Origin of the sequence: Kribbella caucasensis (assembly GCF_004361855.1) — a bacterium.
GTDB lineage: Bacteria > Actinomycetota > Actinomycetes > Propionibacteriales > Kribbellaceae > Kribbella > Kribbella caucasensis.
In genome coordinates this window covers 1-56,513 of record NZ_SNWQ01000032.1, presented here as the reverse complement: position 1 = coordinate 56,513, position 56,513 = coordinate 1, and the positions used below count along the sequence as shown (strand labels likewise).

Sequence of the window (56,513 nt, the reverse complement as noted above, 5' to 3'; positions counted from 1 at the left end):
ACGGCGAGCCCACCAGTACGGGAAGTCGTTCGGCGCGAGCGGCCGGCCGCTGACACAGATCCTCGACGAACACGGGTTCGAGCCCCGGGTGGAAGGCGCCGCGGTCGCGCTGGCCAACTGCCCGTTCCGCGCGCTGGCGAAGGACCACCCGGCTCTCGTCTGCACCATGACGCTGCGGCTGGTCGAGGGTCTGCTTGACGGCTACGGCGATACCGGCCTGGAAGCAAAACTCGGCGGCTCCCCGGGCCACTGCTGCGTACGGCTCGAGCCGGCTGAGTAGTCTCAGGGCTTGTGGCGAAGACGAAACAGGGGCAAGGGACTCCGGCGACGGTCGCGTTGACCAAGGCCGGACTGCCGTTCACCAGTCACACGTACGAGCACGACCCGGCCGCGAAGTCGTACGGGCTGGAGGCGGCCGAGGCGCTCGGGCTCGCCCCGGAGCAGGTGTTCAAGACGCTGCTGGTCGAGGTCGACGGCAAGCTCGCGGTCGGCGTCGTACCGGTGGATCGCCAGCTGGACCTGAAGGCCGTCGCGGCCGCGCTGAACGGAAAGAAGGCCGTGATGGCCGACCCGGCCGCGGCCGAGCGCACCACCGGGTACGTCGTGGGCGGGATCAGCCCGATCGGCCAGAAGCGCCGCCTCCCGACCGTCATCGACGCAACCGTCACCGACCACGATCAGGTCTACGTCTCCGGCGGCCGCCGCGGCCTCGACCTCGGCCTCTCCCCCACCGACCTGATCGCCATCACCACAGCCCAAACAGCCAACATCGCCCGCTGACTCACGCCGTACGGGACCTCAGCCGGGCCTTCGTGGTGGGATTTCGCCGCTGCCGCGCTGAATCAGCGTGGGTTCGAGTACGACGTGCTGCGGTGGACCGCCTGCTCCGTTCAGCCGGTCGAGGAGGATCCGGGCGACCTCTGCGCCGATCTGCTGCACGTCCTGCCGGATCACCGTGAGTGGAGGTTCGACCAGATCGGCCATCGGGAAGTCGTCGAATCCGACCACCGCGACTTCACGGACCGCCCCCGCCGCCCGCAACGCGCGGACCGTTCCCACGGTGATGATGTTGCGGCCGGCAACGATGGCGGTCGGTGGGTCGGCCAGGTCGAGCAACGCGGTCACGGCCTGGGCTGCCGCCATTTCACTCCGGATGTCGTGGACCAGGAGTTCGGGGGCGAATCCAATCTCCTTCTCCGCCAGCGCCGCGCGATATCCGGCGCGACGCTCGACGGCCGTCTCGATCTCCTCCAGGTCAGTCAGCATGGCGATGCGGCGGTGGCCACCCGCGACAAGATGGGCGGTCGCAAGCTTCGCGCCACCGTGGTTGTCGACGGTCACCGAGTCGCAGTCGAGACCATGTGGCCGACGGTCGACGAACACCACCGGCAGTCCGGCCCGGCGTTCGCTGATCAGATATTCGTGTCGATGGGTGGCCGGCATCAGCACCAGCCCGTCCGCGCGCCGGGCCACCAGATCGGAAACGATGCCGCGCTCACGTTCTGGTTCCTCGTCGAGACTTGCGGCCAGTACCGAAAGGCCGGGTTCGCGGAGGGCGTCCTCGAGCGCACGCAGCAGGCCGGCGGAGAAGCTGTTCCCCAGATCCTGGAGCAACGCGCCGACGATGCCGGACCGGGCGTCCTTGCGGCGCAACGTACTGGCGCCGAGATTGTGCCGGTAGTCGAGCCGCTCCACGGCGCCCAGCACCCGCTGCCGTACGGCGGTCGACGCACCCGGCTCACCGTTGACGACTCTCGACACCGTCTTGACGCTGACGCCGGCCAGCAGGGCGACGTCCTTCATCGTCGCCCGAGCCGGCCTCGGGCCGTCAGAACCATCCTGCGTCATCGTTGTCGTCACGAGTCGCAGTATTTCCGATCGACCCCTTGACTACAAGCATGAGCGGATGTTGTGTTGCCCTACGTCAACGTTGACGTAAACCATCATCTGACCTTGCTCCCGGAGAGAGACCCAGACATGTATCTCACCTCCCGTACGGCGCGCCTCGGCGTCGCCGCCGTCGCGATCACCGGCCTGCTGGCCCTGTCGGCCTGCGGCGGATCCGGTACCGAAGCCGCCTCGTCGACCGACAAGATCGGCGTCTCGCTCATCACCAAGGACTCGACGAACCCGTTCTTCGTCGCCATGCAGAAGGGCGCGAAGGAAGAGGCCGGCAAGAACAACGTGGACCTGACCGTGGCCTCCGGCAAAGCCGACGGCGACGAACAGGGCCAGGTTCAGGCGATCGAGAACGCGATCGCCCAGGGACAGAAGGGCATTCTCATCACCCCGAACGGCCCGGGGGTCAACACCGCGATCAAGAAGGCGCGCGACGCCGGCCTGTTCGTGATCGCGCTGGACACCCCGCCGGACCCGGCGGACACCGTCGACATCACGTTCGCCACCGACAACTTCGAGGCCGGGAAACTGATCGGCCAGTGGACGGCCAAGCAACTGGGCGGCAAGCCGGCCACGATCGCGCTGCTCGACCTGTTCAACGACAAGGTCGTGTCGGTCGACTACAACCGCGACCAGGGCTTCCTCACCGGTCTCGGTGTCGACGTCAAGGACGCCAAGAAGAACGGTGACGAGGACAAGTCCGGTTCGTACGGCGGCGGTTCGTACACGATCGCTTGTAACGAGCCCACCCAGGGCGCCGAGGACGGTGGCCGCTCGGCGATGGAGAACTGCCTGACCAAGAACTCCAACATCAACGTCGTCTACACGATCAACGAGCCGGCCGCGGTCGGCGCGTACAACGCACTGAAGGCGGCCGGGAAGACGAACGGCGTCTTCATCGTCTCGGTCGACGGCGGCTGTGCCGGGGTGAAGTCGGTCAAGGACGGTGTGATCGGCGCGACCTCGCAGCAGTACCCACTGAAGATGGCCGCGCTCGGCGTCGAGTCGATCGCGAAGATCGCCCGCGGCGGCGAGAAGCCGAAGACGACCGACGGCCTCGACTTCTTCAACACCGGCGTCGCGCTCGTCACCGACAAGGCCTCCCAGGGCGTCACCAGCATCGACACCACGGAGGGAAGCTCCCTGTGCTGGGGATGACCACTCGATCCGCAGGCCGGAGGTGACACCATGACCGTCCAAAGTACGACGCCGGGCGCCGCCGCCCAGGAACTCGCGCGTCGCGAGCACACCCTCAGCCAACGGGTGCAGCACCTGCTGCACCAGCGGCCGGCGCTCAGCCCCGCGATCATCCTGCTGATGACAGTCATCATCTTCACCGCGGTCAACAGCCGGTTCTCCAACCCCGCAGCCCTTTCGCTGCTGGTCCAGCAGACTGCCGTGGTGGCCGCCCTCGCGGTCGGGCAGACGCTGATCATCCTGACCGCGGGCATCGACCTGTCCGTCGGAGCCATCACCATCCTGTCGACGATGGTGATGGCGACCCTGGCGGCCGAGAACGGCTGGCCGGCCGGCCTCGCCCTAGCGGCTGGTGTCATTCTCGGCCTGGCCGCCGGCGCACTGAACGGGATCCTGGTGACCCGGATCGGCTTGCCGCCGTTCATCGTGACGCTGGGGACGTTGAGCATCTTCACAGCCGTCGCCCTGCTCTACTCGAGCGGTCAGAGCATCCAGAACAACAGGTTGCCCGATCTGCTCAACTGGACCGGCGAGGGATTCTCGATCGGCCAGTTCCGGATCACGACCGGTGTGGTGCTCGTCGTCGCCCTCTACCTCGTACTGGGCTACGCACTCACCCAGACCGCCTGGGGAAGGCATGTGTACGCCGTCGGCGACGACCCAGAGGCCGCGCGCCTCAGCGGTATCCGCTCGGGCCGGCTGCTGTTGAGCGTCTACGCCGTGGCGGGACTGATCTACGGGATCGCCGGCTGGATCCTGATCGGCCGGGCCGGAGCCGCGAGTCCGAACGCGATCGTCGATGCCAACCTCGACAGCATCACGGCCGTGGTGATCGGCGGAACCAGCCTGTTCGGTGGCCGCGGAGGTCTACTGGGAACCCTCCTCGGCGCCCTCATCGTGCAGGCGTTCACCGTCGGTCTGTCGCTGGCGGGCGTCGACGCGCAGTACCGCCTGCTGGCCGTGGGGATCCTGGTCATCGTCGCGGTCTCCGTCGACCAGTGGATCAGGAAGGTGCGCTCATGACAGCCACGGTCAACCGTCCGCAGGACACGCAGTTGCGGGCACCGATCCTGTCCGCACGCGGTCTGGTCAAGACGTTCGGCCGGGTGATCGGGCTCGACGGCGTCGACCTCGACTTGTACGCCGGCGAGGTGCTGGCCGTCATCGGCGACAACGGGGCCGGAAAGTCCACCCTGATCAAATGCCTGACCGGTGCCCTGGTCCCGGATGCCGGCCACCTCGTCCTGGAAGAGCGGCCGGTGACCTTCCGACGGCCGCAGGACGCTCGTGCCGCCGGTATCGAGACCGTCTACCAGACCCTGGCCGTCGCACCCGCCCTCGACATCGCGAGCAACATGTACCTGGGGCGTGAGGAACGACGTCGTGGCATCCTCGGCAGCGTCTTCCGCATGCTCGACCATCGCGGCATGCGCGACCGTGCCTCGGCGGCGGTGCGCGACCTGGGGATCCAGACGATCCAGAACATCCAGCAGCCGGTGGAAACCCTGTCCGGCGGTCAGCGACAAGCCGTCGCGGTCGCCAGAGCCGCCGCGTTCGGCAGCAAGGTAGTCGTCCTCGACGAACCGACCGCCGCGCTCGGCGTGAAGGAATCCAACCAGGTCCTCGAAATGATCAAAGGCCTGCGGGAACGCGGCCTGCCAGTCATCCTGATCAGCCACAACATGCCGCACGTGTGGGAGGTCGCGGACAGAATCCACATCCAACGCCTCGGCCGCTGCGCCGGCGTCATCACCCCCGACTCCCACACCATGAGCGACGGCGTAGCCATCATGACCGGCGCCACCAACCTCCAAGACCCCCAACCGACCAGCTGACCTGCTGCCGGACGGCCCCACCGTCCTGCAGCACTCCAGCCTGCAGCGTCCCGTTTCCCCTTGTGGGTAAGGGGAAATTTGGTGGGTCACGGAGTGTGACATATAATCGACAGTATGTTCGAGACGGATCTCACCGAGTTGCCGACGGCCGACCTGCTGGCCTCGGCCGCCGAGCAACGCGCCGAGGCCAACCGGCGCGAGGCCAGCCTCCTCGAACACGCCCTGGAATACGCCGACCGGCACCACCCCGACAGCTGCCCACCCCGCCCCGGCCGCCGCAGCTGGCAGGGCCGCGAACGCTCCGTCGTGCTGGGTGGTGACGGCTGCCCCGAGGTCGCCGAGTTCGCGGCGGCCGAGTTCGGCGCGATGCTCGGCATCTCCGCCGGCGCGGCGGCCGCCCTCATCGGGCAGGCCCTCGCCCTGCGCCACCGGCTCCCGTTCACCTTCGCCCGGGTCCGGTCCGGCGAGGCGACACCGTGGCGGGCCTGCCGGATCGCCACCGCCTGCCTCACCCTGTCGCAGGAGGCCGCCGCGCTGGTGGACAAGCAGGTCGCGGCGATCGTGGACAGCGTGACCCCGCTGCGGCTGGAGAACATCGTGAAGGCGGCGAAGTGGCGTGCCGATCCCGACGCCGCCCGCGCGGCGGCCGAGGAGAAGGCGCGGGAACGCGGTGTCTATGTCGCCCAGTCCGACGAGCACGGCACCAAGAAGGTCTACATCCGCGCCGCCTCCGGCGACGTGATCCGCTTCGACGCCACCATCGCCAGCCTCGCCGACGCGTTGAAGATCCTCGGCGACACCGACACCCTGCCGCACCGCCGCGCCAAGGCGATCGGCATCATCGCCGACCCCGTCTACACCGAAGAACTCCTCCGCCAGGCCCGCGCCCAGCTCCTCACCCAAACCGAAACCAGCCCGGAACCCGCACCGCAGGCACCACCAGGCCCCAACGCCGGCCCCGACACTGCCCCCAGCGCTGAGGCTGCCCCCAGGGCTGAGGCTGAGCCCGAACCTGGCCCCGAGCCCTGCCCTGATCCTGAGCCCACGTCCGAGCCTGAGCCCACGTCCGAGCCTGAGCTCACGTCCGAGCCTGTGTCCGGGTTCGGGCCTGAGCCCGGGCCGGATGACGAGGCCGACCGGGACGCGCCCCACCCGAGCCACAGCGACCTGCCGGACCCGCTGGACACCCCGACCGGCGCCCCGGGTGAGCCCGGCTGGCCCGGCCCGCGCGTCGACCCCGACGCCACAGACGCCGGTGAACCGCTCGACGCGGCCGCGCAGCGTGCCTTCGACGCCCGCCTGGCCCAGATCAAACACGACGCCCACACCACCCCATCCGCACCTGGTGGGGGCCGCGCGGGTGGGCGGGTGCGGTCGGGGCAGGCCGAGATCTACGTGCACCTGACCGACCACACCCTGGCCACCGGCGACGGGATCCTGCGGGTCGAGGGTCTCGGCCCGCTGCTGGCCAGCCAACTGGCCGAGCTCGTCGGCCACGGCCCGTACATCGTCAAGCCGGTCATCGATTTGAACGACGCGGTCAATGTGGATTGCTACGAGATCCCGGACCGGATCCGGGAGCGGGTCAAGCTGATCCACCCGGTGGAGGTGTTCCCGTACGGCACCCGCGAAACCGACCGGGCCATCGACCTGGACCACATCCGGCCCTATGACCCTCTCGGGCCACCCGGCCAGACCGGAACCGACAACCTCGCACCCCTGCGGCGCTACGCCCACAGGGTCAAAACCCACGGCCACTGGAAGGTCAAACGCCTCGACCACAACACCATCGAATGGACCACACCCCACGGCTACCGGTTCCACGTCACACCCACCGGAACCCACCGAATCACCGACCCCACACCCGATCCTTAAACCCCACCCCCGAGGGACGGGACGGCCGAACCACCCTGATCCAGGGCATCGACGCCGAGACCGGGCCGGGCAGAACCTGCTAATCGTTGATACCGGGGACGACGCCCAGCACGAGGCCGCCGCGATCGCCAACCTACTCCCTCACCAGCGATCCGAACTCCCGATCGACTCCTCGCTTGATGTGAGCGACGGCGCATCCACCAGCGAAGGCGGCCGGAAAGCGGCCCTCACCATGCTCGAGTTGGCCGAATCACCGACCGCGATGTTTGCCGCCAGCAACAACACGACGATTAGGAGCCTCGCCGCCTTCCGAGCCGCTAGCGTCCGAGTCCCATCGGAACTCGCGGTTGCCGCGTTCAACGACCGTCTGGCCGACCTGTTCAGCCCCGGCCCTCACCACGGTCTACCAACCATCAGCCACAATCGGCGCCCGCGCAGTACAACTCCTCCTCCGCCGCATGACCGACCCCCAACCAGCCGCCTCCCGCCGAAATCATGCACCGAGAATCCTGCGGCTGCACTCGCCCCACCTGAAGCCCGTCGAGCAATCCGAGCCGCCCGCCGGGCGACCCAGCCTCCGACCTTGAGCACAGCCGCGGCCCGGGGCTGTCGGTTGGCTGCTTCCGTGCAATCGCGGCAGATGAGTGCGGTTAGCGTGGCGGGCGGACAGGGATTACACGTGTGGGAGCACGCCTTCTCCGCAGCCAGGAGCCTTCGGCTGCGAGTCGCCGGCCTGTGTCCGCTAGTCGCCAGTCTGTAGCGACGACCCTCCCGTCGTCGCCGATCCATTCGGCCCGCTGGACCGACCTGCGCAGTTGGGTGTCGAACCAGTTGGCCATAACGGCCGCTGCCTCGGCGGCTCCAATACGTACGCCTCCGACGCTCAGGTCGTCGTCGTGGCCGCCGTTGTCGAGCATATGGGTGTCGCCCCACTCCGCCTGCAGCACCAGCTCGGTCGGCGAGGTCGTCCAGTAGCCACCCTGCAAAACGGTGGTCATGTTGCTGCCCTGCGGTAGCCCAGGTACCTCCACCTCCACGTACAGCGGCGCCAGACTGGCGAGCACCCCGGTGTGCTCTGGCCGAACGTCGAGCTGCCAGTTGGCGGCGTGAGTGCGAAGCGCGGCCAAGAACTCTGCCTCGGCCTCACTTCGGGGAGCCGCACCTTCGAACCAGGTCACGCGCCGAATCATGACACCGCGACCGTCCGAGCGCTCTCACCGCGACAGACATCCTCGCGTCACTGGCTGGGGTACGAGACACTCTGGCGGTGACGGTGCTGGAGTTCTGGCCGGACTACGGTCCTGGGCCGTTGTGGACTGACGACGGCAAACCTGTCGACCTGCGTTCCCTGGATCTCAGCGCCGACCTGATCGAACAACTGGAAGCCTGGAACAGTCGGTACGCCGAGCACAAGATTCCGCTCGGGGGCCTCGGTGATGCGCGCTGGCTGAACGAGGGAAGGAACCTCCTCCGTCGAACCAGGGACGCCCTCAAGCCCGATTATCAGGTTGTAGTCACCGAGCCTTGGTGGGAAGTAGACCCGACCTGACTACGGCACAACACGACATCTCAACGACCATCTGGCCTGTCCGGGGGGACAACCCGAGCCCGGGTCGCGGGCACGTCGCGGTTGCGAGGTGCCCGCGACTTTCAGCGGGCGACGTGCCGGGGTCAGCCGGTGATGGTGGGGCGGCCGGATTCCAGGTGGCCGGTTAGGCGGCGGCGGTAGGTGGGGTCGTCGGGGGTGGTGATTTCTACGTCGTACCAGCCGCGGTCGGTGGGCCAGGTGAGGGATCGGGTTTGTTTGCCCCGGAGGTCTTGCTTGATGGTGCGGGTGCCGTAGCCGAGGGATTTCAGTTTGACGGTGAGTGGTTTGCTGCTGTGGTTCGCCAGTTCCAGGCTCAGCGATCCGCGGCTGATCCGGATACGAACGTCCAGCCCGGCCGCGACGCCGTCGGCGGATCCGGCCAGCTCGGCCCAGAAGCGGTTGGGGCCTTGTACGGCGACCTCGTACGGACCGCTGATCGCAAGAGAAACTAAATCCTCGTCGGCCACGTCGAGGTGTTCGGGTGCCGCGAGCTCACCGCCGTACGGGTAGATCGCGAAATGCGCCGCCGACGAACCGTCGTTGCTCAACCGAAGTTGAAGTTTGCCATCGGCAACGAATCCGGAGACGGCCGGCTGGTAAGGCAATGCGCGGGCCGGACGGCTGCCGGGTTCCTGCAGCGGAAGAGCTTGTGACACCGGCGGAGTCGGCTTCCAGCGCGAGATCGGGGCCGGGACCGGGCCGGGCTTGTCCACCGACGGCTGGCGGTATCCCGTGCCGAAGTCGAACGCCGAGGTCAGGTCGCCGCAAGCGGTACGCCGCCACGAACTGATCTGTGGCTCGCGGACACCGGTCCATTGCTCCAGGAACTGGATCACAGACGTGTGGTCGAACACCTGCGAATTCACATGCCCACCAACGCTCCACGGCGACACCACAGTCATCGGCACCCGCGGGCCGAGACCGATCGGCCGGCCGTTGTACCAGTCGTCGTCATTGCCCGACGAAGGGCGCGGTGCGACGGGCGGCGGGACGTGGTCGAAGTAGCCGTCGTTCTCGTCGAAGTTGATGAACAGCACCGTCTTCGACCAGGTTTCCGGGTCCTCGGCGATCGCGTCGAGCAGGTCGTAGATCAGGTTGGCGCTGCCGACCGGCGTGGACGAGCCGGGGTGCTCAGAGTCGACCGCGGACGGGACCAGCCAGCTCACCTGCGGCAACTTCCCGGCCTTGATGTCGTCCCGCAACCGCGGCACCAGCGACTCCGGCTCGGACCGGTACATCGCCTTGAAGAACAACCGACGATCGGCCTCGGGCAACCCCGCGACGGCCTCGTCCAGTTGCTTCAGCGCGAGCGCCCGCTCCTCCGGCGTCTTCGCGAACAGCTTGTCGTAGAACTCCTCGGTGGTCCGGTAGCCGCCCGGCACCTTCGCCAGGATCCGGTGGCCGAGTTCCTTGAACGTCTTGAAGTACTCGACCGCGTTGTCGGTGAAGTTGTCCCACTCCTGGTAGATCTGCCAGGACACCCCGGCCTGCTCCAGCCGTTCCGGGTACGCCGTCCAGTCGTACCCCTTGTGGTCGTACGAGTACGCCGCATTCGTCACGGCGCGAGCGGTCGACCCCGGCTCGTAGAGCGTCGTACCGGACCAGAGGTAGTTGCGGTTCGGGTTGGTGGAGCCGTTCACCGAACAGTGGTAGGCGTCGCAGATCGTGAACGTCTCGGCCAGCTCGTACTGCAGCGGGATGTCGCGGCGCTCGTAGTGCGTCATGCTGGCCGCGCCCTTGGCCGCCACCCAGTCGTCGTTCCAGCCGTTGCCCCAGGCCTGCGTCGCGTCGGAGAAACCGTGCGGCAGCGCGCCGAGGTACTGGATGTCGTCGGCGTTCCGGCCCTCCGCCGCGGCCGCCTCGCGGATCGAGAACGGCAGCACCTCGCCGCCGCCGGTGACCGGCTGGTGGAAGACCGGCTTGCCGTTACGGAGGCGGAGCGGCTGGCGGTCGCCGTACCCGCGGACGCCGCGCAGCGCGCCGTAGTAGTGGTCGAAGGACCGGTTTTCCTGCATGAGCACGATCACGTGCTCGACGGCCCGCAGGCCACCCTTCCTCATCGGCTGCGCCATCGCGGTGTGCAGCGACGGTGGGAGCAGCGAAAGCGCTGCCCCACCGGCCGCTGAACCAAGAACAAGACGGCGGGAGATCTCAGTCATGCGACGGACGCTAATTCAGCCAGGCCGGTCGGCGGGATCCCTGGCAGCGTTGGTTCGTCAGATGTTCACGCGCTCGTACGACGCCTCGCCAGCGCCGCGTCGCGCAGTCCCTCGAGCACGGCTTCGGTGGTCTCCCAACCCATACACGCGTCGGTGATCGACTGGCCGTAGGTGAGCTCGCGGGTCGGGTCCAGCTCCTGCCGGCCCTCGACCAGGAACGACTCCAGCATCACGCCGACGATCGCGGGGTTGCCGGCGGCCACCTGACCGCCGATCTCCGCGGCGACCTGCGGCTGGCGCCGGTGGTCCTTGCGCGAGTTCCCGTGGCTGGCGTCGATGACCACGCGCTCCGGCAGGTCCGCCTTGCGGAGGAGTTCCTGGGCGCCCGCGACGGACTCGGTGTCGTAGTTCGGCCCGGCGTCCGAGCCGCGGAGTACGAGGTGGCAGTCGGGGTTGCCGCGGGTGTGCAGGATCGCGGGGGCGCCGTCATGGGCGATACCGGTGAACACGTGTGGTACGGATGCGGCCTTGATCGCGTCGACCGCCGTACCGATGCTGCCGTCCGGCCGGTTCTTCATCCCGATCGGCATCGACAGACCGGACGACAACTGCCGGTGCACCTGGCTCTCCACGGTCCGCGCGCCGATCGCGCCCCACGCGACGCTGTCGGAGATGTACTGCGGAATGATCGGGTCGAGGAACTCGCAACCGACCGGCAACCCCTTCGCCAGTACGTCGAGCAGCAGGGCGCGGGCGGTTCGCAGACCGGTGTTCACGTCACCCGAACCGTCCAGGCCCGGGTCGTTGATCAGGCCCTTCCAGCCGAGTGTGGACCGCGGCTTCTCGAAGTACACGCGCATCACCACGAGCAGGCCGTCGGAGAGACGCTCGGCGACCGGTCGCAGGCGTTCGGCGTACTCGAGAGCCGCCTGGGCGTCGTGCACCGAGCAGGGGCCGACCACGACGAGCAAGCGATCGTCCTTGCCGGTCAGCACATCGGTCACCGCGTCACGGCCGGCGACGACTGCCTCGGCGAGCTGGTCGCTCAGCGGCAGTTCGTCGTGCAGCGCCTGCGGGGTGATCAGCGGGACGGTCTTCTCGATCCGCCGGTCGACGACCGCGGTATGGGAGATCTCTTTCGGCAGGGTGTTCATCCTTCGGGACCTTTCCGCCGGCACAGAACCCGAGGACAGCGCCGGCTGACATGACAAAAGGCAAGGACGGTTGTCCTTGCCTTCGAGCCGGCTCTGGTTCTTGGTGGGCGTCAGCGATCGGCTGAGCGACCCGGCACCAAAGCCGGCTGCTCAAAAAATCGCCAATACCAACGCTTCACGGGACCGAGCGTACCAGCACAATCCCGTGGCACGGCCCGTTCCACCCGTGGTTGTCTCACTCCGTGACCGAACGTCCAGCCAGGCGCGACGACCTGGCCACCCTGCAGTCCATCGAACTCGCCGCCGGCGAGCTCTTCCGCGAGATCGGTATGACCACCGTCGCCGAGCATCCGCCGCCGGCCCTGCAGGTGCTGGAGCACTTCCAGCAAGATGGCCGGGCCTGGGTGTCGGTGGACGCTGAGGATCGCCCGATCGGCTTCGTGCTGGTGGAGCTGATCGACGGCGCCGCGCACATCGAGCAGGTGAGCGTCCATCCCGCCCACGCGCGGAAGGGCCTGGGCCGCGCGCTGATCGACCACGTCGACGGCTGGGCGGCCGCGCGGGACCTGCCCGGACTGACCCTCAGCACCTTCCGCACCGTGCCTTGGAATGCCCCGTACTACGCCCGCCTGGGCTTCCGCGAACTGGCCGACGAGGAGCTGACGCCTGGCCTTCGAGGCGTGCTCGCAGCCGAGGCAGCGCTGGGCCTCGACCCCGCCGACCGAGTCTGCATGCGCCGCGAAGTCGCGTCGCTCGGGCGATGACCGGAGGTTCGGACAGGATCTGGGGACCTTGAACTGGTTATTTCTTGTTCAAGGTCCCCAGATGGTGTTCACGGTCCCGCCGGGCGGCGCGGCGAGTGGCGTACCGGGTTGTAGCTGCCTGATACCAGTTGTAACCAGGGTGGCGGGTGGGTCGTTGAGGGTCGCAACAGGCGTCGAGGGCTAAGGGGTCGAGCACGGTGGTGAGGCCGCGGACGTTCGAGCTGGTCCGCTATCAGGATCTGAGCGGGGTCTCCGGGACGGGCGTGGTCGCCGAAGGGTGTGTGTTCACCGACGGGTCCGTGGCGTTGCGGTGGCGGGGCAGCAATCCGGCCACGGCGGTCTGGCCGGACCTGGAGTCCGTGCTGGCCGTGCACGGGCACCAGGGGGCGACAGAGGTCCGCTGGCTGGAGTACGAGCTTTCCAGGGGCTGGGCCGGTGCGCGGCATCTCCGGTAGAACAGGCCCGTGATCCAGATCTATCTGGTCCGGCACGGCGAGCCGGACTACGAGCCGGTGGACAGCCGCGGGTGGCCGGGGATGGCCGCCGACACGGCGCCGCTCAGCACGGCCGGGATGAAGCAGGCCGAGGAGCTCGCGGACCTGCTCAGCGGGATCGGCGCGACGTACCTGGTGAGCTCGCCGTTCACCCGGGCGATGCACAGCGCCGCGATCATCGGTCACCGGCTCGCTCTCGGCGTCCGGGTCGACTACGACCTGCGTGACTGGTTGCCGAACAGCAGTGGCTGGTGGCGCGGCGCCGCCGACGTACGGGCCGCACAGGCGGAGTTCGAGGAGTTCGACGGGGAATGGCCGGACGGGATTCCGCGGCCGTGGGAGCCGCTGTCCCAGGTCCGCGAACGGGCCCGGGCTGTGCTGGCCCGGCATACGGCGAGGACGAACGGTCCAGTGCTCGCGGTCACCCACGCGATGGTGATCCGCGCCCTGACCGGTGAGCGGGACACCGTGCACGGAGCCCACGAGTACTACCGCTACGACCCCGCCGATGGCTGACTCCAGGCCTTGCGCACATCTCGGGCGGTAGTCTGGTGGATGGCGGCGGCCCGTGAAGGCCGCTCGCGCGGCGGTGGGGCCCGCCGTACCCGAACCGCGGCATCGATGCCGCCAACGGTCCCTACTTGCGAGAGCACGCGCCCGTAACGACCAGGGTGCCCGGCGAGTAGGAGAAGTACGTCCATGAGTGGCCAGCATTCCCCGGCGTTGGGTGAGCCGACCGATCCGGACATCGACCTGCACGTACCTGCTCAGCGGCATGGGCGCCAGGGACCCGTGATCGCCGTCATCGCGGTCGGCGGCGCGCTAGGGGCAGCCGCACGGTACGGCGCCTCGCTCCTGTGGCCGACTCCCTCCGGGGAGTTTCCGTGGACCACACTGATCGTCAATGCGATCGGCTGCGCCGTGATCGGCATTTTCCTGGTCGTCATCACCGACTTGTGGGCCGCGCATCGGCTGGTGCGCCCCTTCTTCGGTACCGGCGTACTCGGCGGGTTCACCACGTTCTCCACCTACGCGGCCGACATCCAGCACCTCGTCGCCACCGACCACGCCCGGACCGCGCTGATGTACCTGGCCGGAACACTGCTCGCGGCCCTCGGCGCGGTGTGGTGCTCGGCCGCCGCGACCCGCCGATTGATCTCCAGGAGGTCCAGATGACGCGATTGCAAGGCACCGCACTGCGGGTGACGATCTTCATCGGCGAGAGCGACGGGTGGCATCACAAGCCGCTGTACACCGAGATCGTGCACCGGGCTCATCGAGCGGGGCTCGCCGGCGCGAGCGTGTTCCGCGGGATCGAGGGGTTCGGCGCCTCGTCGCTGATCCACACGACGAGGCTGTTGTCGCTGAGCGAGGATCTGCCGGTGGCGATCGTCATCGTCGACAGTGAGGACAAGATCCGCGCGTTCCTGCCGCAACTGGACGAACTGGTTGCCGAGGGCCTGGTGATCCTGGACGACTGCGAGGTCATCCGGTACGCGGGCCGGGAGAAGGCGAAGTGAACTGGTTGCTGGTGATCGCCGGTGCGGCTGTCGGTGCCCCACTGCGGCATCTGACCGACCGGGCGGTGCAGCGAAGGCACGACACCGTCTTCCCCTGGGGGACGTTCGCGGTCAACGTTGCCGGCTGTCTGATCCTCGGCGTACTGGCGGGGGGGGTCAGCTACGGCGCGGCTTCGCACTCGGTGCAGTTGCTGGTCGGCACAGGGTTGTGTGGGGCGCTGACGACGTACTCGACGTTCTCGTACGAGACGATGCGGCTGGCCGAGAGCGGCGCGAAGTTCTTTGCCGCGGCCAACGTCGTCGCCAGCGTGGTCGCCGGACTCGGCGCGATCCTCGTCGGCCTGACGGTGGCCGAGGCGCTGTGGGCCTGACCGCGGCAGCCGTTGGAGCCTTCGTCAGGTAGCACCGCGCGGATGCCCTCGGCAACTGACGTGGCGCATGTCACACTGCGAGACCCTGTGATCGGCGCCGATAACAGCAGGCGGCCTGTCGTTCACAGACGGTAAACCCCAGGTCAGCAGGCAATAGCGAACCAATTCACGGGCCACCCGCAACTGCAAATGCACGTGCATCACCACAGGCCGATAACGAATGGCCCGAACTTCGAGACGATAAGGGTTGAACTCGCCGCGAATCGAGCATAGTTTTCACCGAGCGCCCGTCCGCGCTCACGGTGAGTCAAGGAGGTTGCCATGTCGAGAGGGATGCCTCGCCTACCCCGCCCGCTCATGGATCTGTGGGACTGGCAGTCGCAAGCCGCTTGCCGCGACGTCAACCCGGAGCTGTTCTTCTCCCCCGAATCGGAGCGTGGCGTTCGCAAACGCGCTCGCGAGATGGTGGCCAAGTCGCTCTGCGGAACCTGCCCGGTCCAGCCCGAATGCCGTCAGCACGCGCTCTCCGTCGGGGAGCCGTACGGCGTCTGGGGCGGGACCACTGAGTCCGAGCGGGACAACGTCGTACTCGCCGAGCACCGGAAGTCCGCCTGACGGCCGGGAGCTGAACCCCGTCGCCGAGGCGGGGCACCAGACCCATCCGGGTCCGGCCCAGTGCCGGGCCCGGCTCCAACCGCAAGGCGCAGATCTGCCGGCGGTTGTCACTCTCCGAAACCTGCCGGGAATCCGGAAATTTGCCTTGTCAGCTTTGTCTAATGACCGCGACCGGACGCCAGGAAATTGACAGGTTTTGACTCAGCGGTAATCGGGAACAGTCAGGCCTTGCCGTCGTCGGAGTCCGTCGGCGCCTCGGTCTCGCTGTCTTTCGCCTTCTTCTTGTCCCGCGGTTTCTTCTTGTCCTCAGGCTTGGGCTGCTCGCCGGAGGCGGCGTCCGTGGCCGGCGCGTCCGCGTCCGGCACATCCGGGGTCGGGCCCATCCGAGGGTCGCGGAAGCGTTCCAGCGACGCCAGGAAGTCCGGGTCGTCGTCCGGCGCCACCGGGCGGGCAGGCGGCTTCGTGCCGGCCGGGCGCGCCGGTCGTCGCTCCGAGGCGGCGGCCGCTCGCCTCGACAGCAGCAGCCAGGTGATCGGCCCGACGAAGGGCACGAAGACGATCAGGACGATCCACACCAGCTTGGGCAGGTGCGGCACGTCCTCGTCGCGGGTCTGGATGCAGGAGAAGAGCGCGTAGACGCTCAGGACCAGGCTGATCAGGAACGGCAGAGTTCGGACCACACTCCAACAGTACGGCGCTTGTCGCAACGCGGGGGTCAGATCAGCTGGATCGGTACGAATCAGCTGGCACGAGTCAGGCCGCGGGCACGCAGGACGGTGTTCTCCAGCGGCCGGAAGACCAGCAGTTCGATCCCGACGCCGACCGCGAAGATCAGCATGATCCCGGCGAACACCATCGAGATGTCCGACAGCGACATCCCGTTGTGCAGGTACTGACCGAGGCCCTCGCCGAGATCGGGTGAGGTCGCGATCAGCTCGGCCGCCATCAATGACCGCCACGAGAACGCCCAGCCCTGCTTGAGCCCGCCCAGGAAGCCCGGTAACGCGGCCGGCAGCAGGATGTACCGGATCCCGCCCCAGCGGCCCGCGCCGAGCGCCTTGCCGACCCGCGGCAGGATCGGCGGCACCTGGTCCAGACCGGAGACCAGACCGTTCGCGATCGACGGTACGGCGCCGAGCAGGACGACCCAGTAGATCGCCCGGTCGTTCAGGCCGAACCACAGGATCGCGGCCGGTACCCAAGCCACCGACGGCAGGCTCTGCAACCCCGACACCAGCGGCCCGATCCCCCGCCGGACCACGGTGATGTTGGCGATCGCGAGACCGAGCGGGACCGCGATCAGCAGCGAGATCGCGAACCCGATCACGGCCCGGTGCACCGAGACCCAGAACAGCGACAGGATCTCCCCGGTCGTCACCAGTTCCCAGATCTGCGCGCCGACGTCGACCGGAGCGGGCAGCTTGAACTCCGGCCAGAACGCGGCCGCCCAGAGGATCTGCCAGACCACGACGAACAGCGCGATGGCGACGATCGGCGGCAGCACCCGGCCGACGATCCGCCGCGGCAGGCTGACCTTGGCCTCCACCACCGGGGTGTCCAGCGCATCAAGCCCAGCCTCTACTGAGCCGACAGTGTCAAGCGGCATGGCTACTGATCACCTGACGGAGCGCCGCGTTCACCTCGTCGACCGCGGCGATCTCGGCCGGCCCGGTCAGCCCGTTGACGTCCCACTGCCGCACGACCCGCCCGGGCCGCGAGGACAGCAGTACGACGCGCTGCCCGAGCCGGACCGCTTCACGAACGTCATGGGTGACGAACAGGATCGCCGTACCGGTGGCTTGCCAGATTCGCAGCAGCTCACCCTGGAGCACGTCACGGGTGATCGCGTCGAGGGCGGAGAACGGCTCGTCCATCAGCAGCAACGACGGCTTGCCGGCACCCGAGCCGGTGTGGTCGGTCGTCGACGCGAGCGCACGGGCCAGGGCGACCCGCTGCCGCATCCCGCCGGACAACTCATGCGGCCGCTTGTCCCCGAGCCCGCCGAGGCGAACCAGTTCGAGCAGCTCGGCGGCCTTGGTGCGGCGTACGGACTTGGGCACGCCGGCCATCCGCAACGGGAGCTCGATGTTGCCCGCGGCGGTCAGCCACGGCATCAGCGCGGCCTCCTGGAACACCACAGCCGGGCGGGACGAGTTGATCTCGATCCCCCCCGCTGTCGGCTGGTCCAGGCCGGCCACCAGGTTGAGCAGGGTGGTCTTGCCGCAGCCGGACGCGCCGACCAGGCAGACGAACTCCCCCACCGCCACCTCGAGGTCGACCTGGTCGAGCGCGACCACCGCGCGCCGACCCTGGCCGAACGCCTTGCCGACCTGGTGGAAACGCACCGGCTGGGTGGCAGCGGTGACGGCCTGCCTGGCTTCGATCGTCGCGGTCATCGACTCTCTCCTGTCACTTCTTGTCCAGGCCGGCGGCGTCGACGGCAGGCTTGCCCGCCTTCGCCAGTACTTCGTTCAGCGGGCCGAAGTCGGCGAAGCCGGACACGTCCGGCGCCTCCTTCGCGATCCCGGCGGTGACCGAGTCCTTGGCCAGCTGCGGGAACGTGGCCGCGACCGGGTCGGCGGTGATCTCGATCTTGCTGAACGCCCGGTCGATCACCTCCGGCTTCAGCGCCTTGCCGGTGAGCTCCTTGAGCTGGGCGTTCACCACGGTCTTGGCGGCGGCCTGGTCGGAGTTGCTGAAGTCGATCGAGGCGACCAGACCGGTGAGCAGCGTCTTCACGGTCTGCGGGTGCTCCTGCAGGAACTTCGTCCGGACGATCAGCACCGTAGTCGGGAACTTGCCGCCGGGCCACAGTGCGGCCTCGTCCAGCAGCACCTTGGCGCCGGCGTCCAGCACCAGCCGGGACGACCACGGCTCGGGCAGCCAGGCGCCGTCCACATCGCCCTTCTTGAAGGCGTCCAGCGTCTGCGCGTTCTCCAGGTTGGTGACCTTCACCTTGCCGGTCAGGCCCTTCTCGGCCAGCAGCTTCTTCAGCGACACGTCCTGGGTGTTGCCCAGCGACGGGGTGGCGATGGTCTTGCCGACCAGGTCCTCCACCTTGGTGATGGTCGGCTTGACCACCAGCTGGGCCCCGCCGGAGGTGGTGCCGGCCACCAGCCGGACCGCCTCGCCCTTGGACTTCGCGTACGCGTTGATGGCCGGGCCGGAACCGATGAATGACGCGTCGAGCGAGCCACCGAGCAGTGCGCCGACCGCCTCCGGGCCGGCGTTGAACTTGGTCGGCACCAGCTTGGTGCTGCCCAGTTCCTTGCTGAACAGGCCCTTGTCCAGACCGACCAGCGCGGCCGCGTGGGTGACGTTCGGGAAGTAGCCGAGCCGGAGCTCGGTCGCCGGGCCCTTGTCCGTGGACGCGACCGGTGTCTCGTTACCGTCGGCCCGGGAGCAGCCGGCCACGGCGGCGACGAGCGACAGGACGGCGGCCGAGGCGGCCAGCGCACGGGTGGCGCGGAAGTTCGTGATCCTCACAAGTTTTGACCTTCAGGTGCGGGCGACCGGGTGGTCGCGAGCTGGCGGTTACGGTTCGTGCTGGGGGCACCGGGGGTCAACAATCCGCGGAGGCGACGCGGGAGCAGTCCAACCGACCTGCCTGTAGACCATGAAAGCAAAGAAAACCGACTTATATGGTTATGTTTCAGGATATGGACGAGAAACTCGTCATCCGAGACAGGTCAGATACGGACGGTCTCTCGTTCCTCACCGGCCGCAGCCGTCACCGGCACGACAGGCGTGGGCCGCCGGCCGGTGCTGTAGGCGACCACCGAGGCCCACAGCAGCACCAGTACGGCGTACGCGAGGTAGCGCAGACCGGCGGTGGCGCCGAGTCCGTTCAGGAGGTTGCGGGCGTTGGTGAGGATCAGCACCAGGCTGACCGTGACGCCGAGCCAACGGGTGGACAGCCGGGAGACCAGCCAGGCCGCGATCGGCGCGGCGACCACTCCCCCGACGAGGAGCGCCCCGACCACGGCGTACGGGATGTTCTGCCGGCCCAGGCCGAACAGGAACCCGGCGCTGGCGGCGATCGCGACGATGAACTCGGCCGTGTTGACCGAACCGACGGTCTTGCGCGGTTCCAGCTTGCCGCTGCTCAGCAACGAGGAGGTCGCGATCGGGCCCCAGCCACCGCCACCGGTCGCGTCGACGAAACCGGCGACCAGGCCGAGCGGGCCGAGGAACTTCCCAGCCGGCCGGCCCTCCATCACGGCGCGCACCTTGCCGGTCGCGAAGCGCGCCAGCAGGTAGATGCCGAGCAGGATCAGCAGGCCGGCCACCCAGAGCGAGGCCGATTCGGTCGACAGGCCGGACAGGAACGTCGCACCGGCGAAGGCGCCGATACCGCCCGGCACCCCGATCAGGGCGACCACGCGCCAGTCGACATTGCCGAACCGCCAGTGCGACAGACCGGAGGCGAGCGTGGTGCCCACCTCGGACAGGTGCACGGCGGCGGAGGCGACGGCCGGGGTGATGCCGGTGATCAGCAGGGCGGTGGTGGCGGTGACGCCGTAGGCCATGCCGAGGGTGCCGTCGACGAGTTGGGCGACGGTACCGAGTAAGGCGATGAGGACGAGACGACGCACGGGTCTGCTCCAACGGGCCGAGGCGAACGGGCCTGGACGGGGGGCGAGGCGAGGTGGTGCGGCGAGATCAACAGCGCGCGGAGTTCACCCGGAGCAGGTCGACGTGCCGGCGGCGGGTGAGACCGGCGCCGGGCGCGTTCGTGGTGTCCTGCATGCCCTCTATGAAACAGGACAAAGTCAGCCAGGATGCTCGGGTATTGCGATGTGAGACGACAATCCACGACTGTCCGAATCCGGACCCTGGTGTTGCCCTCGGGCAAACAGACTGCATACGGTCCTCCGTGGTGCTGTTCGCCGACTTCGTGAGGAGCCCGATGGCCGACCCCGCCCTGCCCGATGGCCGGTCCGATGGCTGGCCCGTTGGTGGTCCGCTCACCGTTGGGCGGTTGACGACCGAGTACGCCGAGTCGCCGCTCGGCACCGACGTGGCCCGCCCCAGGTTGGCGTGGATCGCGACCGCCCCGGGATACGGCGCCACCCAGTCGGCGTACCAGGTCTTGGTCGCGTCCTCCGCTGAGCTGCTGACCGCCGGGACAGCCGATGTGTGGGACTCGGGCGAGGTGCTGTCTGACGACATCCAGGTTGAGTACGACGGGCCTGCGCTGACGCCGCGGACGAGGTACCACTGGGCGGTCCGGCTCTGGGACGGCGTGGGCCGTGTGGGCGGATGGAGCAGTCCGGCCTGGTTCGAGACCGGTCTGCTGGACGAGGGCTTCGGCGCGGCCCAGTGGATCGGCGGACCCGGTGACGCCGCTCCCCTCTTGCGTCGCGGGTTCACGATCGACAGCCCGGTCGTCCGAGCCCGCCTCTACACCAGCGGCCTCGCGTACGCCGTACTGAACCTCAACGGCCAACGCGTCAGCGACGCCGTCCTCGATCCCGGATTCACCGCCTACGACAAGACCGTGCTCTACGTCACCCACGACGTCACCGAACTCGTGGCCCAGGGTGACAACGTGCTCGGTGCGGAACTCGGCCGTGGGTTCTTCGGGATGACGACTCCGAACGTCTGGCGCTGGCACCAGGCCCCTTGGACGGGCGATCCACGGCTGCTCGTTCGGCTCGTGATCGACCACGAGGACGGCAGCGTCACCGAGGTGGTGTCGGACACGTCCTGGCGGTTCGTGGGTGGGCCGACTCTCGACGACTCGCTGTACGCCGGTGAGACGTACGACGCCCGTCTCGAGCAGCCCGGTTGGGACTCCCCCGGCTTCGACGACTCCGCCTGGTCCCCCGCGGTCGCGATGCCCGCACCGCGCGGCAAACTCAAGGCGCAGGACCACGAACCGATCCGCGTGGTCGACGAACTCCCGCCGGTCTCCTCGACCTCACCTCACCCCGGAACCCAGGTCGCCGACTTCGGCCGGACCACCGCCGGCTGGGTCACCCTTCGCGTCACCGCGCCAGCCGGGACGCGTGTCAGCCTGTTGTACGGCGAGACGCTGCGCCCCGACGGCACGGTCGAGGCCGTCAACCGCCATGTGGAAGGTGATCGCTTCCAGCGTGACGAATACGTTGCTGCGGGCAACGGTGTCGAGGAGTGGGAGCCGCGCTTCTCCTACAAGGGCTTCCGCTACGTCGAGATCTCAGGTGCTGCTGACGTCGAGGTCACCTTGCGTGAGGCGCACTCGGATGTGCGTGGCGTCGCGCGGTTCACGGCCGGCGAGCCGACGTACGAGCAGCTCGAGCAGGCGATGCGGCGTACCGTTCTGAACAACCTGCACGGCATCCCCACCGACACCCCGATCTTCGAGAAGAACGGCTGGACCGGGGACGCCCAGGTCGGCGCGCCCACGATGGCCGGCCAGCTCGACCTGGCCCGGTTCTTCACCAAATGGCTCGGCGACCTGCGCGACAGCCAGACCGACGAGGGACAGCTGCCGGTGATCGTGCCGTCGGCGGGCTGGGGTTACACCGAACTCGCACCTGCGACCGAGTGGTCGACCGTCTACCCGTTCCTGCTCCGCGAGATGCACCGCTGGTACGGCGACACCCGGCTGCTCACCGACCACTGGGACGCCGTACTGCGTTACGTCGACTGGGAACTCGGCCGGGTCGAGAACGGCTTGTCCGTAAGCGTTCTCGGCGACTGGCTCCCACCGGGCTACCCGGACGGCCCGCCTCCCGAAGACCGCCGCCTCACCGGTACGGCGTACCTGCATCGCGCCGTGATCGCGGTCGCGGAGATCGCCGAGCTGATCGGCAAGACCGGTGAAGTGGATCGCCTCCGCAAGGCCGCGGACGAGCTGGCGGACGGGCTCAACCGCGAGTTCCTCGACCGCGAGGCCGGGCTCTACCGGACCGCGATCGACCCGGACTACCGGCAAACGTCGAACGCGGTCCCGCTCGCCTTCGGCCTGGTCCCGGACGAGTTTGAACCGCGGGTCGTGGCGAACCTGGTCGCGGATATAGAAGCGCGCGGGTTCCATCACAACGCGGGGTGTCTCGGGATCGGCGTACTGCTGCCGGTGCTCACGCAGTACGGGCATGGTGAGGTCGCAGCGAAGGTCGCGCTGCAGCGGACGTACCCGAGTTGGGGCTACTGGCTCGACCAGGGCGCGGACACGATGTGGGAGATGTGGGAGGCGGACACGCGATCCCGCAACCACTACTTCCACGGCACGGTTGTCCAATGGTTGCTGGAGAACGTGGCCGGGCTGCGGAACGCGGGCAACGGTTGGCAGCGGATCGTCGTTCGTCCGGATGCGCGTGACGAGGTCGACTCGGCATCGCTTCGGACTGACACCGTGCGGGGTCGGGTCACGGCTTCTTGGCGTCGGGTGGGCCGCGTGCTGCACTTGGAAATCCAAGTTCCGGTGGGATCAACGGCCGAGGTGCACGTGCCGGCCGAGGCCCTCGCCGATGTGAGCGCGGTGCCGGCGCCGTACGCGGGTGTGCCGTCGCACAAGGAGGGATACGCGGTCTACACCGTCGCCGCGGGCCACTGGAACTTCACGAGCCGGACTTCGTGAAGAGCAGGTCGCGGCAGACCCGGCCGTCGGCCTGAGCGCGGGACTCGAACTTGGTGATCGGCCGCCATTCGGGGCGCGGAGCCCAGTCGGCATACTGGTTGGCCAGGCTGGGCTCGGCGGTGCACACGGCGAGCATCTGATCGGCGTAGTTGGCCCAGTCCGTTGCCAAGTGCAACGTTCCGCCGGGCTGCAGGCGGGACGCGACCAGGCTGACGAACGGCGCGGTGATCAGGCGGCGTTTGTGGTGCCGTTTCTTCGGCCACGGGTCCGGGAAGTAGATCCGGACGCCGGCCAGCGACTCGGGCGCCAAGTGGTCGCGGAGGAGGTCGAGCGCGTCGCCGTGCAGCAGCCGGACGTTGTCCAGTCCGTACCGCTCGACCCACAACATCAGCTGCCCGAGACCAGCCGGGTAGACCTCCGCGGCGAGGTGGTCGACATCGGGATCCGCGAGCGCCAGCTGAGCAGTCGCGTCGCCCATACCGGAGCCGATCTCCAACACGGTCGGCGCTGTCCGCCCGAACCACTCGGCCAGATCGACCTGACCAGAGGGCATCTCCTCCAGCTTGCGGCCGAGCTGGGGCCAATGGGTGTCCCACACCCGCTGCTGCCCAGCCGTCATCCGCACACTGCGCCGGACATGGCTGACCACCCCCACCTGCCGAACCTGATCCACCGTCTCCACCCAGCGAGTTTAAACGGCCGACGTCGAAGGGCGATTCAGCCCGTTACATCCGCCGCAGCGAGGCGTTAACCCACTGACGGCTGAGCTCCTAGACGCGCCGTTCTCCCCTTAGAGCGTGAATCATTGTCATTCACACCCGTAGTTTGCTAATATCGACCAAAGAAAGGTGGTGAACGACAGTGGCTCGTGTGATCACTCGTTCCGTTGCAGACGTGGTCGAGCAGCTTGAGCTGGATGGCGACGTCGTCGTTACGGTTGATCGACTGGCAACTGTCCTGCACCAGGTCGACCTGGATGGAGATCCTCGCCGACTCGCCTACGAGCTCCAGCGTGATGGTTGGCTCGGGCGACTCCGCACCCGACACGCCTGGGAGTTCCTTCCAGGCGCGCGAGGAGGGGCTTACAGCTCAGGCGACCGCTTCATCGAATTCCGTGCTCAGCGTGCAGTCGACCCAACCTGGGGAGGCGTGCTCGCTATGGAGTCGGCAGCATCAGTCCTTGGGTTCGCTCAGCGCATTCCCGAGCAGGAGGTCGTCGCGCTCCCGGATAACGAGAGGTTCCCCAAGGCGCTTGCGGGCGACTGGCGCTACGTCCGGATTGAGCTGCAGTCCTCGGCGATCGCCACCGTCAACGGCCTGCCTTCGTGGACCCTCGAAGGTCTGCTCGTCGGGATCGCTGCCCGGCCCTCGGCCTACAAGGATGTCGCCGGCCTTGGACAGTGGCTCGCAGAAGCTGCGCCCGGTGTCGACACCGCGAATGTGGTCGAGTTGCTGCAGCCGATGGGTAACGCCACTCGCCAACGGGCGGCGTACCTGCTTGCGGCCTCGGACAGCGAACACGCCGCGGCTGCGATCGTCGAGGCCTATCCGCCATCCGAGATCGCATGGCTCGGGCCGCGCGAAGCGGGTGGATTCTTCGACAGCAACACCAAGGTCAACGACACCCTGCTCTTCAATTACCTGAGCATCGGGACCGGCTCATGACCCGCGTCACCGAGGGTCACCTCGTCCGCCATTACCAGGGAGTCAAGGGCGGTCGCGATGCCGCGCTGCTCGACATAGCCCAGGACCACGCACTCCACCTGCTGCATGAGGCCGGGCTCTTCGAGCGCGGGCTGGTGTTCAAGGGCGGCACTGCGCTTCGGAAGTTTCGCGCCGGCAACGCCGGTCGATTCTCCACCGACCTCGACTTCGCCGCGCCCGCTGAGGACCTCGCCCTTGCCGCATTGCAGGCACTCGACGGCGTCGGAGTGGACGGCTTCTCCTTCGCGATCGAGAACCTCGGAGACGACGGTCGGCGTGGCGATCTCAGGGTCGAGACCCCATTCGGGCGCCCACAGCTCGGCGCCAAGGTCGAGCTCGCTCGCCACCAGCTCAGTCTCGACGCCGAGGCGCTCGAACCCGAACGCCTACCGATCCACGATCGCTACGACTTCGCCCTGCCTCCGACGCCGGTGGTGCGCATCGAAGAGGCCGTCGCCGAGAAGCTCGCCCGCTACCGCCGGGTCTCGCTGGCCCGTGACCTCTACGACCTGCAGTGGTTCGCCAGTGCCGGCGCGATGTACGAGCCGCTCGTACGACGCCTGTGGGTGCTCAAGGTCTACCGTGACGTCGTCGTCGACGGCAGGGGTGGCAAGCCAGTCGATCCCACCGAGGTCCTCCGAGCTCGGACCACCCAGGACTTCCGCTCAGAAGACATCGGCTACCTGACCCGACCGGTCCGCATGGACGAGTGGATCGCGACCGTCCGAACCCGGTATGCCTTCATCGCCGAGCTCGACGCCGACGAACGACGCTGGGTCGAGTGCAACGAGCGTGACCTCTACGAGGTGGAGACCGCCCTCACCAAGATCGGCCGGAAGTGATCGCTCGCCTCGGGATACCAGCGGCTCCGCGCCCTTCGCCTATTCCCCTCGCGCCTGCCTCCCGACAACCTCAGGCACGGATTCAGAACTCGATCCGCAGCGTGCGGCCGGTCTCGAGGAAGGTTTTCAGGTTGGCCAGGATCGGGCTCCAGCCGTTCCGCCAGCCCTCGACCTGGTCGGCCTCGATCTCGTCGTGGACGACCTGCAGTTTGACCACACCCTGGCCGGCCGGCTCGATGGTGAAGGTGACCCGGCTGGGCTCGTCGTCCTTCCGGTCGTCCAGGTACTCGTTCTTGAAGGTGTAGGCGAGCGTCTTCGGTTCGTCGTACACGAGCACCTCGCCGGAGTCGGTCAGGCTGTCGTCGGCGCTGTCGTAGAACCGGACCGGCGAACCGACGGACCAGTCGGACTCGATCCGCCGGCCGAACCAGTACAGCGTGGTGAAGGCGCCGTCGGTCAGCGCTTGCCAAAGCTTCTCCGGGGTGGTCTCGATGTAGGTGACATGCACCATCGCAGGCTTGCTCACTTCTCCTCCAGGGCTGCTTTCAGCGCGCTCAGGGCGCGGAGTTTGTCTCGTTCGTAGTTGCCGATCCAGCGTTCGGCGATCTCGTTGATCGGCACTGGATTCAGGTAGTGATACTTGCTCCGGCCGCGCCGGACGGTCACCACCAGCCCCGCGTCCTCGAGGATCCGCAAGTGCTTGGTGACGCCTTGCCGGGTCATCTCGGTCAGCTGGTCACACAGCTCGGTCAGCGTCTGTCCGTTGCGCTCCCGCAGCGCATCCAGCAACTGCCGCCGCCCACCATCCGCCAGCGCCTTGAAAACCAGGTCCACTCCTCCGAGATTAAGCAACCAAATGGTTGCCTGTCAAACGGCGCCCGCCCCGATGTGGCTTGGTTTAAGCCGTGACGCGGTAGTCGTGCAGGGTGCTCGCAGAGCGCTTTCAGCACGCATTCCCGGCCGTTTCAGCGATGAATGTCACTCGCCCCAGAAGAGGTGGTCGACGACTATTCGGGCGCGGCGGGTGCGGCGGCGGTAGTCGTCGGCGAAGCGGCTGGTCTCGCCGGGTGGGTAGCCACAGATCTGCGCTACCGCGGCCAGATCGCGTGGGTCCCGCGGCAGCGAGTCGCCCGGACGGCCGCGGACAAGCATGATCGCGTTGCGGATCCGGGTCGCGAGCTCCCACGCGTTCCGTAGTACGTCGGCGTCGTGGGGCGTGACGAGTCCGGCCTCGACGGCAGCACGGAGAGCGCCGAGGGTGCGCGTGGTTCGCAGTCCTTCGACCCGGTGCGCCTCTCGCAACTGCAGCAACTGGACGGTCCACTCGATGTCGGCCAAACCGCCGGGGCCGAGCTTCGTGTGGGTCGCGGGATCGGCGCCTCGCGGCAACCGTTCCGCATCCACGCGCGCCTTGATCCGGCGGATCTCCATCACGTCGGCGACCCGTACGCCGTCCGCCGGGTAGCGCAGTGGATCGATGAGTTCGCGGAACCCCTGACACAGGGCGGGATCGCCACACAACGGGTCGGCCCGGAGCAACGCCTGCGCTTCCCACACGGCCGACCAGCGCGCGTAGTACGAGGCATAGGAGGCTAGCGTCCGGACGAGTGGGCCCTGGCGTCCCTCGGGTCGCAAGTCAGCGTCGACGGCCATCGCGGGGTCGGCACCAGGCAGCGCGAGCAACCGGCGGAGCTCCGATGCGGCCTGGGTGGCGAAGTCGGTCGCGGCCTTCTCGGAAGCGCCCGGCAATGGGTCGTGCACGAACATCACGTCGGCGTCGCTGCCGTAGCTGAGCTCGTGCCCGCCGAACCGGCCCATCGCGACGATCGCCAGCTTGGTCGGTTCCGGTTCGCCCTTCGCCACGGTCCGCCGGGCGACGTCGAGAGCGGTGGTCAGGGTCGCCACCGAAATCTTGGTCAGCGCCTCGCCGACGGCCTCGACCTCGACCAGGTCCGAGAGGTCGGCCGCCGCGACCCGGAACAGCTCCCGCCGTCGGGCCGCCCGGATTGCCCCGACCGCCGCCTCGGGATCGTCATGCCGACCGGCGGCCGCGGACATCTCGGACTGCAGGGCGTCGAGGGTCCGCGGGACCAGTTCGCGCTCGTCGGCCAGCATCGCGGTCGCTTCGGGGGCCCGCTGGAGCAGGTCGACGGCGTACCGGCCGCTGGCCAGCAGGTGCGCGAGTCGCTCGGCCGAGGCGCCCTCGTCGCGGAGCTGGCGCAGGTACCACGGGGTCGAGCCGAGCGTGTCCGAGATGGTCCGGAACGCGAGCAGCCCGGCATCCGGATCCGGCGACTCGGCGAACCAGCCGAGCATCGCGGGCAGCAACGTCTTCTGGATCGCCGAACGCCGCGACACCCCCTCGGACAGCGCCTCGATGTGCCGCAGCGCCGACGCCGGATCGGCGTACCCGAGGGCCGTCAGCCGTTGCCGCGCCGCCTCCGGAGTCAGCCGCACCTCCTGGCCCGGGATGCGCGCGACGGCGGCCAGCAACGGCCGGTAGAACAGCTTCTCGTGCAACCGCCGGACCTCGAGCGCGTGCTTCTTCCAGGCAGCGACCAGGTCGGCCACCGGGTTCTTCGTGAACCCGAGCGAGCGGCCCAGCCGGCGCAGGTCCTCCTCGTCGTCGGGGACCTGGTGGGTACGCCGCAACCGGTACAACTGGATCCGGTGCTCCATCGACCGCAGGAACCGGTACGCATCCGCGAGCACCGCGCCGTCCGTACGCCCGACGTACCCGGAACTGGTCAGCTGCTCCAGCGCGACCAACGTCGTCCCGCTCCGCACCGACTCGTCGCTGCGACCATGCACGAGCTGCAGCAGCTGTACGGCGAACTCGACGTCACGTAGACCACCCGGACCGAGCTTCAGCTGCCGGTCGACATCCGCCGCGGGGATGTGATCGACCACGCGGCGGCGCATCGCCTGGACGTCGCCGACGAACCCTTCCCGGTCGGCCGCGGACCAGACCAGCCGGCCGGTCCGCTCGGCGTACTCCCGGCCCAGCTCCACGTCACCCGCGACGGGGCGGGCCTTGAGCAGCGCCTGGAACTCCCACGTCTTGGCCCAGCGCTGGTAGTACGCGAGGTGGCTGTCGAGCGTCCGTACGAGCGGTCCCGACTTGCCCTCCGGCCGGAGCGCCGCGTCGACGGGCCAGAGCGTGCCCTCGGCGGTGCGCGCCGAGCAGATCCGCATCACCGCCGACGCCAACTGGGTCGCCGTCTTCAGCGCGGGCAACTCGGCCTCACCGTCATGCGGTTCCGCGACGAACAGCACGTCCACGTCGCTGACGTAGTTGAGTTCGCGCCCACCACATTTGCCCATGGCAATCACCGCGAGCCGGCAGTCCGCCGCGCCGGGGTGTGCCTTGAAGTAGTCGTTCCGCGCGATGTGCAGCGCCGTCTCCAACGCGCCACCGGCAAGGTCAGCCAGTACTGCGGCGACCTCGTCGACCAGCAGTCCCTCGGCGAGATCCCGCGCTGCCAACCGCAGCAACAGCCGCCTGTACTCGACCCGCAGCGCGTCCACCGGGTTCTCCGCGTCCACGGCGGTCACCAGCCGCGCGGCCACGTCGTCCGGACCCGGTCCACTTCGGGCCAACGCGGGGTCGGCCAGGTCGTACCAGTGCCGCGGGTGCACGCTCAGGTGCCGCCCGAGCGCCTCACTCGCGCCGAGCACGCAACACAAGCGGCGGCGGAAGCCGTCGTCCATGTCGAGCGTCCGCGCGAACACGGCCAGGTCGTACCCGTGCTGGTGCAGCGCCTCGGCCGTGCCGAGCAGTCCGTGCAGCGCGAGGTCGGGGTCGGCCGTCTCGGACAGCGAGTTGATCAGCTGGTCGGTCGCCATCGGGCTGTGCGAGTCCAGCGCGTCCAACTGGTCCAGCAGCTTCGCCGCCCGCTGCGGGTCCGCGAACCCCAGCCGGACCAGCCGCCCCTCACCCGACAACCTCCGCGACTCAGCCACCCCCGCAGGCTATCCATTCCCCCGGCAAATCTCAGAGGCCAACCTCCCAGCTGAATGGTTACCCCTCGGGAATCCGGCGGGGCAACCTGCCATCTCGGAGGTTGGCCTCTGAGATTCGGCCTAGCGGCGGGGGGTGTCGCGGGGGGATCGCGGTGGGGTTGCGACCGGATTGCGGTCAACACACGGAGTCGCTTGGCGAAAGCGTTCGGTGACGGGCATGATGACTGGTCATGGTCATGATGACGGGGTCGCTCTCGATCAGGGGCATGGTGGTTTGGCTGACGCCCCAGCAGGGTGGGCGAGTGTCCGGGCCGCCTGAGCCGGACTACGACTACGACTACACAGCCACCGCGTTCCTGCCGCCACGGACAGCCGAGGACGGGCAGGTGGGGATCGCGCTGCGCCGGTTCGCGCCGGGCGCCTGGCGGTCGGGTGCCGAGGGGATTCTGGTTCCCGGGCAGGGCCATCGTGCCCAGCAGGTGGTCCCCGGCTGCGTCGTGGTGATCACCGAAGGGGTCCGCCCGGTCGGATTCTTCACGGTCGAAGAGGTGCAGGCCCTCGCACCTGACGGGACCCTGGCCGTGCCGAAGCCGGCCGAGCCCGCGATCACGGGGCTGACCACGATCGGTCCGCTGCCCACCGACACGCCGTACCGGCACTCCACGGCTGCCACCCGCTGGACCGCTGCCGCCAACTGACAACAGCCTGCGTCCGGAGAACCGGCGGGGCGTTCCGCCAGTTCTCCGGACGTAACAGCGTCGGGCGTAGGAACTAGAACGCGAACTGGTTCAGTACGGCGAACTTGTCCGCGGCACCCTCGTTGGAGACGGCAACGATCCGCCGGGTGATGGTGTGGCCGCCACCGGCCGGCAACTCGAGCTTGAACTTGCTCATCGTCCAGATCGACTGCGAGTACCCGGTGAAGTCACCGCTGCCGGCGCTGTAGACCAGCCCGTAGGTCTGGTTGTCCGCGCCTGTTCCGGACTGGCCGATCCAGCGATTCGCGTCCGGCACGTGGCTGAACGGCCCGCCGCTGGTGACCACCGCGTTGCCCGAGACCGCCGAGCGCGAACCGGCACCGTCGTGGTCCAGCGCGTCACCGGCCCAAACCGTCAGCGGCGCGCCCGTCGCGTTGGTGAACGTCGTCGCCGCGGTGACGAACTGCTCGTCGGCCGTCGCCGTGTACGTCGTGACCACCTTCAGGTTCGGGTTCTCGGCCGAGGCGCCGGTGACCTGGACAACCGCCTTCTCGCCGGTGTTCTCGACGATCCGGATGTCCGTCGACCGCACTTGCGTCTGCTGCCACGCGCTGCCACCCGTCGGCTCGGTCGTGCTCACGTACGGCAGGTTGATCCAGTCGAGCTGGTCCGGCTGTCCGGTGATCGCCATGTCGACCACCTTGCCGGGGCTGGACGGGGTCAGCTGCGGGTCCTGGAAGACCTTCGCGATCGCCAGGGCGAGCCTCTTGTTCTCGATCACGATGTCGTCGAGTCCGGCCTCGACCAGGCCGCTGGGCAGCCGCTTGCCGACGCTCGCGTCGACGTTCACCGGCGAGATCTCCAGGTTGACGCCGGCGGCTCCGCCGTCGCCCACGGTGATCTCCTTGGCGGCCGTCGCGTAGCCGAGCTGGGCCGACTGGATCGTGTAGGTGCCGGCCCCCTTCTCCAGCGCCAACCGATAGTTGCCAGCGGCATCCGTCGTGGTAGAGCCGATCGACATTTCGTTCTGCAGAACGGTGACAGCGGTCGAGGCGACCGGTTCGCCACTGTCCTTCTTGGTCACCTTGCCGGACACCACGGGCCACGGCTTGGCCGCGACACCGCCCGGGGTGAAGGCGTACAGGTTGCCGTCGAACGCACCGACGACGACCGTGTTGCCGCTGACAACCGGTCCGGCGGAGACCCAGGTGCCCAGGTCCTGCTGCCACAGCGGCTGACCCGTCTGGGCATCCAGTGCGTAGAAGCTGCCGCCGTTCGAGCCGACGAACAACGTGTTGCCGCTGACAACGGGTGAGGTGAACGACCCACCGCGGTACTGCTTGCCCGGCAGCAACCGCTTCCAGATGACCGCACCGGTACCGGCGTTGAGCGCGGCCACCTCACCACTCGGGAAGCCCATATAGACGACGTCGCCCTTGATCGCCGCGGCGGCCGGGGTGGCGTTGCCGTTGACCAGTGACGGCCAGGAGCTGCGGTAGCTCCACAGGGTGGCTCCGGTCGCGCCGTCGCGAGCGATGATCCCGTTGCCGGAGCCGATGAAGACCCGACCGTCGGCAGCGGACGGGATGCCGTCCTGCCAACCACCTAGAGCCGCGGTTCCGGTCCACTCGACCGCGCCGGTCTCGAGGTTGTAGGAGATGACCCGGTCGGCGGTTTCGTTGCCGACGTACACGTGACCGTTCGAGACAGCCGGCGTACCGTCGCTCATCGTGGCACCGCTCATCGGCGATGCCCAGATCCGCTGCCCGGTCTTGACGTCGAGCGCGACCAGCAGACCGCGGCTCGCCTCGCCGTGCCTGGTCTGGTACGGGTACAGCACCTTGCCCTCGGCAACCGTCACGCCGTAGTACCCGTACGTGCGCTGGTTGTTGCCCTCCGGCGCCGGACCGGGATCGTTACGCCACTTCAGCTGACCGGTCTTGGCGTCCACGGCGAAGAGCGTGCCGCGCAGCGTCGGTACGAACACGAGCCCGTCCGACACCGCGATGCTGCCGTGCACCGAGGACGGCACGGTGTAGCTCCACAGCTTGCGGCCGGTCGCCAGCGACACCGCGTGTACCGCGCTGTTGCCGTCACCGTCCTCGTCCCGCGTCCCGGCGTACACGACACCGTCGACGATCGCGGGCGAGCCGGTCAGGAACGTGCCCTTCGTCCGGTACGACCAGGCAAGCCGCTGCCCGGCGGCGATGCTGTCGGTGGCGACTCCGGTGTGCGACGGGTCGCCGTGGTGCTGGGACCAGTTCGCGCCAGCGACCGGCTTGATCGCCTTCTCGTTGGTCAAAGTGAACGTCGAGGTGGCCTTCCAGATCGCTCCGGTCTTGTCCGCCGCCTCGACCAGCAGCGTGTGGTCGCCGTACTGCGTGCTGTCCGGCAGCGTGCCGTACCAGGTGAACTCGCCGGTCGAGTAGAGCGGCTTCCAGCTGCCGTTGTCGATGCGGTAGCGGACACTCACCGGGGCGTCACTGCTGTCGTAGGCGTTCACCTGGATGCCCGGGAAGCCGTCCCGCGGGATCGACGTACCGGGTGCCGGGCTGACGACGGTGAGGTCCTTCTCCGCGCCGTAGATCCGGAACGGGTTGTCGAAGGTCTTGTTGTGCATGTTCACGAACCGGAACCCGCGCGGCGAGTTGTCGATCGTGTACGAGCTCGACACCGTCTGGATGTGCTTCGCGGTGCCGGCGAAGTCGCTCCTCGGCTCCACATCGTTGGAGTGCTCGTGACCGACCAGCATCAGCTCGGCGCCGTACTGCTCCAGCACCTTGCCGTACTCGTCGTAGACACTCGGCGAGCCGAACGGCACGTTCATCGGCTGGTGGGCGAGCACCACCAGCCGCTTGCCCTCCTTGACGTTCTGGGCGAGGTCGGCCTTGACCCATTCGAGCTGCTCGGCGAACGGCGCGGCGCCGTTGTTCTCCAGCACCAGGAAGTGCCGGTCGCCGTAGTCGAAGGAGTACCACTCGGGCCCGACGTGCTTGCGGTAGTTGTTGATCCGGACCGCGTACGTCGCGCCGGCGGAGTACTCGTGGTTGCCGACGGCCGGCCACACCGGGACCTTCGAGTTCGCGGTACCGGCCTTGTAGAACTCGAACTCCGGGTCGGTCGCGTTGTTCGTCAGGTCGCCGCTGACCTGGATGAAGGCGAGCTCCTGCCGGGTCGAGTTGATCTCGGTGATCTGCTCGGCCAGCTGGGCGTTCACGTGCGGGTCGGCGACGTTGCCGAAGGTGAACCGGCCGCCGTCGTTGTCCCGGTCCTTGCGCAGGCCGAAGTCCACCTCGCGGGTGTCTCCGGCGGCGAGCTGGCCGAGGTTGCGGTAGAACTTCGGGGTCATCGAGTCGTCGGTGCCGACCGAGTAGCCGGCCGGCTGGGTGACGAAGACGAGGTCCACGTCACGGCGCTCGACGTCGGTGCCGAACGTGTAGCGGCCCTGGGCGTCGGTGACGACGATCTGCTGGCCGTCGGACACGCTGACCCCGGGCAGCACCGGCTCACCGGTGTCGATCCGGTTGTCGTTGTCGCGGTCCTCGAAGACCGTGCCGGAGATGGTGGCGTTGGGCGCGTCGACGGCATCGGCGAGCACACCGGTGAGCGGCACGCCGATCACCAGCGCGGCGAGCCCGGCGGTCACGCCGTACAAGAGCTTGTGGTACTTCGTCGTCGGTTGGTGATCGCGAGACGAGCGGGTCAGGCGGATCATGTGAGGAAGAACCTTTCTACGAACCAGAAGAGGCCGAAGGCGGCGACGACCCCGGTCGCCGAGCGAACGGCCGGAACCGAGAAGCGGCTCCGGCGGATGAGCAGGACCAGCGGGAACACGGCGATCAGCAACAGCGCCTGACCGGCCTCGATACCGAGGTTGAAGCTGAGCAGCGAGACGAGCAGTTCGGGGCTGGCCCCATCGGTGATCCGCAGGGACCCGGCGAAGCCGAGACCGTGCAGGAGACCGAAACCGAAGACCACCGGCATCCGGTGCCGGGTGGAGCCGAGCAGGTTCTCGACGGCGACGAAGGCGATCGACAGCGCGATCAGCGGCTCGACGATCACCGCCGGTACCGAGATCCCGCCCAGCAGGGTGGAGACGAGCGTGACGCTGTGCGCCACGGTGAACATCGAGATCACTTTCAGCAGGCTCTGGAAGGTGGTCGCGCCGAGGACGAGAGCGACGACGAAGAGCACGTGGTCGAGGCCGAGCAGGATGTGCTCGACGCCCAGCTTGCCGAACTGCAGGCTGGACGACGCGAGGGTGTTGTCGCCGACGGTGAAATCGTGGTGGCTGCGGTCGAAGATGGTCCGGCCGGACTCGTTGCCGAAGGTGTACTCGACCACGTTGGTGTGGTCGTCGGCGACCGCCTCCGAGTCGTCGAAAACCTTGTACTGCAGGCGGAACAGGCCTTCGTCGCCGGCGCATTCGTAGACCAGCCCGAGGTCGGCGTACGGCTTCTCCGCCCGGTTGCTGACCGAGGTGGTCTCCAGCCGGGGTTCGCAGGCGGCGCCGTCGAGGGAGACGATCACCCGATCGTGGAGATATTCCTCCAACCGCGGCCGGGCCGTGTCGAGTGCTTGTGCCCGCTGCCCGTCATCGGTGGCCGGTGCACCGAGATCGACGGCCCGCGCCAGTACGGCGTACTCGAGGCTGAGCTGATAGGTCACGCGACTGCCGTCTTGGTGAACGGTCGAGTAACCCGCGGACGCGATGACGTGCGCCGACGCGGTAGCGGCTCCCGTGGTCAGCAGGAAGACGAGCAGACCGGTGAACGCAAGCAGGCGCCGCATGAGAGCCCATCCCACGTGACCAGGGCAACGGATAGATGACGGCTCAGGAAACTATTTGCCGCTCATGCGCGGCCAGCTGTGAACTGGTTAGAGGACCGGCAGCAGTTTGTTGAGCTCGAACGGGGTGACCTGGCGGCGGTAGTCCTGCCACTCGACCCGCTTGTTGCGCAGGAAGAAGTCGAAGACGTGCTCACCCAGCGTCTCGGCGACCAGCTCACTGTCCTCCATCGCGCTGATCGCCTCGGCCAGGCTGCTCGGCAACGGCTTGATCCCCAGCGCGCGGCGCTCCCTCGAAGTCAGCGACCAGACGTCGTCCTCGACCTCACGGGGCAACTCGTACCCCTCCTCGATGCCCTTCAGCCCGGCCGCCAGCATCAGCGCGAACGCCAGATACGGGTTCGCTGCCGAGTCCAGCGAGCGGAACTCCACCCGGCTCGACTGGCCCTTGTGCGGCTTGTACATCGGCACCCGGACCAGCGCGGACCGGTTGTTGTGCCCCCACGAGATGAACGAGGGCGCCTCGTCACCGACGGCGAGCCGCTTGTACGAGTTCACCCACTGGTTCGTCACCGCGGTGATCTCGGCCGCGTGGTACAGCAGGCCGGCGATGAAGGCCCGGCCGGTCTTGGACAGCTGGTACTGCGCGCCGCCCTCGAAGAACGCGTTCCGGTCGCCCTCGAACAGCGACATGTGGGTGTGCATCCCCGAACCCGGCTGGTCGCTCAGCGGCTTCGGCATGAACGAGGCGTAGATGCCCTGGCTGAGCGCGACCTCCTTCACCACCACCCGGAAGGTCATGATGTTGTCGGCCGTGCTGAGCGCGTCGGCGTACCGCAGGTCGATCTCCTGCTGGCCCGGGCCGCCCTCGTGGTGGCTGAACTCGACCGAGATGCCCATCGACTCCAGCATCGTGATCGCCTCGCGGCGGAAGTCGTTGCCGATGCCCTGCGGGGTGTGGTCGAAGTACCCGGACGAGTCGACCGGCTCCGGCGGCGTCCCGGCCGGGCCGGCCGGCTGCTTGAACAGGTAGAACTCGATCTCCGGGTGGGTGTAGAAGGTGAACCCGAGATCGGCCGCCTTGGCCAGGGTCCGCTTCAGCACGTACCGCGGGTCGGCGAACGACGGCGAGCCGTCCGGCATGTTGATGTCGCAGAACATCCGCGCGGTGCCCATCGTCTCGCCCCGCCAGGGCAGGATCTGGAACGTCGACGGGTCCGGTTTGGCCAGCATGTCCGCCTCGGTCACCCGGGCGAAGCCCTCGATCGCGGACCCGTCGAAGCCGATCCCCTCGGCGAACGCGCCCTCCAGCTCGGCCGGCGCCACCGCGACCGACTTGAGGAAGCCGAGCACGTCGGTGAACCAGAGCCGAACGAACCGCACGTCGCGCTCCTCGAGCGCGCGCAGCACGAACTCCTGCTGCTTGTCCATCGGCGTGTCCACCTCTCTCGTCCTGCGGCTGTCGGCGCTGATGACAGGGCCTCACACAGTGTGCCCCGTCTCTGTTAAGCAGACGTTACGTGTTAGCGGGGACAAGGCGGTCAAGCGGGGCCTAACGTTCTCCCCGTGCAGACGATTTTCCACGCCGCCCTGGTCGTCGCGGCCGTCCTCTGCATCAGCGACCTGTTGCTCAGCACCACCCGGTTCGTCCGCTCGGTCCAGCGCAAGCGTCCGGCCGAGCTCGACGTGCTCGGGCGCCGCTGGCTGCCGATCCCGGAGCTCGGGTTCGGCATGTTCGCGTTCTGCTGCCCGGGCCTGGTCACCCTCGGCCTGACCCACGAGGGCGACACCCTGCCGACCCAGCAGATCCTGCTCGCCGCGCTGGTCTTCGGGTACGCCGGGGCGGTGCTGTCCCGGATCGTCCGGACGCCGGGACCGGACGGCCGCCGGTTCCGGTTACGCGCCGGCCTGCTCCTTGGCCTTCCCGCCGTCTTCGGCCTGGTCTTCGGCCTGTCCGGCGTCGCCGGCTGACCTGCTCCGGCGCTGGAACCAGGGCACGATCCGCTCGAGTGGGGCGAAGGCGAGCCAGCAGACCACGGTCGGCAGGAAGTGGATCAGCAGGATCGCGGTGTTCGCCACATGGAAGCCGATGAAGAACAGCGCAGCGAGCAACTGCCAGCGCCCCTTCAGCCACAGCACCACCGGCGACAGGAGCTCGCCGATGAACCCGACCCACTGCATCACGTGCAGCATCCACGGGTGGTTCAGCAACCACTCCCCGACCGGGTGCGGCCGGCGGACGATCGCCCAGGTCAGTACTGCGCTCCCGGGCCAGGTCACCACCCAGCCGGCGCTCCGCAGCTTGGCGACCGCCGAGAGGAAGTACGTCGCGATCACGCTGAGCTGGACACACCTGACAGCCCAGCCGGCCGCCTCGGACCTGCTCTGGTCCCCGTAGGCCCTCCAGCCCTTCTGCTGCGGCTTGACCGTCGGCAGCACCCACAACGCGACCACCAGCGCGAGGTGGTCGTGGTCCACCTTGCCGTCGCTCATCCCGATCAGCACCCACCAGGTGAACGCCGGGGCGACCACCCAGCCCGCGATCCGGGGGAACCAGTTGGTGGCGCCGACGAGACACGCGACGATGAGGACGACGTACAGGATCGTCGTGTTGGTGACCGACGGCCTCGGCAGGTCGAACAGGCGAGCCAGGAACAGCGGTTGGTACAGCCCGGTGTGCTCGCCCTTCAGCCGGGTGTCCCGGACGAACGCGTGCATGTCGAGGATGACGAACAGGTACAGGACCGTCCGCAACCACGCCACCCTGGCCAACGCGATCGCGGGCGTGAACCAGTTGACGACCTTCACCGGCGCACCTGCCAGGTCGCCAGTACTTCGGACTTCGGCGGACCCTCGACCCGGCCCTCCACCAGTTGCGTGGTGTCCCGGATCAGCTCGAGCCTCACGTACTTCGGCTTGTCCGGGTGCTTCTTCGCCCACCCGTCCGCCACCTGCTGCAGCAACGACGGATCCTTGACGATCTCCCCGATCCGCGCCTCGATCTCGGCCCGCGCGACCCCGGCCCCCTCGATGTTCAACGGCACATCCACCGTCGTCCCCGCGTCCGTCAACGCGCTGACCCGGGTGTACGTGATCGCCGCGTCGTCCGGCACCGACATCGCGTACTGCGACATCGGCCCGAACGGCCAGACGTCATCGGTGGCCCGCACCGACCCGTTCACGAGCAGCCCGATCCCCACCAGGGCGACTAGCACCCGCAAGCCTTTCCCGGCCCGCCCCAACCGCACATCCCCCGCACCACCCGTCGTCACGACCGCCATTACACCGCACCCACAGTGCGTACGGACGACACCGGACCGGTAAAAGTTGTCCATGCGCAACTGGGGGTACTGCTCTGCCTGCCGTTCCTGGTCGCCGCCTGCGGCACCGAAACGGCTCCGACGGCCGATGCCTCGCCGTCCGCCTACATCAGCCTGCAGATGCAGGGCTCACCGTCCTCAGGTCAGCCGTCTCCGGAAGCGACGCCGACGCAGACCCAGCCGGCGCCGTTCCCGACCAAGCTTCCCAGCCGACCGCCGGTGCCCGAGAGCGCCTACCAGCAGATCACCGTCGCCCGGCTCGATGCTCCCGAATCCGCGCTGCGCGCCCCCGGTCCCGGCAACGCACAGGTGATCCTCGCCTGCGATTACGAGGAGTGGAGCCTGCAGTACGAGACCAACCTGCACGACGCCAGGTTGAACCCACCGGGTCAACACCCGATGGGCGACCAACGCGGCGACTACCTGAACGCGCGCACCTCCACCCGCTCCGGCGAGGCGCTGGGCAACCACGGAGATCCGGTCGCCGCCGGGTACATCGCCCGGTCCTACACGGAGGACTCCTGGCCCCAGTGGAAGCTGGTCACGGCCTTCGAGGTCCAGCGCCGGGATCTGACCAGGAAAAACGTGCTCGGGGCCCGCAACCAGTACGCGATCGGGTGCTCGGCAAAGTACGTTCCGACCCTGCTGGATGCGGTCCGGGTCAGCATCTACGCGCCGTGGGACTGGAAGATCTGACCAGCCGACCTGAGAGGATTTGCGGATGGCGACGATCCAGCAGGTGGCGGAGGCGTTCTCCACCCACCGGTATTCCGAGGTGTATCCGTTCCTGCATCCCGAGGTCAGCTGGACCTTGGTCGGAGCTGCCCGGCTCGAGGGGCGCGACCAGGTGATCCAGGCCTGCGAGGGTGCGCTGCAGCAGCTGTCCCGCAGCACCACCCAGTTCCTCCGCTTCAAGGCCATCGTCAGTGCCGACGCGGTCGCCGTCGACGCGATCGCCCGGTACGTCGACCAGAAGTGGCAGTCGTCCTTCGTCTCCTCGTGCGACATCTTCGAGTTCGTCCAGGGCACGTTGACCAACATCACGTCGTACACCCAGGAAATCGACTCGAGCACCATCCGCTAGTCCCAATGCCGCTTGGTCAGGCCACCTGGCTTGCCGTCAGGCTGATCGTCGTTCGACCGGTTTAGTCGACCCGCGCCGCCCAGGCACGGTCTCGCCACCGATGGGCTCAGCGCAACCGGGGCGGGTTTCTGCCCGCCCTGAGCCAACAACCCACCCCGGTCGCCACAAAAAACCTCCCCGGATCCACCTAGCGGTCCGCCTGACCCGGCCAACAGGCGACCTTGGGCAGCGGCCAGTCACATTTCGCGCCGGCCCACGTCTGATGGGTGCTCAACGTCGAGTCGCGCGGGTCGGGTCTGAGAGGTCGGGCGTCACTGAGCGGATTCTCGATGACCACGCCACCGTCAGAAGCGTCGTACGACGGTCAGCCGGACCAACCAGGTCGCCACGGGCCTGACACCGCGATCACGAACACCATCGCGGAACCGTGAACACCGCACCGTACGCCCGAACCCCCCGACAACCTGTTCACGGTCCCCGCACTCGCCCACACGGCCAGATGCCCAGCCCCCAACCCGACCACCACGCAGACCAGCTTTACGACAAGTCAGATCGGCTAGCTGAGCGGCAATGCCGTTAGTCCTGGGCCGCCCGTAGTAATGGGGCCACCCGTAGTACTGAGCGCCGTCCGTAGTACTCAGGTCGTTCGGGCGGTCAGCTTCGGCCGGCTCCGGTAGGTGACTCGGCGGATCAGCAGCTCGAACGGGCCGCGATAGCCGGTACGCCGCATACGGTCGGCGAGCAGGACGGTCGCCAGCCAGGTGGCCGCGGCCAACAGCGCGGTGGTCGTGACGCCGAGGGGGCCGGACAGGTCGAGCAGATAGGGCGCGAAGGCAACGGTCCAGACGACCGACTGGGCCAGGTAGCAGGTCAGGGACCGTTGCCCGGTGGCCGCGATCGCCAGCGTGATCGGACCGGGCTTCGGGGCGAACCGGATCGACAGCAGCGCGATCAGAGCCGCATAGCCGAAGCCACCGAGGACGCCGGCCGCATCGTGCAGCGGGCCGAACACGCTCAGCGCGTCGTCGCTCGGCCTGTCGATGACGCGGGCCAGCACGAGCGAGACGGGCTGCGCGCCGAGCACGGCCGCGCCGATGCCGACGACAACGGTCGTGGTCAGCAACCTCCGGTGCCGCGCCGGGTTCTCCAGGATCCGGCGCGGCCCCGCCCACAGGCCGACCAGGAACGGGCAGAAGAACCCGATCGGCCCGAGCAGCGCGATGAACGGGTGGACGGTGATCCGCTCGGCGAACTGCGTCCACAGATCCGGCGGAAGCATCGCCTGGTCCGGCGCGTCCGTGCTCGTCGCCAGCGAGTCGGCACTCGGCAACGCGGTCAGTGCGAAGAAGAGCGCTGCGACGATTCTGTGCACTAGTCAAGCTGTCGCAGGAGAGGTCAGCTTTCGGTTACGGCGTAGTGCAGGCGTACGGAGCCGCCGGTGTCAGTGTGTACCGAGAGCAATTGCAATCGGGTCGGAGGCTCGCCTACGGCAAGCGGTGGCCCGTCCATCACCGACGGTGTGCCGAGTCCGCCGATGAGAGCAGGCGCCAGCGTCAGGTGGAGTTCGTCGATTAGACCTGCCCGCAACATCGCACCGTTGAGGCCGCCGCCCGCGGTCGACAGCACGCAACTGATGCCGAGTTCGGTGCCCATCGCGGCGATCCCTCGCGCCAGGTCGACGCGCTCCTCGCCGACGACGAGATAGCAGATGCGTTCCCGGCGGAGATAGCCGAGATAGTCGGCCGGGGTCGACCGCGCCACCAGGACCAGCGCGTCCCAGTTCTCATGTTTCTCGGTCCAGCGCACTCGTCCGCGGCTGTCGACGACGGTGAACCACATGTGCGGCGGGGACGGTTGTCCGGTGATGTCCGGTGGGAGGAAGTGCTGGTAGAGCCCGGCGGTGTCACCGTCGTAGGTGGGCAGTTCTTCCGGAATCTCGTCCTCGGCGACCAGGCTGCCGCTGCCCTCCAGGATCGCGTTGCAGCCGTACTGCTGTCCGAGCACCTCGAGGATGTCGAGCGGCACCGGATCGGCGGCACGCGGCGTCATCGATCCCCACAGATCCGAACTTGGCTGGTGCATCAAGAGCGCGTCCCGGGTGAGCGCGACCTTCCCGTCGACACTGGCTCCCACACTGACCACCACGCGCGGTCGCTTCTGCATCACAGCCTCCTTCGGCTCGCTGGACGGCGGACACCAGATCTACCAGCGGCCACCGACAACGCGCGCCGGCCACATCCACGACCGGATGCCGATGACGTCACACCGGACAGCCGGGAGACCACCGTCAACGCATGATTGATGGTCCGCGGCGCGTACCCCGCGGCCAAGATGCGCTTGCCAGTCCTCTGATTCACCGCGCCGACGGCCGTCGCGCCCGGCCGGCGGGTGCGATGGGGATTTGTCGCTGACTTCATCCAGCCGACCAGCACCGCGACCTCGGACGACGTCGCCCGCTCCCAGAAACCACGCCGAAACCAGCGCAACAGATCGAATCCGTAGCCCGGGCGCGTCAACGGACTCGCATCGCCCAGCGCCAAGTCCCGCAGATACCGAACCGCTGACTCGATCTCGGCGCCGTCAGCGCCCACCACTACGAACGGAGGGAACCGACCTTCAGCAGCGACTACCTCTCCAACCCGCGGCAACTCGATTTGGCCATCCAGCAACTCCTGCCGAAGCTCGTCCAACGAACCAAGACCTCCACACCACCAGGCGACCCGCAAGAGAATAGAGACTTGGTGCAGTCAACTCGGATGAGCAACCACCGGTCCCACCGGATAGCCCAGACGCCGAGGACAGCAGTACGCCGTACGCACCGAGGATGTCGCCGACGTACAGCAGCATCGCGTGCGGGAACCCGAGCACCACCAGGACCAGGCTCCGCCGCCAGGGCAGGAACCGAGTCGCCCGGGCCACGGCTCCCCCGTCCTGCGGGAATCCGCCGAGCACCGAGGACCCGCGCAGGACGTAGTGCGAGTTCGCCAGAGCGATGAAGAGCAACATGAATCCGCGCGCCAGATCCGGGCCCAGCGCTCGCTCCCCCGACAGCCGTCGGCCCACCCATGGAAGTAGTCACCGCATCAGTGAGGCGGCGCTGTGGTGTCCCTACAGTCGCCGAAAGTATCCGTCCCGCCGACCTTCGTAGCTACCGTCAGTCGGTGGTGAGGCCTACTGGTTCAGGTGGCGCTGACTCCGGCAGCACGGCCGGTACGGCCGGTTGGGGCTCGGCGGCGGAGCGGCCGGCCAGCGCTGCGAGCTCGTCGCGGAACTGCGGGAGCATCCAGCGCAGCGGCTGGAGCAGCACCCGGCCGACGGTCGACTCGTCGATCCGGAGCAACTGCGCGATCCGGTGCACCGCGTCGGCCTCGTCGACCGCGGCATAGAGGAGGTGAACCACCTCGTGGCGATGCGCGTAAACGACCAGAGCGGCCGCTGCCAGGCCGGGATCGACCTCTGGCAGCTCCCGCTGAGCTTTGTCCCCGTGAACATCCATGACCGGTCAACGTCCGGACCGGTGACTTGGTCACGCCCTACGCGTGCGCGCGCGGGGCGGCGACCCAGTAAGGTGCTCCCGTGCCTCAGCTTCGGGTTGCTCTCGCTCAGCTCAATGTGACGGTCGGTGACCTCGACGGAAACGCCGAGAAGATCGTCACGTGGACCCGGAACGCGGTCGAGCGCGGCGCCCACGTGGTCGCCTTCCCGGAGCTGGCCCTGACCGGGTATCCGGTGGAGGATCTCGCCCTGCGCAGGTCTTTCGTGGACGCCTCCCAGGCTCGGGTCGAGGAGCTGGCCCAGCGACTCCAGGACGAGGGCCTCGGCGAGACCGTCGTGGTCTGTGGATACCTCGGCCGCGCGACCGGTACGGCGATGGGCGTCGACCGCCTCGGCCGGCCCAAGGGCTCCCCGACGAACTCGGCTGCCGTGATCCACCGGGGTGCGGTGGTCACCTCCGCGGTCAAGCACCACCTGCCGAACTACGGCGTCTTCGACGAGTTCCGGCACTTCGTCCCCGGCAACACCCTGCAGGTGATCCGGATCCACGGCATCGACGTCGCGCTGGTGATCTGCGAGGACCTCTGGCAGGACGGCGGACCCGTCGCGGTCACCCGGGCCGCCGGAGCCGGTCTGCTGCTGGTCGTCAACAGCTCGCCGTACGAGGCCAACAAGGACGACGTCCGCGGCGAGCTGGTCAGTCGCCGGGCCCGCGAAGCCGGCTGCTCGCTGGCGTATGTGAACCTCATCGGCGGACAGGACGAGCTGGTCTTCGATGGCGACTCACTGATCGTGGACGCCGAGGGCAAGACACTCGCCCGCGCCCCACAGTTCGAGCAGGGCGGCATGGTCGTCGACCTCGAGCTCCCGGCCGCGACCGCGACACCGAAGGGCGAGCACGAGGGCATCGAGATCGTGCACACCGTTCTGCACGAGGACCCGTTGCCGGCGTACGAGCCGATCGCCGCGGCGCAGGCGCCCAGGCTGGCCGACGAGGCCGAGATGTACGGCGCGATCGTGCTCGGCCTGCGCGACTACGTACAGAAGAACGGCTTCAAGTCGGTGCTGCTCGGGCTGTCCGGCGGGATCGACTCGTCGCTGGTCGCCGCGATCGCCTGTGACGCGATCGGCGCCAAGCACGTGTTCGGGATCTCCAACCCGAGCGTCTACTCCAGCGACCACTCCAGGGACGACGCGGCCGAACTGGCGGCGCGGACCGGGCTGAACTACCGGGTGGTGCCGATCCAGCCGATGGTGCAGCCGTTCCTGGACACGCTCGGGCTGACCGGGCTGGCCGAGGAGAACCTGCAGGCCCGGGTCCGGGCGGTGATCTGGATGGGGCTGTCGAACGCCGACGGCCACCTGGTCCTTGCCTGTGGCAACAAGTCGGAGCTGTCCGTCGGCTACTCGACCATCTACGGCGACGCGGTCGGTGGGTACGCACCGCTGAAGGACGTGCCGAAGACGCTGGTCTGGCGGCTGGCGAAGTGGCGGAACGCGGACGCGAAGGCGCGCGGACAGCAGCCGCCGATCCCGGAGAACTCGATCGCCAAACCGCCGTCCGCGGAGCTTCGGCCGGGGCAGCAGGACACCGACTCGCTGCCGCCGTACGAGTTGCTCGACGACATGCTCGACGATTACGTAGAGCAAGACCGCGGCAGCGCCGAACTGGTCGCCGCCGGATTCGACCCCGAGTTGGCCAGCAAGGTGATCCAGCTGGTCGACAAGGCGGAGTACAAGCGCCGGCAGTATCCGCCGGGCCCGAAGATCACCCATAAGGCGTTCGGCCGGGACCGCCGGCTACCGATCACCACCGCCTGGCGTGAAGATGCGAGAAAGGCGGCCGGGAACTGAGTGGCTCGTGGCGGAACCGCCCTTCCTCCGACCCCTCCGGGGACCCTTCCTGGGATGACAGCTCCGAACCGCCCTGGGGCACGCCCGCGGGGCGCAACTCCGGGTACTCCGGCCTGCCCGCCGACGATGTGAGTGATCCCTCATCGACAGCCGGTAGCGCTCACGCACCGCGACGGTGGGACGATGAAGGCATGGTTGACAACTTCATGTCGGCCGGTACCAACGGCGACGCCGACGAGGAGCTGCCGGCGCCGTACGGGACCGGACCGAAGAACCGGACAACCGAGGAGCACCACCGCTCGGACTACAGCTACACCGACGACTCCGGCGACGGCTGGCGCGACAGCACGCCCGGCGGTCTGGCCGGTCTCGATCCGTCCCCGCAACTGCCGAGCGCGCCCCGCGCCTACGGCGAACGTGGCCCGGTGCCCCAGCAGCCGTACGTGCCGAAGTCCCCGTACCTGCCCGGGCCCCCGCCGCCCGCCCCGGAGCGCGGCTACCCGAGCCAGTACTCCGAACCGCAGCAGCCGAGCTCGTACGACGAGACGACGCGGCCCAACTACTACGGCGACTCCAGCAGCCGGTACGACGAGTCCCCGTTCGCGCCGTCGTCGTACCAGGAGCCAACCGGTCGCTCCCAGCAGGAGCCGAGCAGCCGGTCGCACCCGGAGCCGACTAATCGGCCGTACCGGCCTTCGGGTCCGCAAGGTCAACCACAGCAGGGCCCGCCACCGGCACCGCCGCAGCAGCAGGGCCGTCCGAGTCCCTTCGCCCCACAGCCAGGACAGGGCAGCAACGGCACTCCCCAGAGTCGTCCCACTCCCCCGCAGCAGCAGGGTCCGAGTGGACCGCCTCCTGCTCCGCCGCGTCCGGCAGGGCCGCCGGCCAGCAACGGCGTCGCGCCGCACGCGTCCAACGGGACGACCAGCAACGGGTGGACGACGCCTGCACCCACGCAGGCCAGCACGCCTCCGCCACCGAGCCAGGCCAACGGTCAGAACACTGGGCGTCTAGTGCCCCCCAGCAGTGGTCCGGCGCCGACCGGTCAGGCACCGACCACGCCACAAGCACCGCCGCCCTCGCCTCCTGCCCAGGCTGCGGCGGCTCCCGCACCGCAGACGCCGCAGGCTTCGCAGAACCTGCCGCCCGCGAACCGGCCTGCCCCGCCGCAGCAGCCACAGCCGAACGCCGCCACCAACGTCTACCTGACGGATCCGAGCGCGGAGTACGAGAGCAACGTCCCGGAGTCGACGTCCGACAGCCGCCCGGTCGGAGCGCGGGTCGGGGCGCGGCGACGGGCCGACGTACAGCAGGACGCACCCAGCCAGGTTCACAACCAGGCGCAGGCCGAGCTCACCGGCTCCCACCGGGCCAGGCGGGCCCAAGCAGCGGCCGACCTGGCTGCCGCTAAACCCACAGCCAGCCTCGGTGAACCGGTGACCCCGTCCGCATCCAGCGAAGCCGGTAGGCCGACCGAGGGCAACGCATCGGGTGAGGCGCCCGTCAGCGGCAGCAAGCGGCCGCGCAAGTACCGGATCCACCACCTGCGCGACATGAAGAACCGTGGCGAGAAGTGGGCCATGCTGACCGCGTACGACCAGTACACGGCCGAGATCTTCGACGAGGCCGGTATCCCGGTGCTGCTGGTCGGCGACTCCGCGGCGAACAACGTCTACGGCTACGAGACCACGCTGCGGGTCACGGTCGACGAGCTGATCCCGCTGGCACGTGCGGTGGCGACGGCCGCCCAGCGCGCGTTGGTGGTCGCGGATCTGCCGTTCGGTTCGTACCAGGCGTCGCCCGAGCAGGCGTTCCACACCGCCGTGCGCTTCATGAAGGAAGCAGGCGTCGCCGCGGTCAAACTGGAGGGCGGCCGGACCGTCGTACCGGCCGTGGAGAAGCTGACCCAGTCCGGCATCCCGGTGATGGCGCATATCGGCTTCACCCCGCAGAGCGAACACGCGATCGGCGGCTACCGGGTCCAGGGTCGCGGCGACCAGGCGGCCGGGCTGATCGACGACGCGGTCGCACTGGCCGAAGCCGGCGCCTTCTCCGTCGTTCTGGAGATGGTCCCCGGCGACGTCGCGGCCGAGATCACCAAGCGGATCCCGGTCCCGACCATCGGCATCGGCGCGGGCCGCGACACGGATGCCCAGGTGCTCGTCTGGCAGGACATGGCCGGCCTCCGCTCCGGCCCCATGCCCCGCTTCGTCAAGCAGTACGCCGACCTCCGCAGCATCCTCACGACCGCCGCCACCAGCTACGCCAACGAGGTAGCCACCGGCACCTTCCCCACCGACGACCACACCTTCTAGCTTCACCCGGCGAGCCTTTTGCGTCAGGTGAACGTGGATTTTACGTTTCCCTGCAGAAATCGATCTTCCCAAGCACCCGCCAGAGTGCTTGACTCCTCAGGTTGCCCCGGCAACGAGCTGGGGGCTTTCGGAGGGGAAAATCTTGCGTATCACAAAGAAGGCAATCGCGCTGTCCGTCGCCGTCGTGGCGGCAGTCGGCGGCGGGATCGTGCTGGCGACGTCGGCCAATGCGGCCGATCCGGCAGCGGTCGCCGGCCCGATCCCGAACACCGAGGGTTCGGTGTCGGGCTGGAACCTCAAGAACGGCACCATCTACGGTGCGGACATCGACCCGAACGTGGTCAAGTGGTTCACCGGCACCTACAACAACACGGTGACCAGCGACAGCGTGAAGGACGGAGCGCTGGCCGAGACGGACCTGAACGACGCCGTCAAGGGCAAGCTGAATGCAGTCGGGGGTCCGGTCGGCCCGGCCGGTCCGGAAGGTCCCGCGGGTCCGAAGGGCGACACGGGCGTGGTCGGCCTCACCGTCAGCAGCCCGATGAAGGTCGTCCCGACCGGGTTCTCCGAGATCAAGCTCGACTGCGCCGACGGTAAGAAGGCCCTGTCCGGCGGATTGAAGTGGGATTCCGGCGTCAAGAGCGAGGCGAAGCACGTCGTCGTGAACGGCACCTACCCGAGCGACCTAGCGGACGCGGAGGGCCTCTCGACCGCGAACTCGTGGACGATCGCGCTCACCAACAACGCCCCCAATGAGATCACCGTCCAGCCCTTCATCACCTGCGCCACCATCGGCTGACCACTCGCACCACAAGAGCTCCCGACCTCGGCTAAAGGTCGGGAGCTCTGTCGTTGCTAGATCCAGGGCAGGGATGAGCGTTCGGTCCAGTACTCAGATGGTGTCTGCGCGAATTCGGTGAGGGGTTCGACGTCGCGGGCGGCGAGGTTGCTGTCGAGTTGCGCGGGAGTGGTGGCGCCGCTGAGGACGATGTCGGTCCACGGGTTGGCGAGGGCGGCGCCGATTGCGAGGGCGTCGGGGGTGAGGTGGTGGTGGGCGGCGAAGGTGTTGAAGGGGGTGTCGCCGGCGCGGGTGGTCAGGCGGCCGTTGGCGACGGCTTCTTTGATGACGACGAACCAGCCGGCCTCGTGGGCTTTGGCGAGCGTGGGGCCTGCGGAGGGTTCGAGGACGTTCCAGGTGGATTGGACGGCCGTGAACGGGCCGTTGAGGTCGAGAGCCGCTCGGAGGGTGGCTGCCTGGTGGGGGCCGCTGGTGGAGAGGCCGACGCGGACACCTTCGGCCGCGAGTTGGGTCAGGCGGTCGAGCAGTTTGACGTCGCCGAGGGCGGGGCTGTCCGGGGTGAGGCTGTGGATCAGGTAGAAGTCAGGTGGACCGCCGAGGGCCTGGAGCGTCTCGGGCCACTGGCGCTCGAAGGTGGCCAGTGAGTGGTCCTTCACCTCGTGCGTCTCGGCGTCGTGGCGCCAGTCGGCGACGTACGTGTAGCCCCACTTCGACCCGATGGTGAGTTGGGCCCGTCGCTCCGGGGTCAGCCACTCGCCGAGGAAGACTTCGGCGAGGCCGTACGAGCGGGCGGCGTCGAAGTACCGGATGCCGGCCTGCCAGGCCTGCTCGAGGAGTTCGTGGGTGCGTCGCCGGAGATCGACGACGGCCCGGCCGGGTGGCAGGTCCTCGTCGTGTCCGAGATTGATGTACCCGGGCCGGCCGAGTGCGGCCAGGCCGAGGCCGATTCGTTGCGCCATGTCTTCGATCGTCTCACTGCGGGCACGGGGCAACGAATGTGAGACGCGCCGCAGGAGCCGTCGCCGTACCGGCTTCGTCCTCTAGCGTTTTGAGGTGTGACCGAATCGCGCCTGCCTCCGCCCGGAACCGTCGTCCGGCGTACGACGGCCCGCGTCCTGCCCGTCCGCTCGGACGGCCGGGTGTTGCTGTTGCACGGGTGGGACCCGCTGAAGCCGACGACGCCGTACTGGTTCACGATCGGTGGCGGCGTCGAGACCGGCGAGACGGTCGCACAGGCCGGTAGTCGCGAACTGCGCGAGGAGGTCGGCATCCAGCTGCCGGCCGAGGCACTGGGCGAACCGGTGGCGACGAACACGATCGAGTTCGAGTGGGGCGGCTGCCGGATCATCCAGCACCAGACGTTCTTCGCCGTCGGCGTGGACCGGGTCGAGGTGAGCTTCGCCAACCAGGAGCAGCTCGAACTGGAGACGATCAGCGCGCACGGCTGGTGGTACTCGGACGAACTGGAGGCGACCGGTCAGGCCGCGCACGTCACCATCCCCGGTCTGCTCCGCCAAGCCGTCGACGCCATCAACCTGCGCCAGGCGTCCTGAGCCCAGCCTCCTGGGAGCAGCCTCCTGGGAGCAGCCTCCTGGGACCAGCCTGGCGAGTCAGCGGCTGCGGGCTTCCTTCAGCAGCTTCTTCGGGATCTTCTTGTCGACGAGGTAATGCCGCAGGTCGCACCGCTCCGCGCAGCCGGCATCGGCGAGCCGCTTGAGGACCACCGGGCACTTCTTGCACCTCGGCTTGTCCTTGCAGCACTTCTTCTTCGCGGTCATCGACGGCATGCCGAAAGAGTAGGTGAGGCAACCCTAAGCGTCTAGCTGACAAGGCAGTATTCGTGGCGCACCTCACGCCCACTGTCCGCTGATCGCTCCGATTGTCCGCTCATCACGATCGGCCGTCCGCTGATCACGTCAGCTGTCCGGTGAGCAGGTCGCGGGCTTCGACCAGTGACGGTCCGTACCAGGTCAGATGCCGGCCGGACACACATACCGCTCTTTCGCCGAATGCCTCCGGCCCGTCGTCCGGCGAAAAGGCATAAGGCTCGTCCGGCAACACCACCAGCTCGTACGCCGGTAACGCGGCCGGGTCGATCCGCGGATACCGCTCGGCCGAATCCGCGAACACGTTGTCGATGCCGATCCTTTGCAGCAGATCACCGGCGAAGGTGTTCCGGCCCAATGCCATCCACGGCCGCCGCCAGATCGGAATCACGGCCCGCCGGCGCGGACCGGCGTACGGCGGTCGCCACACCTCGCGGGCTTCGTCGAGCCAACCGGGGACGTCGCCGGTGATTGCCGAGAGCATTCGTCTCAGTGATTCCAGTGACTGCTCGACGGTCGTCGGTGCGGTCACCCAAACCGGCAGACCGGCGTCCCTCAACGCGGCCAGATCGGGGTCGTGATTCTCCTCGGCATTCGCGATCACGACATCGGGCGCGAGCTTGCGAATGAGGTCGACGTCGGGGTTCTTCGTACCGCGAACACGAACCACGTCGAGGTCGGCCGGATGTGTGCACCAATCGGTCGCGCCGACGAGCAACTCTCGATGTGTGGCCGCGATCGACTCCGTCAACGACGGCACGATGCTCACCACCCGACGTACTCGCGAGGGCAGTTCGACATGCATGCCGAGGTCGTCGCGCACCATCACTCCAACTCGTTGAAGGCATCGTTCAGACCAGCATCGCAGAGGTCTTCGAAGGGTGTTGCGGGTGCGTTGTGACGAGAGGTTGCCGAGGACAACACTTCGCTCGGAAGCACGAAGAGGGCACATCAGGGCCTTCTTCGTGCGCGTGTCGCCAACAATTATTTGCGGCCGTCCGGCATGCTCGACCTGCACCGGAATCCCTTCTGCACAAGGATTTTCGGCTTTACCGCCCGAATTGCGGGCCTGGACGCCTTGACCTGCGGGCGTTTCGGGTGCTTTACGTAGGCACCAACTGTTGTCATCATCGTGACGACGAGGAATCCACCGTGGTTTTCCTCAGCCGCACCAAGGAGGCAGAGTGCCAGCCAAGAAGGCAGCCGCAGGGAAGGCGACAGCCAAAAAGGCTTCTCCCGCCAAGAAGACTGTCGCCAAGAAGGCCCCAGCCGCAAAGAAGACCGCCGCGCGCAAGGTCACCGCGGCGAAGAAGACAGTGACGAAGAAGGTGAGTGCGGCCAAGAAGGCGGTCTCCAAGGCGCCCGCCAAGAAGGCGCCGGCAAAGAAGACGACCGCGGCGAGGACGACGGCCGCGAAGAAGACGGTGGCGAAGAAGGCTCCCGCCAAGAAGGCCCCCGCAAAGAAGACGGTGGCCAAGAAGACCGTTGCCAAGAAGGCCCCGGCGAAGAAGGCCGCGGCCAAGAAGGTGGTAGCGAAGAAGGCCCCGGCAAAGAAGGCGCCGGCCAAGAAGACCGTCGCCAGGAAGACGGTGGCCAAGAAGGCTCCGGCGAAGAAGGTGGCCGCGAAGAAGGCCCCGGTCAAGGCCGCGGCGAAGAAGGCCCCGGCGAAACGCGTCGCGGCGAAGAAGGCGCCGGCCAGGACGGCCGCCCGCAAGACCGTCGCCAAGCGCACGCCGGCCCGCAAGGCCCCGGCCCGCCGGGTGGCGAAGAAGGCCTGACGAAACAACGAGGGGCACCACCTTTCACGGTGGTGCCCCTCAGTCGTCGGTTCGCGTCAGTCGTCTTCCCACTTCGGGTCGTTGTCCCAGGCCTCGTTGCGTTCCTGGACCTTCTCGAGGGCCCGGGCAGCTTCCTCCGGGGAGCTGTAAGGCCCCAGCCGTTCGGCCGCCCTGTCCCCTTGGTAGGGCTCGACCTTGCCGGTTTTGACGTTGTAGTACCACTCGTTGCTGTGATCGTCGGCCTTGGGCATGGCCACCTCCTGGGGCGTTGATACCGCTCACTAGAATGATCTCACCATGTCGCTTCTCACTCCCGGCATCATCTCGCCGCGCCGCCCGGTCCCCGCATCCATTCCGCGCCCGGAGTATGTCGATCAGCCCGCGCCCACGCCGTACGAGGGCTCGTATGTCACATCGCCCGAGCTGATCGAGAAGATGCGCGTCGCGGGCAGGCTCGCGGCGCAGGCGCTGGCGGCGGTCGGTGAGGCCGCGAAGCCCGGTGTCACCACCGACGAGCTGGACAGGGTCGGTCATGAGTTCCTGGTCGAGCACGGGGCGTACCCGTCGACGCTCGGCTACCGCGACTACCCGAAGTCCCTGTGCACGTCGGTGAACGAAGTGATCTGCCACGGCATCCCCGACGACCGCCCGCTCGAGGACGGCGACATCGTCAACGTCGACATCACCGCGTACATCGGCGGTGTGCACGGCGACAACAACGCGACGTTCCTGGTCGGCGATGTCGACGAGGAGAGCCGGCTGCTGGTCGAGCGCACCCGGGAGGCGATGAACCGCGGCATCAAGGCGGTCAAGCCCGGCCGCCAGGTGAGCATCATCGGCCGCGTCATCGAGTCGTACGCAAAACGCTTCGGGTACGGCGTGGTCCGCGACTTCACCGGGCACGGCATCGCCACGTCGTTCCACTCCGGCCTGATCATCCCGCACTACGACGACGAGCGATTCGACGACGTGATCGAGCCCGGGATGACGTTCACCATCGAGCCGATGCTCACCCTCGGCACGTACGAATACGACCTTTGGGACGACGGCTGGACCGCCGTCACCAAGGACAAGTCCCGCACCGCCCAGTTCGAGCAGACCCTGGTGGTCACCGACACCGGCGCCGAAATCCTCACCCTGCCTTAGTCACACTGCCGTAGCCCGTGCGTCGGCGATGACCTCGTGGCCGAAGGCGAGGGTGGTGGCGGCGAGATCCTCGGGTGTGTCGCTCATCGGTTGGATGCTCCGTGGATGAAGGCGGCCAGGTCCTTCGCCTGCTGACGGCGGGAAGCATCATGGACGTACATCATGTGGCCGGCCGGGTAGTAGCGGACCTCGACGTTCGGCACCAGCTCCGGCGGCAACTGCAGTCGGCCGAGCGTGTACTCCGTCGCGTAGTACGGCGTCGCGCAGTCGTAGTGACCCGATCCGACGTGCACCTTGAGATGCGGGTTCGCGCGCATCGCGTCCGCGAGTTTGCCGGCCACCGTGACGTGGTCGTTCTCGAACTCCTTGAACGACCAGTCCTTGTTCGCATCCTGGCTGAGGAACTCGTACGGCAGATCGTTCTCGTACTCCAGCTCGGCCCGCAAGTAGTGGTTCAACGCAGCGGTGTACGGCCCGATGATGGCGCTGAACGACGGGTCCTCGAGCGGCCGTTCGCGACCGAAGTCGGGATCCCAGCCGGTGAAGCGCCCGTCCAGCCGGCCGACCACCAATCGCCGCGAGCGCAGCAGTTCGGAGAAGAAGCGGGTGTGCTCGATCCGCAGGTCCACCCGGTCGACGTAGTCCTCGGAGAGCCCGGTCAGCGCCGCCAGCCGGGTCACCACCGCAGCCCGCTCCTCGGCCGGCAAACGGTTGCCTTGCGCAAGCGCTTGCGGATACGGACCGGCGGCGAACTCCTCCGCGTCGGCCAGCACGTCCTCCAGCGATCGCCCTTCACCCGCGACCCCGTGGTAGTGCGCGAGCGCGGCGTACGACGGGAGGAACAACGAGTACGGCAGATCGTTCCCCGGCGAGAACACGATAGTGCCGAACTCGAGCACGGCCGAGATCAGCATCACCCCGTTCAGGTACATCCCGTACCGCTCCTGCAGATGCGCCGCCAACCCCGCGGCGCGCGTCGTACCGTACGACTCCCCCGCCAGGAACTTCGGCGACATCCACCTGCCGTTGCGCGCCGTCCACAACCGGATCACTTCACCGACGGACTCCAGGTCGCGCGTGAACCCGTGGTACTCCCCCGGCTTCTCGCCCTCGACAGCGCGCGAGTACCCCGTCGACACCGGGTCGATGAACACCAGATCACTGTGCTGCAGCAGCGTCTCCGCGTTGTCCACCAACCCGTACGGCGGCGGCGCGAGCTCACCCGCATCGCCGGACACCACCCGACGCGGCCCCAGCAACCCAAGATGCAACCAGATACTCGACGACCCCGGCCCACCGTTGAACGCAAACGTCACCGGCCGTTCCCCCGCGTCCGCCCCGTCCAACGTGTACGCCGTCAGAAACACTTCCGCCTTCGGCAGATGCCCGTCGAACTTCCCGTCCGTCAACACCTCCTGCCGCAACACGATCCGCCCAGCAGTAGCCGTGTACTTCAGCTTCCGCCGCCCCACCGTCAACACATGCTGCGTACTCGTCAACTCGTCAACCGGCCCCTGAGCCGCCCCCTTCACCTCCCCCGACTCAACTTTCGCCCCCTCCTCAACTCTCGCCCCCTCCCCGGCCCCCTCCCCCTTCTCCTCAACCGTGTCCTCCGGCTTGCCAGCCCGCTCACCCGTCACCATGCAACGACCCTAATTCACCCCACGGACAACTCTTCGCCCCGCCCGATCCCCACCACGTCGGTGCTGGCGCCCCTCATCCACAGCACGGCAACTTTTCGCCAACATCCGGCAATTGGTTACCGTCATCGGCGCAGTACTGCCCAACCCCGGGACCTTGAACAACGACCCGGGACCGTGAACTGGCTATTACATGTTCAAGCCCCCCACTTCTTGACCGAGGTCCCCACCGACGCCCCGATCCGGCCCACGCGAACCCCCACCCGGCCCGCGAGCCTGTACGCCGCAGCGCCCCGGTGCGATGGTGAGCGGAAGGGGATTTCTTCAAGGGGAGGTGGGATCGATGGCCGAGCTCGAGGCGACGGTCCGGAGGATGATGACCGCGTTCGACCAGAAGGATTGGGACACGATCCGGACGCTGACGACCGAGGACGCACAAGGAGTGGACGAGGTCTCGCGACGCTGGCTGCGCGGCGCCAAGGAGATCGACGCGTATTACGCGGAGCTGAGTCCCCTGATGGGGGCGATCAGCAGCGAGCTGAACGACGTACACGAACTCGACTGGGGTGACACGGGTCTGGTGACCTGCTGGCTCGAGCAGGACTACGAGTTCGACGGCAGGCAGCAGCACGTGTCGTCACCGACCACGGTCGTGCTCCGCAAGGCCGAGGACCAGTGGCAGATCGCCCTGATGCACACGATCCCGCTGCCCGAGGAGGAGTAACCCTACAAAACGGTCAATCCGTACATCTCGCCGAGGGGGTCGGCGATCAGTTCCAGCCGCGTGCCGTCGGGATCGCGGAAGTAGATCGACGTCCCGCTCTCCTCCTGGTACTCGACGTGCGCCGATCGCAGGTTGTTCTTCAACCTCTCCCACCGCTCCGGTTCGACCGAGATGGCGATGTGGTGCAGCCCGCCGAGCACTTCGGCGTACGGCCCCAGATCCAACCCGGGAAAGTCGAAGAATGCGAGCAGATTCCCATTGCCGATATCGAAGAAGAAGTGGTTCGACCCTTTGTAGTCCCGGTTCTCGACGATCTCGGTCAGCGGGAACTCGAGCACGCCCTCATAGAAGCGCACCGTCCGCTCCACATCAGCGCAAAGCACGGCCACATGATGCAACCCCCGCGCGGACGAGGCGGGACGCTCGCCGACCGGGCGCAAGTACGTCGCCCTGATCCGTTCCCGTTCCGTCTCGATGCGGTGCAAATCGAGCTCGGTCATCAAACCCCTCCTCAGATCCGGAAGAACAGGTTCAGGTACCGGTCGGCGGTGGCCCGATCGCCACGGATCGTGCCGGCGTTACTCCGCCCAAAAGCGGTCAGCACAAAACTCCCCGGGTCGAACTCGAGCACAGTACTCAGATCGCTCACATCGCCCGACTCGTACGACATGCCCTCGGGGCCGACCTGCACCCGGGTGTCACCGGCGTTCGGCCCACTGGTGATCCGGATACCCAGCTCGCACGGATCCTTGTAGCCGGTCGTGTACTGCCACAACACGAACATGAACGGCACCAGCAGATCGGCAGCCTCACCGGCGAGACCGTGCGCCCGCCCAGTGCCCTGCCGAACGTCCCACGAGTGGACGCCGTAATCCATCAACTGGAAACCGGGAAAGAAGAACGCCGGCAGCGGCCCCATGTAGAAGTGCGGCACCGTCAAACCGCCCCACTCGTCCGGCCCGAGCGCGTCGAAGATCTCCATGATCTTGTCGAAGTCGCCGCGCAACCGCTCGACCAACTCGGCCCGGGGAACGCCCCGCAATGCGAGCGCCTGCTGGTCGACCCGATCTGCCATCCCCGGCAGTCCGTACGCCGCCGGCACCTCGGTGTGCGACCGCGCCGCGTCGAAGGCGACGAAGTACGCCTCGGTGGTGTCGGCGATGTGCGCCACGACGTCGCGGACCTGCCAGTGACCGGCGCCGGTCGGCGCGTCCCAGGTCTCCTCGTGGTCGACCAGGTCGAAGAACTGTTCGGCCTCGGTCCGGACCACGCGGAGGATCGTGTCCTTGCCCTCGTACGACATGGCGTTCCAGTTGCTCATGTCCGCACACCTCCCAAAGCTCTTGAATTTCAAAGTACTCCGGCCCGCGCGCCCCGGGAACAGCGCAGCAGGGGACGGCAACCCAGGGCCCCGGCATAGTCGTGTTTCAGCAGGTCAGGAGCAGGTTGAGGATGGTTTCGGGGTCTCGGGCGTGATGTCGTAGGCGTTGGGCGATGTT

Annotated in this window: 57 protein-coding genes and 1 pseudogene (1 of these 58 running past the window's edge); 30 read left to right on the top strand and 28 right to left on the bottom strand. The window is 68.0% G+C overall.

What is annotated here, in order from left to right; all coding sequences use genetic code 11:
- Together EV643_RS39265 and ybaK are read left to right on the top strand one after the other, a co-directional pair.
- Positions 1–280, top strand: partial view of a helix-turn-helix transcriptional regulator gene (locus tag EV643_RS39265; RefSeq protein WP_133805305.1) — the final stretch only. The gene continues 374 nt to the left of window position 1, outside the view; the window shows 280 of its 654 coding nt (coding positions 375–654); the start codon falls outside the window, past its left edge; the stop codon is at positions 278–280.
- Between the two features lie 11 nt (positions 281–291).
- Entirely contained in the window at positions 292–780 is a 489-nt protein-coding gene (gene ybaK / locus EV643_RS39260; protein ID WP_133805304.1) for a Cys-tRNA(Pro) deacylase, read from the top strand.
- Positions 781–798: 18 nt separating this feature from the next.
- Here ybaK and EV643_RS39255 read toward each other — a convergent pair whose 3' ends face one another.
- Positions 799–1,860 carry a LacI family DNA-binding transcriptional regulator gene (locus EV643_RS39255; RefSeq protein ID WP_202869965.1) on the bottom strand — a complete coding sequence of 354 codons (1,062 nt, stop codon included), beginning with the start codon at positions 1,858–1,860 and terminating at the stop codon, positions 799–801.
- Positions 1,861–1,977: 117 nt separating this feature from the next.
- Between EV643_RS39255 and EV643_RS39250 the strand changes: the two genes are divergently transcribed.
- From EV643_RS39250 to EV643_RS47095, 6 genes and pseudogenes are all read left to right on the top strand, one after another.
- Positions 1,978–3,057, top strand: coding sequence for a substrate-binding domain-containing protein (locus tag EV643_RS39250; protein ID WP_133805303.1), 1,080 nt, complete (start codon positions 1,978–1,980; stop codon positions 3,055–3,057).
- Positions 3,058–3,087: 30 nt separating this feature from the next.
- Positions 3,088–4,119: an ABC transporter permease gene (locus EV643_RS39245; RefSeq protein WP_133805302.1), complete on the top strand. Its 1,032-nt coding sequence runs from the start codon at positions 3,088–3,090 to the stop codon at positions 4,117–4,119.
- On the top strand, positions 4,116–4,931 hold the full coding sequence (locus tag EV643_RS39240; RefSeq protein WP_133805301.1) for an ATP-binding cassette domain-containing protein: 816 nt from the start codon (positions 4,116–4,118) through the stop codon (positions 4,929–4,931). The genes EV643_RS39245 and EV643_RS39240 overlap by 4 nt, the downstream gene beginning before the upstream one ends.
- 114 nt (positions 4,932–5,045) lie before the next feature.
- Entirely contained in the window at positions 5,046–6,806 is a 1,761-nt protein-coding gene (locus EV643_RS39235) for a DUF222 domain-containing protein (protein WP_133805300.1), read from the top strand.
- 181 nt (positions 6,807–6,987) lie between these two features.
- A pseudogene (locus tag EV643_RS47100) lies at positions 6,988–7,182 on the top strand (substrate-binding domain-containing protein); the annotation flags it as partial.
- Positions 7,154–7,393, top strand: a complete 240-nt coding sequence (locus EV643_RS47095; RefSeq protein WP_166665743.1) for a substrate-binding domain-containing protein — start codon at positions 7,154–7,156, stop codon at positions 7,391–7,393. The pseudogene EV643_RS47100 and the gene EV643_RS47095, both read left to right, overlap by 29 nt.
- A 63-nt stretch (positions 7,394–7,456) precedes the next feature.
- Here EV643_RS47095 and EV643_RS39220 read toward each other — a convergent pair whose 3' ends face one another.
- Positions 7,457–7,984, bottom strand: a complete 528-nt coding sequence (locus tag EV643_RS39220) for a hypothetical protein (RefSeq protein ID WP_133805298.1) — start codon at positions 7,982–7,984, stop codon at positions 7,457–7,459.
- Between the two features lie 89 nt (positions 7,985–8,073).
- Between EV643_RS39220 and EV643_RS39215 the strand changes: the two genes are divergently transcribed.
- Positions 8,074–8,355: an immunity protein CdiI family protein gene (locus EV643_RS39215; RefSeq protein WP_133805297.1), complete on the top strand. Its 282-nt coding sequence runs from the start codon at positions 8,074–8,076 to the stop codon at positions 8,353–8,355.
- Positions 8,356–8,477: 122 nt separating this feature from the next.
- Here EV643_RS39215 and EV643_RS39210 read toward each other — a convergent pair whose 3' ends face one another.
- A complete protein-coding gene (locus EV643_RS39210) occupies positions 8,478–10,553 on the bottom strand; it encodes a phosphocholine-specific phospholipase C (RefSeq protein WP_133805296.1) in 2,076 nt (691 codons plus the stop codon).
- Between the two features lie 65 nt (positions 10,554–10,618).
- Positions 10,619–11,707, bottom strand: a complete 1,089-nt coding sequence (locus EV643_RS39205; protein ID WP_133805295.1) for a 3-deoxy-7-phosphoheptulonate synthase — start codon at positions 11,705–11,707, stop codon at positions 10,619–10,621.
- Between the two features lie 242 nt (positions 11,708–11,949).
- On the opposite strand from EV643_RS39205, the gene EV643_RS39200 reads away from it, so the two are divergent.
- The 7 genes from EV643_RS39200 (at position 11,950) to EV643_RS39170 (ending at position 15,471) form a co-directional block, all read left to right on the top strand.
- A complete protein-coding gene (locus tag EV643_RS39200; RefSeq protein WP_238166116.1) occupies positions 11,950–12,471 on the top strand; it encodes a GNAT family N-acetyltransferase in 522 nt (173 codons plus the stop codon).
- 197 nt (positions 12,472–12,668) lie between these two features.
- Positions 12,669–12,926, top strand: a complete 258-nt coding sequence (locus EV643_RS39195) for a hypothetical protein (protein WP_238166115.1) — start codon at positions 12,669–12,671, stop codon at positions 12,924–12,926.
- Positions 12,927–12,935: 9 nt separating this feature from the next.
- The gene (locus tag EV643_RS39190; RefSeq protein ID WP_133805294.1) at positions 12,936–13,481 is read left to right on the top strand and encodes a histidine phosphatase family protein; all 546 of its coding nucleotides are present in this window, start codon (positions 12,936–12,938) and stop codon (positions 13,479–13,481) included.
- A 183-nt stretch (positions 13,482–13,664) separates the two neighbouring features.
- On the top strand, positions 13,665–14,141 hold the full coding sequence (crcB, locus tag EV643_RS39185; protein ID WP_133805293.1) for a fluoride efflux transporter CrcB: 477 nt from the start codon (positions 13,665–13,667) through the stop codon (positions 14,139–14,141).
- Positions 14,138–14,485, top strand: a complete 348-nt coding sequence (locus EV643_RS39180) for a DUF190 domain-containing protein (protein ID WP_133805292.1) — start codon at positions 14,138–14,140, stop codon at positions 14,483–14,485. The genes crcB (EV643_RS39185) and EV643_RS39180 overlap by 4 nt, the downstream gene beginning before the upstream one ends.
- Positions 14,482–14,856 (top strand): fluoride efflux transporter CrcB, encoded by a 375-nt coding sequence (gene crcB, locus EV643_RS39175; RefSeq protein ID WP_133805291.1) that lies wholly within the window; start codon positions 14,482–14,484, stop codon positions 14,854–14,856. Before EV643_RS39180 ends, crcB (EV643_RS39175) begins: the two co-directional genes overlap by 4 nt.
- Before the next feature lie 321 nt (positions 14,857–15,177).
- The gene (locus tag EV643_RS39170; protein ID WP_012920258.1) at positions 15,178–15,471 is read left to right on the top strand and encodes a WhiB family transcriptional regulator; all 294 of its coding nucleotides are present in this window, start codon (positions 15,178–15,180) and stop codon (positions 15,469–15,471) included.
- A gap of 221 nt (positions 15,472–15,692) precedes the next feature.
- Here EV643_RS39170 and EV643_RS39165 read toward each other — a convergent pair whose 3' ends face one another.
- The 5 genes from EV643_RS39165 to EV643_RS39145 all read right to left on the bottom strand — a co-directional run bounded on the left by EV643_RS39165 (position 15,693) and on the right by EV643_RS39145 (position 20,066).
- Entirely contained in the window at positions 15,693–16,151 is a 459-nt protein-coding gene (locus EV643_RS39165; RefSeq protein ID WP_133805290.1) for a PLD nuclease N-terminal domain-containing protein, read from the bottom strand.
- A 59-nt stretch (positions 16,152–16,210) separates the two neighbouring features.
- The gene (locus EV643_RS39160; RefSeq protein ID WP_133805289.1) at positions 16,211–17,077 is read right to left on the bottom strand and encodes an ABC transporter permease; all 867 of its coding nucleotides are present in this window, start codon (positions 17,075–17,077) and stop codon (positions 16,211–16,213) included.
- Positions 17,067–17,867, bottom strand: coding sequence for an ABC transporter ATP-binding protein (locus EV643_RS39155; RefSeq protein ID WP_133805288.1), 801 nt, complete (start codon positions 17,865–17,867; stop codon positions 17,067–17,069). The genes EV643_RS39160 and EV643_RS39155 overlap by 11 nt, the downstream gene beginning before the upstream one ends.
- A gap of 13 nt (positions 17,868–17,880) precedes the next feature.
- A complete protein-coding gene (locus tag EV643_RS39150; RefSeq protein ID WP_133805287.1) occupies positions 17,881–18,957 on the bottom strand; it encodes an ABC transporter substrate-binding protein in 1,077 nt (358 codons plus the stop codon).
- Positions 18,958–19,160: 203 nt separating this feature from the next.
- On the bottom strand, positions 19,161–20,066 hold the full coding sequence (locus tag EV643_RS39145) for a sulfite exporter TauE/SafE family protein (RefSeq protein WP_133805286.1): 906 nt from the start codon (positions 20,064–20,066) through the stop codon (positions 19,161–19,163).
- A gap of 314 nt (positions 20,067–20,380) precedes the next feature.
- On the opposite strand from EV643_RS39145, the gene EV643_RS39140 reads away from it, so the two are divergent.
- On the top strand, positions 20,381–23,038 hold the full coding sequence (locus EV643_RS39140; protein WP_133805285.1) for a family 78 glycoside hydrolase catalytic domain: 2,658 nt from the start codon (positions 20,381–20,383) through the stop codon (positions 23,036–23,038).
- On the opposite strand, the gene trmB is transcribed toward EV643_RS39140, so the two are convergent.
- Positions 23,019–23,720: a tRNA (guanosine(46)-N7)-methyltransferase TrmB gene (gene trmB / locus EV643_RS39135; protein ID WP_133805284.1), complete on the bottom strand. Its 702-nt coding sequence runs from the start codon at positions 23,718–23,720 to the stop codon at positions 23,019–23,021. The genes EV643_RS39140 and trmB overlap by 20 nt on opposite strands.
- A 212-nt stretch (positions 23,721–23,932) precedes the next feature.
- Here trmB and EV643_RS39130 point away from each other — a divergent pair, with 212 nt between their 5' ends.
- Positions 23,933–24,703: a type IV toxin-antitoxin system AbiEi family antitoxin gene (locus EV643_RS39130; RefSeq protein ID WP_133805283.1), complete on the top strand. Its 771-nt coding sequence runs from the start codon at positions 23,933–23,935 to the stop codon at positions 24,701–24,703.
- Entirely contained in the window at positions 24,700–25,584 is an 885-nt protein-coding gene (locus EV643_RS39125) for a nucleotidyl transferase AbiEii/AbiGii toxin family protein (RefSeq protein WP_133805282.1), read from the top strand. The genes EV643_RS39130 and EV643_RS39125 overlap by 4 nt, the downstream gene beginning before the upstream one ends.
- An 82-nt stretch (positions 25,585–25,666) precedes the next feature.
- On the opposite strand, the gene EV643_RS46200 is transcribed toward EV643_RS39125, so the two are convergent.
- The 3 genes from EV643_RS46200 to EV643_RS39110 all read right to left on the bottom strand — a co-directional run bounded on the left by EV643_RS46200 (position 25,667) and on the right by EV643_RS39110 (position 29,547).
- Entirely contained in the window at positions 25,667–26,110 is a 444-nt protein-coding gene (locus tag EV643_RS46200) for an SRPBCC family protein (protein WP_133805281.1), read from the bottom strand.
- Positions 26,107–26,418 (bottom strand): ArsR/SmtB family transcription factor, encoded by a 312-nt coding sequence (locus EV643_RS46195; protein WP_133805280.1) that lies wholly within the window; start codon positions 26,416–26,418, stop codon positions 26,107–26,109. The genes EV643_RS46200 and EV643_RS46195 overlap by 4 nt, the downstream gene beginning before the upstream one ends.
- A gap of 144 nt (positions 26,419–26,562) precedes the next feature.
- Positions 26,563–29,547 carry a bifunctional [glutamine synthetase] adenylyltransferase/[glutamine synthetase]-adenylyl-L-tyrosine phosphorylase gene (locus tag EV643_RS39110; protein ID WP_166665742.1) on the bottom strand — a complete coding sequence of 995 codons (2,985 nt, stop codon included), beginning with the start codon at positions 29,545–29,547 and terminating at the stop codon, positions 26,563–26,565.
- Positions 29,548–29,849: 302 nt separating this feature from the next.
- On the opposite strand from EV643_RS39110, the gene EV643_RS39105 reads away from it, so the two are divergent.
- Positions 29,850–30,245, top strand: coding sequence for a hypothetical protein (locus tag EV643_RS39105; protein ID WP_238166114.1), 396 nt, complete (start codon positions 29,850–29,852; stop codon positions 30,243–30,245).
- A 73-nt stretch (positions 30,246–30,318) separates the two neighbouring features.
- On the opposite strand, the gene EV643_RS39100 is transcribed toward EV643_RS39105, so the two are convergent.
- The 3 genes from EV643_RS39100 to glnA form a co-directional block, all read right to left on the bottom strand.
- The gene (locus EV643_RS39100; protein ID WP_133805278.1) at positions 30,319–33,960 is read right to left on the bottom strand and encodes an outer membrane protein assembly factor BamB family protein; all 3,642 of its coding nucleotides are present in this window, start codon (positions 33,958–33,960) and stop codon (positions 30,319–30,321) included.
- On the bottom strand, positions 33,957–35,036 hold the full coding sequence (locus EV643_RS39095; protein WP_133805277.1) for a HupE/UreJ family protein: 1,080 nt from the start codon (positions 35,034–35,036) through the stop codon (positions 33,957–33,959). The genes EV643_RS39100 and EV643_RS39095 overlap by 4 nt, the downstream gene beginning before the upstream one ends.
- A gap of 87 nt (positions 35,037–35,123) precedes the next feature.
- A complete protein-coding gene (glnA, locus tag EV643_RS39090; protein WP_133805276.1) occupies positions 35,124–36,464 on the bottom strand; it encodes a type I glutamate--ammonia ligase in 1,341 nt (446 codons plus the stop codon).
- A 135-nt stretch (positions 36,465–36,599) separates the two neighbouring features.
- Between glnA and EV643_RS39085 the strand changes: the two genes are divergently transcribed.
- Positions 36,600–37,004 (top strand): hypothetical protein, encoded by a 405-nt coding sequence (locus EV643_RS39085; protein WP_133805275.1) that lies wholly within the window; start codon positions 36,600–36,602, stop codon positions 37,002–37,004.
- Here the strand turns inward: EV643_RS39085 and EV643_RS39080 are convergent.
- On the bottom strand, positions 36,930–37,841 hold the full coding sequence (locus EV643_RS39080; protein ID WP_238166113.1) for an HTTM domain-containing protein: 912 nt from the start codon (positions 37,839–37,841) through the stop codon (positions 36,930–36,932). The two genes, EV643_RS39085 and EV643_RS39080, sit on opposite strands and share 75 nt — an antisense overlap.
- Complete coding sequence (locus EV643_RS39075) at positions 37,838–38,314, bottom strand: hypothetical protein (protein WP_133805274.1); 477 nt, start codon at positions 38,312–38,314, stop codon at positions 37,838–37,840. The genes EV643_RS39080 and EV643_RS39075 overlap by 4 nt, the downstream gene beginning before the upstream one ends.
- Positions 38,315–38,329: 15 nt before the next feature.
- Here EV643_RS39075 and EV643_RS39070 point away from each other — a divergent pair, with 15 nt between their 5' ends.
- Together EV643_RS39070 and EV643_RS39065 are read left to right on the top strand one after the other, a co-directional pair.
- A complete protein-coding gene (locus tag EV643_RS39070) occupies positions 38,330–39,049 on the top strand; it encodes a hypothetical protein (RefSeq protein WP_133805273.1) in 720 nt (239 codons plus the stop codon).
- Positions 39,050–39,074: 25 nt separating this feature from the next.
- Positions 39,075–39,437, top strand: a complete 363-nt coding sequence (locus tag EV643_RS39065) for a nuclear transport factor 2 family protein (RefSeq protein ID WP_133805272.1) — start codon at positions 39,075–39,077, stop codon at positions 39,435–39,437.
- A gap of 637 nt (positions 39,438–40,074) precedes the next feature.
- Here the strand turns inward: EV643_RS39065 and EV643_RS39060 are convergent.
- From EV643_RS39060 to EV643_RS39050, 3 genes are all read right to left on the bottom strand, one after another.
- Positions 40,075–40,809 carry a DUF418 domain-containing protein gene (locus EV643_RS39060; RefSeq protein ID WP_238166112.1) on the bottom strand — a complete coding sequence of 245 codons (735 nt, stop codon included), beginning with the start codon at positions 40,807–40,809 and terminating at the stop codon, positions 40,075–40,077.
- Between the two features lie 23 nt (positions 40,810–40,832).
- The gene (locus EV643_RS39055; protein WP_133805271.1) at positions 40,833–41,600 is read right to left on the bottom strand and encodes a RibD family protein; all 768 of its coding nucleotides are present in this window, start codon (positions 41,598–41,600) and stop codon (positions 40,833–40,835) included.
- Between the two features lie 991 nt (positions 41,601–42,591).
- Positions 42,592–42,933, bottom strand: a complete 342-nt coding sequence (locus EV643_RS39050; protein ID WP_133805270.1) for a hypothetical protein — start codon at positions 42,931–42,933, stop codon at positions 42,592–42,594.
- An 80-nt stretch (positions 42,934–43,013) separates the two neighbouring features.
- Here EV643_RS39050 and EV643_RS39045 point away from each other — a divergent pair, with 80 nt between their 5' ends.
- The 3 genes from EV643_RS39045 to EV643_RS39035 all read left to right on the top strand — a co-directional run bounded on the left by EV643_RS39045 (position 43,014) and on the right by EV643_RS39035 (position 47,900).
- On the top strand, positions 43,014–44,786 hold the full coding sequence (locus EV643_RS39045; RefSeq protein WP_133805269.1) for an NAD+ synthase: 1,773 nt from the start codon (positions 43,014–43,016) through the stop codon (positions 44,784–44,786).
- A 191-nt stretch (positions 44,787–44,977) separates the two neighbouring features.
- On the top strand, positions 44,978–47,101 hold the full coding sequence (panB, locus tag EV643_RS47090) for a 3-methyl-2-oxobutanoate hydroxymethyltransferase (protein ID WP_370452426.1): 2,124 nt from the start codon (positions 44,978–44,980) through the stop codon (positions 47,099–47,101).
- A 142-nt stretch (positions 47,102–47,243) separates the two neighbouring features.
- Positions 47,244–47,900, top strand: coding sequence for a hypothetical protein (locus tag EV643_RS39035; protein WP_133805268.1), 657 nt, complete (start codon positions 47,244–47,246; stop codon positions 47,898–47,900).
- 56 nt (positions 47,901–47,956) lie between these two features.
- On the opposite strand, the gene EV643_RS39030 is transcribed toward EV643_RS39035, so the two are convergent.
- Complete coding sequence (locus EV643_RS39030; RefSeq protein ID WP_133805267.1) at positions 47,957–48,859, bottom strand: aldo/keto reductase; 903 nt, start codon at positions 48,857–48,859, stop codon at positions 47,957–47,959.
- Between the two features lie 96 nt (positions 48,860–48,955).
- Here EV643_RS39030 and EV643_RS39025 point away from each other — a divergent pair, with 96 nt between their 5' ends.
- On the top strand, positions 48,956–49,453 hold the full coding sequence (locus EV643_RS39025) for an NUDIX hydrolase (protein WP_133805266.1): 498 nt from the start codon (positions 48,956–48,958) through the stop codon (positions 49,451–49,453).
- A gap of 57 nt (positions 49,454–49,510) precedes the next feature.
- Here the strand turns inward: EV643_RS39025 and EV643_RS44475 are convergent, their stop codons facing one another.
- Positions 49,511–49,687, bottom strand: coding sequence for a hypothetical protein (locus EV643_RS44475; protein ID WP_166665740.1), 177 nt, complete (start codon positions 49,685–49,687; stop codon positions 49,511–49,513).
- 124 nt (positions 49,688–49,811) lie between these two features.
- The gene (locus EV643_RS39020) at positions 49,812–50,552 is read right to left on the bottom strand and encodes a helical backbone metal receptor (protein ID WP_133805265.1); all 741 of its coding nucleotides are present in this window, start codon (positions 50,550–50,552) and stop codon (positions 49,812–49,814) included.
- Positions 50,553–50,910: 358 nt separating this feature from the next.
- Here EV643_RS39020 and EV643_RS39015 point away from each other — a divergent pair, with 358 nt between their 5' ends.
- Positions 50,911–51,504 (top strand): histone H1-like repetitive region-containing protein, encoded by a 594-nt coding sequence (locus EV643_RS39015; RefSeq protein ID WP_133805264.1) that lies wholly within the window; start codon positions 50,911–50,913, stop codon positions 51,502–51,504.
- Positions 51,505–51,560: 56 nt separating this feature from the next.
- On the opposite strand, the gene EV643_RS39010 is transcribed toward EV643_RS39015, so the two are convergent.
- Positions 51,561–51,755, bottom strand: coding sequence for a hypothetical protein (locus tag EV643_RS39010; protein WP_133805263.1), 195 nt, complete (start codon positions 51,753–51,755; stop codon positions 51,561–51,563).
- Between the two features lie 46 nt (positions 51,756–51,801).
- Between EV643_RS39010 and map the strand changes: the two genes are divergently transcribed.
- Positions 51,802–52,650, top strand: a complete 849-nt coding sequence (map, locus tag EV643_RS39005) for a type I methionyl aminopeptidase (RefSeq protein ID WP_133805262.1) — start codon at positions 51,802–51,804, stop codon at positions 52,648–52,650.
- Between the two features lie 83 nt (positions 52,651–52,733).
- Here map and EV643_RS39000 read toward each other — a convergent pair whose 3' ends face one another.
- The gene (locus tag EV643_RS39000) at positions 52,734–54,131 is read right to left on the bottom strand and encodes a S10 family peptidase (RefSeq protein WP_238166120.1); all 1,398 of its coding nucleotides are present in this window, start codon (positions 54,129–54,131) and stop codon (positions 52,734–52,736) included.
- 502 nt (positions 54,132–54,633) lie between these two features.
- Here EV643_RS39000 and EV643_RS38995 point away from each other — a divergent pair.
- Positions 54,634–55,014: a YybH family protein gene (locus EV643_RS38995; protein ID WP_166665741.1), complete on the top strand. Its 381-nt coding sequence runs from the start codon at positions 54,634–54,636 to the stop codon at positions 55,012–55,014.
- A 2-nt stretch (positions 55,015–55,016) separates the two neighbouring features.
- On the opposite strand, the gene EV643_RS38990 is transcribed toward EV643_RS38995, so the two are convergent.
- Together EV643_RS38990 and EV643_RS38985 are read right to left on the bottom strand one after the other, a co-directional pair.
- Positions 55,017–55,514, bottom strand: a complete 498-nt coding sequence (locus EV643_RS38990; RefSeq protein WP_133805259.1) for a VOC family protein — start codon at positions 55,512–55,514, stop codon at positions 55,017–55,019.
- A gap of 11 nt (positions 55,515–55,525) precedes the next feature.
- On the bottom strand, positions 55,526–56,335 hold the full coding sequence (locus EV643_RS38985) for a maleylpyruvate isomerase family mycothiol-dependent enzyme (RefSeq protein WP_202869964.1): 810 nt from the start codon (positions 56,333–56,335) through the stop codon (positions 55,526–55,528).
- Positions 56,336–56,513: the final 178 nt, after the last annotated feature.

What these genes read in the sequence shown, in the direction of transcription:
- EV643_RS39250 (WP_133805303.1), top strand. Translation starts at nt 1,978, where the DNA reads ATGTATCTCACCTCCCGTACGGCGCGCCTCGGCGTCGCCGCCGTCGCG.
- EV643_RS39245 (WP_133805302.1), top strand. Translation starts at nt 3,088, where the DNA reads ATGACCGTCCAAAGTACGACGCCGGGCGCCGCCGCCCAGGAACTCGCG.
- EV643_RS39240 (WP_133805301.1), top strand. Translation starts at nt 4,116, where the DNA reads ATGACAGCCACGGTCAACCGTCCGCAGGACACGCAGTTGCGGGCACCG.
- EV643_RS39235 (WP_133805300.1), top strand. Translation starts at nt 5,046, where the DNA reads ATGTTCGAGACGGATCTCACCGAGTTGCCGACGGCCGACCTGCTGGCC.
- EV643_RS39210 (WP_133805296.1), bottom strand. Translation starts at nt 10,553, where the DNA reads ATGACTGAGATCTCCCGCCGTCTTGTTCTTGGTTCAGCGGCCGGTGGG.
- EV643_RS39205 (WP_133805295.1), bottom strand. Translation starts at nt 11,707, where the DNA reads ATGAACACCCTGCCGAAAGAGATCTCCCATACCGCGGTCGTCGACCGG.
- crcB (WP_133805293.1), top strand. Translation starts at nt 13,665, where the DNA reads ATGAGTGGCCAGCATTCCCCGGCGTTGGGTGAGCCGACCGATCCGGAC.
- EV643_RS39180 (WP_133805292.1), top strand. Translation starts at nt 14,138, where the DNA reads ATGACGCGATTGCAAGGCACCGCACTGCGGGTGACGATCTTCATCGGC.
- EV643_RS39170 (WP_012920258.1), top strand. Translation starts at nt 15,178, where the DNA reads ATGTCGAGAGGGATGCCTCGCCTACCCCGCCCGCTCATGGATCTGTGG.
- EV643_RS39160 (WP_133805289.1), bottom strand. Translation starts at nt 17,077, where the DNA reads ATGCCGCTTGACACTGTCGGCTCAGTAGAGGCTGGGCTTGATGCGCTG.
- EV643_RS39155 (WP_133805288.1), bottom strand. Translation starts at nt 17,867, where the DNA reads ATGACCGCGACGATCGAAGCCAGGCAGGCCGTCACCGCTGCCACCCAG.
- EV643_RS39140 (WP_133805285.1), top strand. Translation starts at nt 20,381, where the DNA reads ATGGCCGACCCCGCCCTGCCCGATGGCCGGTCCGATGGCTGGCCCGTT.
- EV643_RS39125 (WP_133805282.1), top strand. Translation starts at nt 24,700, where the DNA reads ATGACCCGCGTCACCGAGGGTCACCTCGTCCGCCATTACCAGGGAGTC.
- EV643_RS39100 (WP_133805278.1), bottom strand. Translation starts at nt 33,960, where the DNA reads ATGATCCGCCTGACCCGCTCGTCTCGCGATCACCAACCGACGACGAAG.
- EV643_RS39095 (WP_133805277.1), bottom strand. Translation starts at nt 35,036, where the DNA reads ATGCGGCGCCTGCTTGCGTTCACCGGTCTGCTCGTCTTCCTGCTGACC.
- glnA (WP_133805276.1), bottom strand. Translation starts at nt 36,464, where the DNA reads ATGGACAAGCAGCAGGAGTTCGTGCTGCGCGCGCTCGAGGAGCGCGAC.
- EV643_RS39075 (WP_133805274.1), bottom strand. Translation starts at nt 38,314, where the DNA reads ATGGCGGTCGTGACGACGGGTGGTGCGGGGGATGTGCGGTTGGGGCGG.
- EV643_RS39065 (WP_133805272.1), top strand. Translation starts at nt 39,075, where the DNA reads ATGGCGACGATCCAGCAGGTGGCGGAGGCGTTCTCCACCCACCGGTAT.
- EV643_RS39055 (WP_133805271.1), bottom strand. Translation starts at nt 41,600, where the DNA reads ATGCAGAAGCGACCGCGCGTGGTGGTCAGTGTGGGAGCCAGTGTCGAC.
- EV643_RS39050 (WP_133805270.1), bottom strand. Translation starts at nt 42,933, where the DNA reads ATGGATGTTCACGGGGACAAAGCTCAGCGGGAGCTGCCAGAGGTCGAT.
- panB (WP_370452426.1), top strand. Translation starts at nt 44,978, where the DNA reads ATGGTTGACAACTTCATGTCGGCCGGTACCAACGGCGACGCCGACGAG.
- EV643_RS39030 (WP_133805267.1), bottom strand. Translation starts at nt 48,859, where the DNA reads ATGGCGCAACGAATCGGCCTCGGCCTGGCCGCACTCGGCCGGCCCGGG.
- EV643_RS44475 (WP_166665740.1), bottom strand. Translation starts at nt 49,687, where the DNA reads ATGCCGTCGATGACCGCGAAGAAGAAGTGCTGCAAGGACAAGCCGAGG.
- EV643_RS39020 (WP_133805265.1), bottom strand. Translation starts at nt 50,552, where the DNA reads ATGGTGCGCGACGACCTCGGCATGCATGTCGAACTGCCCTCGCGAGTA.
- EV643_RS39010 (WP_133805263.1), bottom strand. Translation starts at nt 51,755, where the DNA reads ATGCCCAAGGCCGACGATCACAGCAACGAGTGGTACTACAACGTCAAA.
- map (WP_133805262.1), top strand. Translation starts at nt 51,802, where the DNA reads ATGTCGCTTCTCACTCCCGGCATCATCTCGCCGCGCCGCCCGGTCCCC.
- EV643_RS38995 (WP_166665741.1), top strand. Translation starts at nt 54,634, where the DNA reads ATGGCCGAGCTCGAGGCGACGGTCCGGAGGATGATGACCGCGTTCGAC.
- EV643_RS38990 (WP_133805259.1), bottom strand. Translation starts at nt 55,514, where the DNA reads ATGACCGAGCTCGATTTGCACCGCATCGAGACGGAACGGGAACGGATC.
- EV643_RS38985 (WP_202869964.1), bottom strand. Translation starts at nt 56,335, where the DNA reads ATGAGCAACTGGAACGCCATGTCGTACGAGGGCAAGGACACGATCCTC.